Below are 57,671 nucleotides of genomic sequence, written 5' to 3'. Positions count from 1 at the left end.
GGCAGGATTTCAGCGGCGACATCCAGGTGATCAAGATCGACGGCAAGACGCCGGAGGCGATGGCCGACCCGCGCGGGCGTGGCGTGACGCGGATCATTCGCTGACGTGAAGCGGTGCGTGCGCGGTTGCGAAGGCGGCCGCGCACGCCGTGTTCCGCAGCGGGGCGCCGGATGCCCGCTGCGGAACGCACTCAGCCGGTCGTCCGGATGAATCCGGCGATCCGCGCCGCGATGGCGTCGGGCGCATCCTCGAAACAGTAATGCCCGACACCCGCCAGCCGCTCGACGGGCGCGGACGGAAACAGCGCGGTGAAAAGCGGCAGGAAGTGTTCCGCGCCGAGCGTCCGGTCGGCGTCTCCCCAGATCGCGAGCGCGGGTTTGTCGCGTATCGCGCGCAATGCCGCCGCATCGGGCACCTCGAACCGGTGCGCGCCCTCGGCAAACCCGCGGGCCCATCCGATCGCGCCGAGACAGTCCGCCGGTTGCGCGAACGGCGCACCGTATGCGGCGATCCACGTGTCGGTGATGACTGCGTGGTTCTCGAAACCGTTCAGTTTCAGCGTGCTCAGGATGTTGAAGCCGAGCTGTCCGAGCACGGTTTCGAGCGTGTCGTCGGCCGCCGCGCGCATGATCCACTGGAACCACGGCGCATCGCGACCGTTCGCGTTCAGGCGCTCGACGAGATCGGGCTGGCCGAACGGCGTCGGCCCGTTCGCCGACACGATGCGCCGGATCCGGCCCGGATGCCGCGCGGCAAGCCCCATGCCGACCGGGCCGCCGAAATCGTGCATCACGAGCGTGATGCGATCGAGGTCGAGCGCGAGCACGAAGCGCTCGAGGTTGTCGATATGGTCCTGCAGCCAGTAGCTGCGATCCTGCGGCGTCGCGCTTTTGCCGAAGCCCATGTGATCGGGCACGACGACGCGATGCGTCGGACGCAGCGCCGTCACCAGATGGCGGAACAGGTAACCCCACGTAGGTTCGCCATGCAGGCACAGAACGGTTTCGCCGTCGCGCGGGCCTTCATCCACGTAGTGCATCCGGAAGCCGGACGCGTCGTCGAAATGCGGGGCGAAAGGAAAGGTGCCGTCGAACGTGGCATCGGGCCGGATCATCGAACGCTCCTTCGGTAGTCGGATAGTTTGGTTTCAAGTTGAAACTGAATCGAAGCGTAGGACATCGGGTTTCAAGTTGCAACAAAAAAGGAGGGCGGCCGCAATCGACGGATGCTTGGCCCGTTGGTGAGGGATGATGTGCCCGAACGGGGAAATGCCGGAATTTATATGCCGGATGTACGAACTGAAGTGCCAATGAGGCCAGAATCGGCCATGGCGTTCGTTGATCGCGAACAGTCGAGCCTCGCGCGATTGATCTTTCGTGTGACGAGTTTTATATTGCAACCATTCATTTCAACGAGCGTAACCGCCGTTCCGGCCGCATGCCCGGAACGGCATTGCCTCATGCATCGATGAACAGACGAACCACGCACGAAGATTCCCTTTGCGGGGTTGCCCGCCCGCTGGACGCGATCGGCGACTGGTGGTCGCTGCTGATCGTCCGCGACGCGTTCGACGGGTTGCGCCGCTTCGGCGAATTCCAGAAGAACCTCGGGCTGGCCAAGAACATCCTGGCCGCGCGTCTGCGCAACCTGGTCGCGCACGGAATCATGGACATCGTGCCGGCCGCGGACGGCGGCGCGCATCACGAATACGTGCTGACCGAGAAAGGGCGCGGGCTGTTTCCGCTGCTCGTCGCATTGCGGCAGTGGGGCGAGGATTTTTTCTTCGAACCCGACGAGGCGCACGTGCTGCTCGTCGACCGGAAGACCGGGCTGCCCGTCAGGAAGCTCGAGCTGCGTGCGCAGGACGGGCGCGTGCTCGGGCCGGAGGACACGGTCGTGCTGCCGCCGCCGGACTGACGCGCCTGACGCACCTGACGCGCGGCGATCGGCGATCGCGTCCGCGTTACCGCTTCAACAGCGCATGCGCGTGCACGATCTGCTCGGCGAGCTGGTTGATCGAGATGCGCCGCTCCATCGCCTGCGAGCGGATCTGCTGATAGGCCTCTTCCTCGCTGATCGCGTTGTGCTGCATCAGCAGCGTCTTCGCTTCCTGCAGCGTGCGCGCGGACATCACGCGCTGTTCCAGCTGCGCGATGCGGCGCCGGTATTCGTCGTGCCGCCGGCTCTGGTGACACGCGAGCGCCATCGCGCTCAACAGGCCGAACGAACGCACCGGCGTCGTTACCGCGCTCTGTGCATCGATGCGCAGCATCAGTTCGAGGATCGTCGGGCTTTCGTAGGTCGTGACGGCGATGAGCGGCGGTCGCGCATCGTCCTCGAGCCACGGGATCGACAGGTGCAGCAAGTCGGGCCGGACCGCGAGGATCACGAGGTCGACGCTCTCCGGCAGCGCGGCGGGCGGCGGCCAGCGCTGCTCGCTCGGGCAACCGATGCGCGAGAGCTGCTCGACGAGCAGCAGGCCGTTGTCGTCATCCGGGTAGTACACCATCACGTGCAGCGAGCGCAGTTCGGCGAGCAGGCGCGGCGTCGAGCGGATCGGGGTGCGGGCGCGCATCGTCGGTTACGCCTTCTGTTCGTCGGGCGCGTGCACGCGGTCGCCGAGCGAATGCGTGACGAGGTACGGATCGGGATGCACGCGCCGCGTCGCTTCGCGCACGATCGTGAAATTGCCGTCGGCCGTCGCGCAGCCGATGCGCGGATAGAGGCACGTGTGCTGCGTGAGGCGGTCGATCTTCACGCGGCCCTGTGGCGCGTCGAATTCCGCGTCCGCGAGGTGTTCGACGAGCCGGTCGCGCTGGTCGGTGCCGGCGCGCGCGAGCGCATTGGCGAACAGGTGTACCTGGAAATACGCGGCTTCCCACGGCGCGGAGGCGGTCGCGTCGTCGCCGAAGCGTGCCTTGAGCTGCGCGATGCAGCGCCGGTTCACGTCCGAATCGATGGTCTGGAAGTAGGGCGATGACGTGTAGTGGCCGGCCGCCGCCGCGCCCATCTGACCGAGCTCGATCTCGGACGTCGTCAGGCTCGCGATCGGCATCCTGCGTGCATCGAGGCCGGCTTGCGCATACGCACGATAGAACGCGGCCGTGCTGTCGCCGACGAGCGTGCTGAACACGAAGTCGGGCGCTTTCGCGCGGATGTCCTCGACGACCGCCGCGAAATCCTGCTCGGACGCGACGAGCGGCATGTAGACCTCGCCGAGAATCTGGCCTTCCGGATGCTGCGTGACGAGGTCGATCATGATGCGGTTCGACTCGTACGGGTAGATGTAGTCGGACCCGACGAGATACACGCGCGCACCGAACTGCGCGGTCATGAACGCGGCGAGCTGCACGCTGTTCTGGTTCGGGGCCGCACCCGTGTAGATCACGTTCGGCGAGAACTCGAAGCCTTCGTAGAGCGTCGGGTAGAACAGCAGCTTGTCCCACTTCTCGACGATCGGAATCAGCGCCTTGCGGCTGCTCGACATGTATCCGCCGAACAGCACGTTCACGCGCTCGGTGGCGATCAGTTCCTCGGCGAGCCGCGCATAAACGGCCGGGTCCGAACAGGCATCGCGCACGACGGGCACGATCTCGCAGCCGTTCGCGCCTCCCGCTTCGTTGATCTCGGCGATCGCCTGCAGCGTGCCGCGCAACTGGCTCCGGCCAAGGTGCGACGTGCATCCGCTCTGCGAGAACAATACGCCAACCTTCACACTGTTCATTCGGTCGTTCCTGTCTCTTTCGGGTAGAGCCGTCACGCGGTCAGTCGCCCGGCCGCGTGCGCGACGACGGCCGGCAATGCGTCGCCGTTCGCCGCGTGCACGCAGCGCGGGCCGACGCCAAGTATTGTAGACAACCCGGGCGGCTCGCCGAACGACAGACCGGCAATCGCGACACCTCGCCGCCGGCCCAGGCGTGCCGCGTGACGCGCATCCTCGACGAGGTAGCGCGGGTCGAACACGTCGATGTCGGCGGCTTCGCCGTCGCCGATCATCAGCACGGCGGCCCGTGCGCTCGCGGTTTCGCGGCGCAGCAAGGCCAGCGCATGCCGCAGTGCCGCGCCCGTGCGCGTGCTCATCCCGCTGTCGGCCGCGAGCAGCGCCGCGCGGCGGCCGGCGTCGAACGCTTCGCCGAAATCCTTGAAGCGCGCGTAGTACACGCGATGCCGTCCGTCCGACGTGTAGCCGTGCACGGCCCAGCGGCGCCGCTGCCGGTCGAACAGGTCGCCGAGCACGAACGCCGCGCGTTTCTCCAGCGTCGCGACCTGCGCGGCCGTTGACGCCGACAGGTCGAGCAGGATCAGCACGGGCCCGCGCGCTGCGTGCGGCACACGGCGACGGAACACGCGCGGATCGGGCGCGTGCCCGGCGCGCCGGGCGATGCGTGCGGCGATCGCCGCATCGACGTCGAGCGCATCGCCGTCGAGCTGGCGGCCCACGCGCCGCAGCAGCTCCGATGCGCGCGCGGCCGGCATTCGCTTTGCCGCGCGACGGTCGGCGTCGATCAGGGCGGAAAGCGACGGCGGCGGCGCCGACGTGGCGGGCGCGCATTCGACGATCGTCGTCCAGTCGCGTCGTTCGCGCTGCGTGTGGCAATTCCACTCGGGATAGCGGGGCGCATCGGGTGGGGGCGGCGGTGCGTCGTCGCGCTCGTCGCTGTGGCCGCCGGTCGAGGCCGACATCTCGACGCCGTCGTTGCCCGCCTGTTCGGCCGCCGCGGTGGCCGGCTGCGCCCACAGCCACGCATTGTCGTCGCGATAGGGCAGCCATGTGCCGTCGTCGGGTTCGAAGCGCACGCGCATCTGGCCGAGATCGTTCGCGAGCCTCGACGCAATCGCGCGAAACGCACGGTAATCGTCGAGCGTGTCGCGCCGCTCGGCGAACAGCTGCGCGCCCTTGTCGACCCACGGGTTGCCGTCGCGATACGACGGATCGAACAGCGCTTTCGCGAGCCGCGCGCACAGGCAGCCGAACGTGAGCCCTTCACGGCCGATCGGCGCGAACGCCGGCGCCCAGAACGTTGCGAGCCCCGGCCATTCGCGGGCCAGCAGCGCCTCGACGCGCGCATCCTCGATCACGCCGGCAACGGCCGAACCGATCTGCGTCAGCGTGTCGGCCGGCTCGCCGGACGGCGAGTGGCGCCAGTGGGCCAGCGCGTGCGCGGCCGCCGCGATGCGCGCATCGGGCGGCAACGCACGGGGCACCCGCAGCGCGGCATGGCCGAGCGTCGCGCGCATCGCCGCATCGTCGAGGCGCACGTCGGTCTCGTGCGCGGTCATCCCGTGCAGGAAGCGGGCGAGTGGCAGTGCGCTCATGTCGCGAAGTGCGCGGCGGCCATCGTCTGCAACGCGACACGCGTGTCGGCATCGTCGGTCGCCGCGTCGCTGATCGCGATCCGGCAGGCATCGAGCGGCGCGAGCCCGGCGACGATCAACCGGGCCGCGTGCACGAGCAGACGCGTCGACGCGCCTTCGTCGAGCCCGTTGCCCGCCTGTGCCAGTGCACGCGTGCGCTGCGCGAGGTCGACGAGCCGGCGCGCGGTTTCGCGGTCGGCGCCGCTTTCGCGCACGACGACGTCGGCCTCGTGCGCGGCATCCGGATAGCCGAAGTCGATTGCGACGAAACGTTGCCGCGTCGACGGCTTCAGCCGCCGGTGCTCGCCGTGATAACCGGGGTTGTACGAGATCACCAGATGGAAATCCGGATGCGCATGTACGACTTCGCCGAGCCGGTCGAGCGGCAGCACGCGCCGCGAATCGGTCAGCGGGTGGATCACGACCGTCGCGTCGGGGCGTGCCTCGACGATCTCGTCGAGATAGCAGATCGCGCCGTGCCGCGCCGCGAGCGTGAGCGGCCCGTCGGCCCAGTAGGTGCCGTCGGCGTCGAGCAGGTGGCGGCCCGTCAGGTCGGCTGCCGACGTGTCGTCGTTGCACGCGACCTGGATCAGCGGCAGGCCCATGCGCCACGCCATGTATTCGACGAAACGCGTCTTGCCGCACCCGGTCGGCCCTTTCAGCAGGACCGGCAGGTGATGGCGGCAGGCCGTCTCGAACCAGTCGGCCTCGGCACCGGCCGGCTGGTAGAACGGCACTTCGGCGATGCGGTGCCCGGCGAGCGGATCGGTGGCCAGCGGCGTATCGCGTGCGCTCATTACCACCTCCCCGTCATCATCAGCATGCCGGGCAGCCAGCAGGTGCCGACGCCGATCGCGATCGTGTAGCCGGGCAGGAAGCGCACGGTCCGCTTCAGCCCGAGCGCGACGAAGAACAGGAACCACAGGCTCGACCACAGCAGCCACATCGCCCCGAAACGCGCGTCGCTCGACGTGCCCGCATAGACGAGTGCGCTGATCGCGACGAACAGGCAATACCAGCCGAGGCCGGCGCCTTGCAGCCCGCGCCACTGGACGGCGGCGAGATACAGGTACGTGAACGCGAACAGCAGCCCGCCCGCGCTCGAGAAAAACTGCGGCGGCGCCGACGCCTGCACGAGGCCGGCGAGGTTGATCAGCAGCGCGAGCAGCCCGACGAGCAGGTTCAGGCCGGCCGCGTCGCGCGGTTCGATGCGGCCGGTGAGCGCGACGCCGTTGACGACCAGCACCGCGCCGATGAAAAAGAGAGCGACACCGAGCATGATGAGGGCTCCAGAGTGAGACGGCGCCGTTCGCGCAGGCAGCGCGAACGGCCGGGCGGGGCGCGGGTTCAGCGATGCGCGGGCGCTTCGGACGGAATGCCTTCGATCGGGCATTCGGGCGTGCCGGGTGTCGCGCGTGTCAGGCGTTCGACGGCCTGGCGCGTGCCGTCCGGGTCGTTCACCCAGTTTGCATAGAACTCGAACGGGCATTGCGCCACGCCGTTCGGCGATTCGCCGGAACCGATCTTGCCCGTGTAGCCGCGGTGCAGCAGCTTGTACAAGTGGTTCTGCGACTGCATGTTGCGGCGCGCGTCGCGGATCAGGCTCACCGACAGTTCCGCGTACTGCACGCCGTTCTCTTCCTCGCCGCATTCGCCGAGCGTGCGGCCGTCGAAGCCGACGATCGCCGAGTGGCCGAAATACGAGTACACGCCGTCGAATCCGGACGCATTCGCGACTGCCACGTAGCAGTTGTTCATGAACGCCATCGCTTTCGACACGAGCACCTGCTGGTCCTTCGCCGGGTACATGTAGCCCTGGCAGCGCACGACGAGTTCTGCGCCGCGCATCACGCAGTCGCGCCAGATCTCCGGGTAGTTGCCGTCGTCGCAGATGATCAGGCTGATCTTCAGGCCCTTCGGCCCTTCGGCGACGTACGTGCAGTCGCCCGGATACCAGCCTTCGACCGGCACCCACGGCATGATCTTGCGGTACTTCTGCACGATCTCGCCCTGGTTGTTGATCAGCACGAGCGTGTTGTACGGCGCCTTGTCCGGGTGTTCCTCGTGGCGCTCGCCGGTCAGCGAGAACACGCCCCACACGTTCGCCTTGCGGCACGCGGCCGCGAAGATGTCGGTTTCCTCGCCTGGGATCGTCGATGCGGTGTCGTACATCTCCTTCGCGTCGTACATGATCCCGTGCGTCGAATACTCGGGAAACACGATGAGATCCATGCCGGGCAGGCCGCGCTTGATGCCGACCACGCGCTCCGCGATTTCGCGGGCGTTCGCGATCACGTCGGCGCGCGTGTGCAGGCGCGGCATCTTGTACTGGACGACGGCGACGCCGACGGCGTCGTTGCTGCTGGAAATATCGCCATGACGCATGGTGTGCTCCTGGTTCGGGTGAAGACGTGCGTTTTCGAAGGACAAAAAAAAGCCCTTGCCTCGACGAGCGAGGCAAGGGCTTCTTTGCCGGTCCGTTCATCCGACAACGCTGTCGGATAACGGGAATGCGGATGGGCGGCCCGAAACGGGGCCGGCGAAGCGCGGGCTAGCGGGCGCGCGCTGCGCACGATCGTGGGACGTCTTTGTCCGCCGGATCGATGGGATGCACTCTAGGCAAAGTTTTTTTTGGACGCAACATCGCGTATACCCCTGCACGCGGTGAGGGCGTGGCGTGCGTCCGGGATCGTGTATTGCGCCGCGCGATCGATCGGGGTCGGACGCGCGCTTGCGTGAACGACGGCGCGTTGTCGTGCCGCGCCGGCTTCGATGGATCGACCGGCCGGCGCGTCGGCATCGGTCATCAAGGTTGCGTGTGCAACCTTTTTTGCTCGATGCGCGATGCGCGCCGACCCACGCTTAACCACGGTCGCTCACCGCGTTGCTTTCGAGAAAGCTGTCCACCGCGATCAACGACTGTTCGTCGAGCGTGCCGAGCACGCTTTTCAGCTTCAGCTGCAGCTTCAGCGCATCGAGATAACTGTCGAACAGCTTCTGCCGGATGCCCGAGATGTCGCGCCGCAGGTTCAGCGTTTCGTACGTCGTGCTGTAGCCGACCTGGTGCGCCTTCATCGACGAATCGTATGCGAGCCGTGCGGCCTGCAGCGACTGCTGCAGCGCGCGGATGCGCTTGCCGACCGATTCGAGTGCGGACAGCGCCTCGCGATGATCGGTGCCCAGTTGCTCCTCGACTTCGCGCAGCCGGTTGCGGTACTGCTCGGTCACGTGCTCGGCTTCCACCTGCCGGTAGTACACGCTGCCGCCGGAGAAGATCGGGATCGTCACCTGCACGCCGACCGCGCTCTGATGGAAGTCGGAGCGATCGGTCAGGCCGCGCAGGTTCGGGTTGAGCCCGCGCGAATACGACGCGAACAGGTCGACGGTCGGCAAGTGCTCGGCGCTGACGCGCTTCGCGGCGAGCCGCGCGACCTGGACGTCGCGGTACGCCTGCCGGTACGCGGGGTTGTCCTGCGGCGCGTAGTCGCCCGACGGAATGCGCGGCGACGAGCCGCGCATCGCGAGCCGCGGCCAGCGCGAGAAATCGATCGTCGACCCGAGCAGCGTCTCGTAGCGCGCACGGCGCGCATCCACGTCGGTTTGCGCGAGGGCTTCGTCGGATTGCGCAAGACTGCGGCGTGCCTCGATTTCGGCCGTGTCGCCGATCGTCTTCATGCCGAGCTGTGCCATGCGTCGCGTATCGCTTTCGAGCCGGGTGAGCGCGTTCACCTCGTCGTCGGCCGACTGCAGTTTCTCGCGCGCGCTCAGCAGGTCGAAACACGCGTTCGCGACGCGCAGGATCAGGTCCTGCTTCGCGACCTCGAGCTTCTGTTTTGCCGATTCCTCGTACTCGGTCGCGCGCCGCATGTCGTACAGGTAGGGCACGTTGAACAGCGCCTGCGTGACCTGCGCGGAACCGTATGCGGCATTGCTCGATCCGCTGACGTCGATGCCGAACAGGTTCGCGTGCGTACCGTAGCGTCCCCATTCGAGCTGCGCGGCGGCCTGCGGCAACATCTGCGCGCGTGCTTCGGGGAATTTCTGGCGGGCCGCATCGTATTCGCTGCGCGCCTGCAGGTAGCGCGGATCGTGCACGACCGCGTACTGGTAGGCGGTGTCGAGGCAGAACGCATGCGCGTTCGCCGATACGCCGGCTATCGTTACAGCGAACAATGTCACGGTTGCAAGTCGGGGATTCCACCTAGTCGTAAAACTTGATAGGGAATTACCCGAATTCCGCGTCGCCGATCCGCAATTCGCGCGCCTCGTTTCAAACATGGCCGTCTCCGTCTCCTGCCCGTGCCGCAATGCATTGCGCCGGGATTTAAACGTATTGAAATTGAAATTCAAACAGCGTGAATGCCTGCCATCCGTGGCGCATCGGAAAACGCGCCTGTAAGAGTGTGTCCTCCATTGAATTCCGATGCGCCCGCATGATAGCCTGATTTCGGCTCATAATCGCAGTGATTATTAGATTAACAAGTCGCTAGGGATTAAAAGCCGTTTGTCTTTCTATGAAGGTTCTTTGCATCATCTTTATTTTTTACGAGGAGAGAATGATGAAGGTCATGACGACGGAACAGGTCAGGAATGTGCATGGCGGCGGTGCGATCAGCTCGCTGGGTAGCCTCGCCGTTGACGCCGCGCCGGTGGTGACCGCGCTCGGCCAGTTCCTGCCGAGCCTCGGCAATTACCTGCAGAACCCGAAGACGTTCAATAACACCGGCAAGTAACCGCCGTGCGCGGGGAGGCGCCCCCCGCGCGAAATGCCGCGAAACAGAAGGAAAAGAATCGATCGCCGAAGTGGCAATAAAGCGAATCCGGAATGCATTATTTCCGGTTCGGGCGATTATCAGGAGGCGGGAGTGCCGGATTATCTCCGTAATAATGTAAACGGCCATTGAGATTGCAATTGGCTGACGGTGGCGGGCATTCCGACAATATAAAGGCCACAACAAATGCGAGACATCACGGAAGAACAGGCCCGCCAGATTCGCGGCGGCGCGTCGCTTTACTCCAATTCGGCCGCCTATACGGTCGATCTCGTCAACCAGTCGATCGGGACCACGCTGCAGGGCCTGATGACCCAGTACCAGGCCCGCGCCGTCGAACAGTTCCGGATGTCGCTCGGCTCGTCGCGCTGAGCGGCCCGCCAGGCGGCCGGTAACACCGGTCTTCCGTCGCAGCCGGCAGCGTGCCGGCTGTGCCCTTGCGTATCGCGCACGACCCGCCACGGGCCCGCACCGGCAGGCCCGGGCGGCGTGTCGTCGCGCCCCGGGTGCCCGACCATGCTCTTCAATACGCGTAAAGTCCGTCCGGTCCTGCAGGACGAGGTGACGGAGTGCGGCCTGGCCTGCCTCGCGATGATCGCGTCGTGGCACGGCCGCGAAACGACGTTGCGCGCGCTGCGCAACCGCTATCCGGTCCGGATCGATTCCGGGCTGTCGTTCTTCGACCTGATGGAGATCTCGAACGATCTCGGCCTGCGCGCACGCGGGCTGCAGTTCGATGCGGGCGAACTCGACGCGCTCAAGACGCCGTGCATCCTGCACTGGGGGATGAACCACTATGTCGTGCTGACGAAGGTCGGCTACGGCAGCGTGCACATCGTCGATCCCGCGCTCGGCGAAACGAAGCTGCCGCTCGCGCAGGCGCTCACGCACATCACGGGCTACGCGCTCGAACTGAATCCCGATATCGGCTTCACGCGGGCGGGGCGGGCCGACCGGATCAGGCTGCGCGACTACCTCGAAGGGCTGACCGGCATTCGCAAGAGCCTCGCGATCGGCATCGCGGGCGGCGTCGCCGCGCAGCTCCTGCTGCTGCTTGGCCCGTCGTACGTGCAACTGACGATCGACGAGGCGCTGAAGAAGACCGACGTCGACATCCTGTACCTGCTGACGATCCTGTTCGCGATCGTGTTCCTGTTCGACACGCTTTACGCGAACCTCGTCGGCAACATCAAGAGCTACCTGCGCAACATCGTGTCGCAGCAGTTGTCGGCGAACATGGTCTGGCATCTCGCGCGGCTGCCGATCGGTTATTTCCTGTTCCACAACACCGGCGATTCGATCTCGCGCGTGTCGTCGGTGTCGGAGGTCGGGCGGTTTCTCGTCGACGGGCTGGTCGGCGGGCTGCTCAATGTCGTCACCTGCACGCTGACGCTCGTGCTGATGCTGTACTACAGCCCGGTGCTGGCCGGCATCAGCCTGGCCGGGATGGTGCTGTTCGCGCTCAGCCGGCTCGCGATCCAGCCGCAACTGCAGGACGCGATGTCGCAGATCCTCACACGCGGCGCGGAAGCCGACGCACTGCTGATCGAGAACATCCGCTCCGCGCACTCGATCAAGCTGCTGTCGGCCGAAACCGCGCGCAGCAGCCTGTGGGTCAACGCGTTCACGCAGAAGCTGCAGGCGATGCGCCAGCAGGAGCGGCTGCAACTGCTGTTCGATGCGGTGTCGAAGGGGATCGTGCACGTCGAGCAGCTCGTGATCGTCACATACGGCGCGTGGCTCGTCATGCACGGGCAGAGCACGATCGGCGTGATCTACGCGTTCATCCAGTACAAGAACCTGTTCGCGGACAAGTTCATCGATTCGATCCAGCTCTACGTGCGCCGCAAGGTGTTGCAGGTGCACATGGACCGCGTCGCCGACGTGTTGCAGACCGAGACCGAGGAACCCGCGCCGGACGCGGTCGTGCGGCCCGTCGACGGTTTCGACGGCACGCTTTCCATCCGCGCGCTGTCGTACACGCCGAAGGGCGGCAACCGCCCGATCCTGCGCGACATCGCGCTCGACGTGCCGGCCGGCAGCAAGATCGCGATCGTCGGCCGCACCGGCAGCGGCAAGACGACGCTGCTGAACCTGATCTGCGGGCTCGTGCGGCCCGAGCCCGGCACGCTGTTCGTCGGCGGCGTCGATCTCGCGGAAGTGAACCTGCGGCAGTACCGCAAGCATCTCGCGGCCGTCACGCAGTCCGACCAGCTGTTTCGCGGCACGATCCGCGACAACATCACGAACTTCGCGCCAGCACCGCGCATCGGCGCGATGTTCGACGCGGCGAAGCTCGCGTGCATCCACGACGAGATCGAGCGGCTCGACCATCGCTACGACACGCCGCTCGGCGATACGCAGAAATTCCTGTCGGCCGGGCAGATGCAGCGGCTCCTGATCGCGCGGGCGCTGTATTGCGAGCCGCGCCTGCTGATCCTCGACGAATTCTCGTCGAACCTCGACCAGGCGACGACCCACGAGATCTGCCGCAACGTGCTGACGCTGCCGTGCACGATCGTGCTCGTCACGCACGACGCGTCGATCCTGTCGATGGTCGACCGGATCTACCAGATGCACGACGGCGTATTGACCGACGCGACCGATGCGTGGCGTGCGGCCGAGGAGGCACGGTGATGCTCGGGCGACTCTTCCTGCTCAATCCTTTCTCGTATGCGTTCCTGGTGCGGCGCACGGTGCGGGCCGTCGCGCTGCGCACGTCGCCCGCGCGCGGGTTGCGACTGATGCGCTGGTGCTCGGGCGCGTGCCTGCGCTGCTTTCCGTGCATTCGCGAGTCGATCGAGCGCGCGGTCGCGTACATGCTGAGCGCGCACCTGAACGACGATCCGCGACGCGTGCGGGACGTGTCGGCGGCGATCGTGCGCGAACTGTTCGAAGCGGAATTCGCGGGGCTCAAGCTGCGCACGCACAGCCTCGAATCGATGAAGTCGATGATCGACGGGATGGCGTGCGAAGGCGACGCGCAGCTGCGGGCGGCACTCGCGCGCGGCGGCCCGCTGATGCTCGCGGGGCTGCACTTCGGCAACCTGATGCTGTTCGTCACGAAGCTGCGCTTCATGATCCCCGACGACCGCAAGCTGATGGTGATCCTGCACCGGGATGCGCCCGGTGCGTTCTTCGACGATGCGCTGCGGCTCGTCGCCGAATATGGCGCCGGCGAAGTCGAGTTCATCGACATCGAGGAGCGCGTGCACCTGCGGCGGCTGATCACGAGCCTGCGGCGCGAGGCGCCCGTGTTCCTGCTGTTCTCCGACCTGCACGGCAAGTTCGGCAAGACCAACCGCTGCCGGCTCGGCGGCCGCTGGGTGCGGATGGCCGGCGGCGGCGTGAAGCTCGCGGTCGAGCAGGGGATTCCGCTGCTCGTCGCGTATGCGACGGGCGTGCCGTTCCGCGATCGCTGCGCGGTGCATTTCACCGAGCTCGCGGACAGCCCGCTCGTGCCGATGCTCGGCGCGGACGACGACGCGTCGCCGGTGCGCGCCACGCACCAGCGCATCGTCGACCGTCTCGAACAGGCGCTCGTGCGGCAGCCCGAGCAGTGGCATTTCTGGGAACACTTCACGCCTTACCTGATGCCGACGCCGCTGCTCGATGCGGCCGCGCGGCGTCGCTCCTGACGAGCCTGCCCCATGCCGACCTGGAACTCCGCCCTCCGAGAACAGAAGCCGTCGCGCAAGCTCGCGCGCGGCACGACCTTCGGCACCGTGATCCACGGCGTCGTCGACGTGCCGGTGTCGATGCGCTTCTTCTGCTACCTGTCGCTCGCGATGTTCGCGATGTTCGTGACCGCACTCGTCGAACTGAGCTACGCGAATACCGAGAGCGTGTCGGGGATGCTGACGCCGCGTTCGGGGCTGATCGGTGTCAGCGCGCCGCCGGGCTGGGCCGTGCGCGACGTCTACGTCGGCAAGGACCAGCACGTGAAGGCCGGACAGCGGCTGCTGGCGGTGACGCGCGACACGAGCTTCGTGAGCCAGGCGAACAACGTGCAGGGGATGCGTGCGGCGCTCGACCGGCAGCGCGTCGAGGTCACGCAGCAGATCGACGCGGCACGCCTCGAATACCGGTCGTCGGTACAGCAGATCAACCAGCAGATCGCCGCGCAGGGCGAGAGCCGCGGGCTGATCGACCGGCAGATCCAGGGCCAGAAGCGCATCGTCGACGAGTACGGCGAACGGCGCGCACGCGTGAAGCAGCTGCTGGACGAACAGGTCGTGACGCTCGAGCAGTACAACCAGGTGAACACGCAGTACCTGCAGGCCGGGCAGGCGTACCAGGACCTGCTGCTGCGCCGCGCCGAACTCGCGAAGAACGCGATGAAGCTGCGCGGCGACCTCGACACGATGCAGAGCAAGTACGACGGGGCGAACGCGGAGCTGAAGATCAAGCAGGAGGAACTGAACGCGAAGGAATACAACATCGACGAGAACGTGAACCAGGTGCTGTACGCGCCAGCCGACGGGCAGATCGTGCGGCTCGACGTCGTGCAGGGCGGCGTGATCGACCCGCCGGGTACGCGCGTCGTCGAAATCCTGCCCGCGAAGGCGGACGGGTTGATCGCCGAGGTCTACATTCCGTCGTCGAAGGCCGGCTTCGTGAAGAAGGGGCAGGAGGTGAAGGTTGCGTACGCAAGCTATCCGGTCGAGAAGTTCGGCACGTATCGCGGCAAGGTGCTGTCGATCTCGCCCGTCGCGTTTTCCGCGAAGGAGCTGAACCTGCCGGGCGATGCCGCCACGCCGCAGACCTACTTCAAGACCTGGGTCGAGCTGGCCGACCGCACGCCGGCGTTCGAAGGGCGGCCGCTGTCGCTGCGGGCCGGGATGATGCTGAAGGCCGACATCGTGCTGGAGCGGCGCAGCCTGCTCGAATGGCTGTTCGAGCCGTTGTACCGGATCCGTCAACGCCTGTTCGGCGTGCCGGCCTGAGCCGATGGCGAGCCGGGACACGTACCGCCGCCGTGCGCGGCCGGGCGCCGTGCGTCCGCTGTCGCGCTGGCTCGGCGCGACGCTGTTCGCGTGCGCGGCCGCCGCGCATGGCGCGCCGCAGCCGGACGCGGACGCCGAACCACGCTGGCAGGCCGGTGCCGACGGGATCGGCTTCTGGCCGGGCGGCGACGCGGACGGGTTCGACGCGAGCGCATGGGTGACCGACGCGGGGCCGGCACGCGGCGGCCGCGGCAGGCACGGCAGACACGGAGAAGAGGCCGACGGGCCGCAACCCGACGCCGTCCCGTTGACGGCGCGCAAGATCACGCTCGGCCAGCGAACCGGCGGGGCGGGGCGCGCATGCGCGGCAGCGCCCGACGACGGCGCGGACGGCATCGGCTTCGACGACGGCGGTGCCAGTGGCTCCGGTGGCGCCGTTGGCGGCTGCGATCCGGCCGCGCCGCGCGACGCGGCGGCGGGCGGCATGCCGGCGCCCGGCGTCGTCCACGCCGACCGGATGCCGTACGAACTGCATCCGGTCGATCCGTCGCGGCTGCCCGATCTGCCTGCCGCCCAGGCGCCGCCGTTGCTGACGCAACTGATGGGCGACGACCGCAACATGGTCGGCCTCGGCTGGCACTTCGTCGGCACGACCGGCCGATCGACGCCGGTCACGACGCACACGGACGCACTCGGGCTGAACAGCTTCCAGAACCAGGGGTCGCAGCTGTCGCTCGGCAACACGAACACGCTGGCGTTCACGCTGACGCATTTTTTCTCGGAGAACTGGGCGGCCGAACTCGGCGCGGGCATTCCGCCGGTGCTGACGCTGCGCGGGCACGGCAGCATCGCGCTGCCGCTCGACCGGATCTTTTCAGGCGTCCAGGGGCGCTTTCCGCTGATCGATCTCGCGAACACGCAAAGCAACCCGCTCGCGACCACGCGCGCGTGGCTCGGGTCCGTCGTGTTCAAGTATTACCTCGGCGAGCGCGACGACCGTTTCCGCCCGTTCGCGGGCATCGGCGTCAGCTATACGCGCTTCACGAACACGAACCTGAATCCCGTGTTCCAGCGCAAGCTCGCGTCGCTCGGCGGGCTGCTCGCGGCGGGCGCGGACATCGGCAGCCTGCAGTCGCTGCTGCTCGACCCGGCGCTGTTCCAGCGGATCTGGGATGCCGGCGGCGACCTGCTGCTGTCGGGCAAGACCAACGTGTCGGCGAAGGTGAAGAGCGTGTGGGAGCCGGTGTTCACCGTCGGCGCGAGCTACCAGATCACGCGCCAGTTCTGGATCACCGGCATGGTGACCTATATCCCGTTACGTACGAAGATTACGCTGGATATCGACCAGCCGAACCGTCAGCTCGCGTCGAACACGTTCGACATTGCCGCGAACCCCGTGCTGGCGAGCGTGTTGCTCGCGTTCCGCTTCTGACCGGTGCGCCGGCCCTTTTTCATGAATTTGACGCGCGACGCTGGGATAATGTCGGCGTTTGGCTGCGTCAACGATGGAAGGAGGCCCCATGGGCGACAACGATAACCGCACCGAGACCGACAACCGCGCCGATCTCGAATCGATGGAAGCGCGCCAGCGCCGCTTCGAGGAAGACCTGGTCGACGCTTACGACGAAGAACTCGAGATGGAGCTCGACGATCGCCGCTTCGACGACAGCGACGACCTGCTGTTTTCGCAGGAGCGGCGCGAAGCGCGCAAGCAGTATTTCCGCGAGCTGTTCCGCCTGCAGGGCGAACTCGTGAAGCTGCAGGACTGGGTCGTGAGCACGGGGCACCGGCTCGTCGTCATTTTCGAGGGGCGCGACGCGGCCGGCAAGGGCGGCGCGATCAAGCGCATCACGCAGCGGCTGAACCCGCGCGTATGCCGCGTGGCGGCGCTGCCGGCGCCGAACAACCGCGAACGCACGCAGTGGTATTTCCAGCGCTATGTCGCGCATCTGCCTGCCGGCGGCGAAATCGTGCTGTTCGACCGCAGCTGGTACAACCGCGCGGGTGTCGAGCGTGTGATGAACTTCTGTACCGACGACGAATACGAGGAGTTTTTCCGTTCGGTGCCCGAGTTCGAGAAGATGCTCGTGCGCAGCGGGATCCAGATCGTCAAGTACTGGTTCTCGATCACCGACCACGAGCAGGAAGTGCGGTTCCAGAGCCGGATCGAGGATCCGCTCAAGCAATGGAAGCTGAGCCCGATGGATCTCGAGAGCCGCCGCCGCTGGGAAGCCTACACGGCCGCGAAGGAAGAGATGCTGCTTCGCACGCACATTCCGGAAGCGCCGTGGTGGGTCGTGCAGGCGGTCGACAAGAAGCGCGCGCGGCTGAACTGCATTCACCATCTGCTGCAGCAGGTGCCGTATCACGAGGTGCCGCACGCGCCGATCGACCTCCCGCCGCGCGAGCATCACGAGGACTACATCCGCCGGCCGGTGCCGGACGACATGATCGTCCCGGACACTTACTGACCGACCGACTGACCGGCGCCGGGATTCGTCCGGCCACGCGGGGAGCGCGGACGCGTTGCCCGCGCGTCACGTCGCCGGAAATCCCGAGCGCCCTTGCGTCAGGTCGAACAGTTCGGTTCTTGCCGCGGCTTCGGCGTTTTCCGGCAGCTTGATCGAGAGCTTCACCGTCATCCCGTACGCGCTGTCCACGAGCGTGTATCCGGCCTGTTCGATCCAGCGGCGCACGCGTGCCTCGTCCGGGTAGCCGATCTCGATCGCGAGCCGCGTGTAGCGGACACGTTCGACGCGCTCGGCGTCGAGCAGCGCCGATGCGATCGCATCCGTATAGGCCCGCACCAGTCCGCCCGCGCCGAGCTTCACGCCGCCGTAGTAGCGTACGACCGCGCCGAGCACGCCGTCGAGATCGTGATGGCGCAGCACTTCGAGGATCGGCCGGCCCGCGGTGCCCGACGGCTCGCCGTCATCCGACATGCCCGACTGCCCACCCGCCAGCAACGCCCAGCACACGTGGGTGGCCGCAGGATGCTCGTCGCGCAGGCGCTGCAGCGCGTGCATCGCGGCGTCGCGATCGTCGACGGGGATCGCGAACCCGATGAAGCGGCTCTTGCGGATCTCGAGTTCGCGGATGCAGGTGGTGGCGAGCGAGTAACTCATGCGTCGCGAGATGAAAGGTGTAGGGAAATCAAGATGATGACGGCCGGGCGATGCGTTGGATATCGACCCGCGCAGGCCTCGGGCGGCGGCGCGAGCGGGCGGGATGAAACAGGAATTTTACCGTGGCGCGCATCGACGCCTTTCGAAACCGTCAAAACGCGATGCCGATGTGAATGCTCAGGTGCGGCCAAGCGCACCGGCTTGGCCACAGGACCCGACGTCCCGGATTCGAAGGAAGGTCCACCGGATCACGGTTGTCTCGACGTCTTGGCGCCGGCGCCGATCTGGAGCGCATACAGCTCGGCAACGTCGACCGCCCGACGGCTGCTGCGTTCGACCGATCCTTCTTTCGTCCACAGGAATGGATAGAAGCTGAAGCATTGATCCGTCGTCAGGCGCTGGACATCGGCCTGCCAGCCGGGCCAGCGCATGCTCGCGTAGAAGTCGCTCAACGTGTCGCCGAGCGACCATCGCACGAAGTCGCCGTACCCGATCCCGAGGGGCTCCCATTCCAGCGTGTCGGGTGCAAAGTAGTACACGGAGCCCGTGTCCTCCCCGAGTGCGCCGCCGTTCAAGGCGAAGAATCCGCCGACGGCATCATCCGCGACCAACAGAAAGCCGGAGGAGCGTCCCTGATTCCAGCCGACGATGTCCCGGGGCAACGCGGGATGGCCCGAGCCGAGCAGACGAAGGTAGCCGCCGTCCACGAGCAGGCCGCCGGTCGAATAGGCGATGGCCCCCAGGAGCGATCGCGTGGTGACCTGAAGGGTGGACAGGATTTCGCCATTCCGGCCCGATGGCGGCAATATCTCGCAACGATCAGGCGCTGCCGCCGACCACTCGATCAATGACGGCAGGGCGGATTCACGCTCGTTGACCAGTTCGTCCAGCGGACGCATGTGTCTTCTCTCCAGGTGGTTCGGTTCGGCATGGGTCGAGCCGGGGCGATACGGCCTGCGCCGGCTCGTGCGGCATCAACGCGCCCCGACCGACGAGCGCAGTGCCGCGCCGAGCGTGCGCAGTGCCTGCCGGGCGCGCGCATCGGTCAGGCTCGAGTGGAGCACCACGTCGCGCGTCGGCAATGGCGGCAGCCCGTATCGCGCACCGACGTCGACCGTGCCGGCGGGCGCCACGCGATGCCCGAGCGCCGCGACGGCCAGCCCCGCGGACACCGCCGCGCCGATCGTCGCGATGCCGCCGCCGACGAACACCTCCGTCCAGGCGACCCCGGCCTGGTCGAGCGCGCCGATCGCCATGCGGCGCACGCTGCAGGGCTCGGCTTGCGTGGCAAGCCGCAGCGGTTGCGGCGGATGGTACTCGAAATCCGTCGCGGCCATCCAGCCGAACGACTCCGACAGGATGGTTTCGCCGTCGAGCCGCCGGCTGTCGTGCTGCAGCGCGACGGCCGCGTCGAGCTGGCCGCGGTCGAATGCATCGAGCACGTCGCGCGACGCGGCGACGCGGATCTCCAGCACGAGCGTCGGCTCCGCTTCGCTCATGCGCCGCAGCAGCATCGGGAGATCGGCGCCGACGACGTGGTGGCTGACGCCGATCACCAGCCGCCGCCGGCCGGTGCCGAACGCGCCGACCGCACCGTGGTGGGCGGCCACCAGTTCGCGCGCCGGCTCCAGGAATGCGGTGCCGTCGGCCGACAGGCGAACCTGCCGCGGCGTGCGTTCCAGCAGGCGGCGGCCGAGGCCGCTTTCGAGCCGCTTGATCTTCAGGCTCACCGCGGACTGCGTCGTGTCCATCGCCTCGGCGGCCCGCGTGAAGCTCTTGAGGTCGGCGGTCAGCACGAACGCTTGCACGGCTTCGATGTCGAGCGTTTTCATCGGACACTCATTCATTGAGAAATCGAATCATTGAAATATTCTGCCATCGTATTTTCAAATGATTCAAGGTCTTCTACGCTGTTCTCGAGCCATTCGGAATCTCCGTTTCCCTTCAGGAGTCGATCATGCTGACCGCGTACTACGTGCACCGCCTGCCGGCGGACTACGACCTCGACATCATCCGCCATCGCGTGCGCGAGCGCGGCAAGCTCTGGGACGACACGCCGGACCTGGTGTTCAAGGGGTTCCTGCTGCGCGAGGCGGGCCGCTACGGTGCGACGGAAAACGGCTATGCGTCGTTCTATCTGTGGCGTAACGAGCAGGCGTTCGCCGGGTTCGTCACGGGCGGCCGGTACCGGGTCGTGACGGACAGCTTCGGCCGCGCGCCGATCGACGTGCAGGTCGCGCTCGATGCGCGCAAGGGCAGTGCGTCGACGGGGCGCTTCGTTCGTCTGGAAGCCGTCGACATTCCGGCGGATGCCGACCTCGAGGCGACAATGGCGCGGGAGGTGACGCGCAATCGCGAAGTGGCGGCGCGGCAGGGTGTGGTGGCGGCTGTGGTCAGCCTGGACTCGCTACGCTGGCGGCTCACGCGTGCCGTCGTCACCGAACACGAGCCGGACGACGGCGGCGCAGGCACGGTGTATCAGGTGCTGCATCTGGCGAGGCCGTTGCTCGATACGCTGGAAGGGAGCGGAGCATGACGACGGGTGCCGCGTCGCGATCGCGGGCCGGGCCGTCGGGTGCCGTGGGCGACCCGGCATCCGTGCGATTGCCGGCCGGCCTCGTGGTCGCCGCGCATCTGGCCGGGATCGCGGCGGGGATCGCCGCGATTGCCACGCTCGCGACGCTGCTGGCGCTACTGTTCCGGTGAGGATCGCCGGTGCGGACGGCGGAAGACGGAGGAGCCGGGCGCGACACGCGCGGCTCCTCCGCTGGGTTGGCGCCGCTCAGTGCCCCTGCAACCGGATATCCCGCGACGACGCACCGACGTACACGGTGCCGCCCGGCACGAACCGCCAGCCGTTACGCGACGTATCCCACACGCTCTGCATGCGCGGCGACACGGTCACGCGGACACGCCGCGCCTCGCCCGGATTCAGCCGGATCTTCTCCCAGCCGACCAGCCGCTTCGGCGGTTCGTCCTTGTACGGCACGCCGAGATAGACCTGCGGGATCTCCGCACCGGCGACGCGCCCGTCGTTGCGTACCGTGAACGCGACGCTCAGCGACCCGTCCCACTGCTTCGACACCGACAGCCCCGAATACGCGAAGTGCGTGTACGACAGCCCGTAGCCGAACTCGAACATCGGCTTGATGTTGCGCGCGTCATACCAGCGATAGCCCATGTTCAGCTTTTCCGCGTAGACCGGGTCGTTGTCGAACGTGCCGTTTTGCCCCCAGGCCGGCGAATCCTGATCGCGCGCGGGGAAGGTGACGGGCAGTTTGCCGGACGGATTGACCGCGCCGAACAGCACGTTCGCGATCGCCTTGCCGCCGGCTTCGCCCGGATACCACGCCTCGACGATCGCCGACACGTTGTCCTTCCACGGCATCAGCACCGGATTGCCGCTCTGGACGACGACGATCGTATGCGGATTCGCGCGTGCGACGGCTTCGACGAGCGCGTCCTGGTTCGACGGGTTCGCGAGGCTCAGGCTCTGCAGGTCGCCGAAATCCTCGCCGGCCGGCTGGGCCACCACGACGATCGCAACGTCCGAGCGGCCCGCGAGCGCCGCGGCCTGGTCGATTTCCTGCTGCGTATACGCACGGAACGGCGACTGCTGGTCGCTGTTGCCCGCATACGTGACCTGCGCGGCCGGCGCAAGCGCGCGGATGGCCGCGACGATCGGCACGTCGACCTTCAGCCACGGATTGCGCCACCAGCTGCACCCGGTCGACGCGCCGAACGTCAGGCCGCCGCAACCCGCGAACGAACCAGACACCGGGTCGCGCGTGTTGCCCGAGCCGCCGCCGGACAGCACGGCCGCGTCCGCATGGCCGCCGATCACGGCAATGCGCGACAGCGCCGATGCCGCCAGCGGCAATTGATTGCCGTCGTTCTTCAGGAGCACGATCGACTGCTCGGAAGCGGCCTGCGCAAACCGGTTCGCGGCCGCGAAATCGATCGTGCCGCCGCCGGTGGCCGGATCGTCCATCACGCCGACGCGGATCATCACGGCGAGCTTGCGCCGCACCATGTCGTCGAGCCGTGCGGTCGACACCGAGCCGTTCGCGATCGCCTGCTTGACGGCCGTCGGCGTCAGGTACACGCTCGGCCCGACGTCCTCTTCCTCGTCGAGTCCGGCGTTGATCGCGGTGGCCGTGCTGTGCGTGGCGCCCCAGTCGGACTGCACCTGACCCTGGAAGCCCCATTCGTTCTTCAGCACGTCGTTCAGCAGGTGAGTGTTTTCGCACGCGTATGCGCCGTTCAGCCGGTTGTAGCTGCACATCACGCTGCCGGGGCGACCGCGCTTCGCGGCGATCTCGAACGGCAGCAGGTAAAGCTCGCGCAGCGTGCGTTCGTCGATCTGCGTGTTGCCGCCCATCCGGCCGTGCTCCTGCTCGTTGCCCGCGTAGTGCTTGATCGTGGCGATGACCTTTTGCCGCTGCGTGGCGAGCGTGCGTTCGGCGAGCAGGTCGCCCGCGAGCAACGGATCTTCGCCGAGATACTCGAACAGCCGGCCACCGCGCGGCTCGCGCGCGAGATTGGTGCCCCCGCCGAGGCCCATGCCGAATCCTTGCGCGCGCAACTGGATCGCGACCTGCTTGCCGTAGTCGTACGACAGCCGGCGATCCCAGCTCGCGGCGACGGCGATCGTCGCGGGGAACGTCGTGCTGGCCTGCGACGTGCTGCCGGAGCCGGTCGCCGAGTCGACCAAGTTGAGATCGGGAATGCCGAGCCGCGGCACGCCCTGGATATAGCCGGCGCCGCCGCCCGGCACCTTGGACATTTCGTATTGCGAATGGATGAACTGGAGTTTCTCGTCGAGTGTCATCTTGCGGACTAGCAGGTCGGCGCGTCGTTGCGCGGCGGCCGACGCGAACGCATCGGTCGCGTCGCCTTGCGCGTTGAAGTCGGCATCGCCTGCGTAGGCGGTGGTGCAGAGGGTCGCTGCCAGCACGACGGCCGGCCAGAGTGTGTCCCGCATGTTGCTCTCCTGATCGTATTGCCGATTGTTCGGATGATGTCTGGAGCTGCGCTCGTCCGGTGGATTCGCACCGGACGCATTCGGCTGGCGATGCAGGGTGGTTGCGCGTCGGCATGCCAGGCCGGGCGGGGAATCGTTACGGCCGGTTGGGCTCGACCGGTCAACGCGGGCGGCGACGCGCGGGCCGCCCGGCACTGCCGAATCGTATGTAGCGATTCTCTGCAGCGACTAATGGTATGAATGTAGTTTGACTACAGCATCGGTGTTTCTACCGATACGTACGATCTTTATCGGGCAGGGCCGCGCGGCGGGGTGGAAAAGCGGTCATCGTTCCCGACGGCGTGTGTGCGATCGGGTAAGAAGTACCCGTGGCAAGCGCGTGTGCGAGTCATGCTGCGGCGCGTTTGCGCCGGTTCGTTGCGTATGCATCGAACCGGGATTCGGTCATGTCACGCACTGTTCGTCGGGTATGCCGCTTCTATTCTGGAGTAGGGGCGCACGAACGATCGTGCACGGGTGTTCCCTTCGGATTCCCCCGTTTTCTTGACGTTTTTTCATCGAGATTGAATTGCGACGATACGGAGCGCGTGAATGACAGCAGAATTTCCGGCTACATATGTTGTGGGTAATGCAACGGGCCTGACCGCCCGACCGCTTCTGCAGGAACTGGTCGATCTCCCGATGAGCGTGAGGCGGTTCGGGGTGATGGGAGACGGCGTGACCGACGATACGGCGGCACTCCAGGTTGCGCTCGACGCCGGGATCCCGCTGTACTTTCCGCCGGGAACTTACCTGTACAGCAATACGCTGACTGCAACGGCGTCGATCATGGGAGCCGGGTGGGACTCGATCCTGCAGTGCACGACACCGCAAGGCGAAAATTCGGTGATTTACTGGCGCAACGCCAGTCGTTTCAAAATCCGGGATCTGCAATTCTTTTCGAAGAATTCGACCGCGTACTATCCGGACGAGAACGCGGGTTCACTCAACCTGCTGGATTGCAGCCAGTTCGAGATTTCGGGATGCAAGTTCAACAACTCGGCCGGCGGTGGCGCGATCATGCGCAGTTGCGTCAACGGCAAGGTGTTCGGCAATACCCTGCTCGACGTCTGGCATGACGGCATCCATGTCACGAAGGCCAGTTCGGACATCACCATCACGAACAATGAAGTGATCAACGGCGGTGACGACGCGTTTGCGGTGGTGGGCTATTTCAACGAGGGTGTCCGGCCCTGCCGCGTCACGATCGCAAACAACCGGGTTGTTGGAACCAAATACGCGCGGGGCATAGCGATTGTCGGGGCGCAAGACATCACGGTGACCGATAACCAGATCTATAACCCGATGGCAGCCGGTATTTATGTCGCGTCGGAGTTGACGAGCGTCTACCAGTCTTACGGCAACGACAATGTGACGGTCGCCAACAACGTTCTGGATACGTGCGGCGTGCAATCCAATATCGGTGCAATCGTCAATTCGCCAAACGGGCCGCTCGGTTATGGGGCATTGGTCGTGACCGCGACGGCCGGATTCAATAACTCGAACATCACGATCGTCAACAACACGATCAAGAACGCTGCGGGAACGCCGATCGGACTGTGGCAGCCGGCCGGAAGCAACATCCACGTCAACATTTCGCAGAATACGATCACAAATGCGTGGGACCCGAACAACAAGAACGGTTTCCCGTTGACGACGATCGGCGCGACGTCCGCATCGACGACGCTGAACTTTGCCAATACCCCCGGCGCCGCTGTCGGCATGATGGCCTGGTATTTCGACGGGTCGACAAGCGTACCGATCGGCACGGTCGTATCGGCAGGCGTATCGACTGTGACGCTGAACCGCAGTGCGACCGTGCCGAGTGGCGGGACCGTGATCTTTTCCGGTGTCGGCCTGTTCGGTGCGACGATTCGGACCACCGCGGCGGCCCTGAACGGTGCGACATCGTTGACGTTCGCCACGACGACAGGTGTCGCCTGCAACGACAACTACGGTTTCGGGTCGCCCGGAAACGAAACGACAGGTGTGTCGATCGGGCAGGGTGTCAGCGGGGCCAACATCGCGGCCGGAACCTTCGTGACCGGCGTGACGGCGAATTCCGTCACGCTGAGCAAGGCGACGACCGGCACCGTGGCGAGCGGTGCTTCCATCGTCTTTACCCCGATGGTCTGCATGACGACTCAGACGATCAAGACCTCGGCCGCGGCGGCGGCTGGAACCAACACGCTGACGTTTACGCCGTACCCGTCGGCACGCGGCTGTGCCGTGGGGCAAGGTGTATCCGGAACGAATATCCCGGTCGGCACTTACGTGACGTCGGTTTCCGGTAACGGAAATGGCCCGACCGTGACACTGTCCAGCAATTTCACGGGTAGCGGAATCGCCAGTGGCGCGTCAATCACGTTCACCGGAACCGGCGGACTCAGCGCCGTTTCCGGAATCACGCTGTACAACACGCGAGGCTGCATCGTCTCTAAGAACCAATTGTCCGGCATCTCGAAGGACGGAATCTACGTGGATGGGTCCTGCGCGTCGTTCACGGAGATCAGCGGCAATACTGGCGAGAATATCGGCTGCTGCAACGGCTTTGCTCGCCTCATCACGGTCGGGGCGCTCACGGCCGGGGCGTCGCTCAAGTTGCGGGGAAACTATATGGCCCAGCCGGTCAATTATCCCCGTGCAATCGACGCGCTGATCTCGTCGAACTCGTGGGCCTACACGTCGTGGAGCGAAGACAACATCGCGCAAAACGGTTTTGTCGGTTTCGGCGTGCAGTTGATACCGGTTCCGCAGGTGGTGGGTGCGTCACCGTGGACGTTCGCGAACAGTTACCCGAGCGCGGTCAGCCTGTCGGTCACCGGCGGCACCGTGTCGTCGATCGGCGTGTCCCGAAACGGGCAAGCGTCCTATGCGTGCGGATTGACGAACGGGTTGATCGATCTCAAGCCTGGCGATGCGATGACGGTCACCTTTAGCGTGGCGCCGAGCGTCACGATGATTCCGAGACTGGGGCAGTAACGCGCGTCTTCGCGTCGAAATCCGGGCGGGGACGGCAAGCCGGGATCATGCCGATCCGACGGATCGGTGGGACGGCTTCAGGACGCGCCTGAGACAGCTTTGAGAGGTTCGAAACAAATGCGCCACTCGGTGGGCCGCATTCAGCGTTTTCGTCAACCTTCATCAAGCGTATTCATCAACCGCATGTCTAGGATCGATATGGCATTCCAGCTTCAGGATCGTGTTCAGGAAACGACGACGACCACCGGTACGGGGGCGCTCTCTCTGGCGGGTGCAATGACCGGATTCCGTTCGTTTTCGTCTGTTTGTGCAAATGCCGATACCTTCTATTACGGGTTGCAGGCCGTGACCGGTGCCGGTGCCCCGAGTGGCAACTGGGAGATCGGAATCGGCACATACAACGCGAGCGGAAACACGCTGTCGCGTACCACCGTGCTGGCCTCGAGCAACGGCGGGATCGCCGTGAATCTTGCAGCAGGTACCACGCAGGTATGGATTGCTCAGCCGGCGGCACTGCCTGCCAATTTGCCGGTCAGCGCCAAATACTTTGGCGCGAAGGGAAATACGAGGATCGTCAACGATGGTGTGACGACGTCAGGGTCGACGGCGATTTCGTCGGCATCGGCCGCGTTCACGGTGTCGGACGTCGGCAAGCGTATCGATATTGCGACGACCAATGCAAGTGGCGTCGCGACGCTTGTGGTCTCCACGACGATTGCGGCATTCGTCAGCGCAACACAAGTGACGCTCGCGAAAGCAGCCGGTGCTTCCGCCACGGCGGCGAATGTGGTCTACGGCAGCGACGACGGCCCGGCCCTGACGGCTTGGTTGAACTACCTGATGACCATCTGGCCGGTCAAAGGCGATCTTCCTGCCGGGGTCTACTATTCGGGTACCGCGCTGCCCGCGATCACGAAGCCGATCGCCTTGTTCGGGCATTCGGCGCGTACCTCGATCATCCAGTTTGGCGCCGGGGTCACCGGTCAATGCCTGACAGTACTGAACGCGGGTTTCAATAACGAAGCAACGGACCTCCCGCAAACAGGCAACGTATCCTGGACATCCAACACGGCCGTCCTGGCCGGTTGCGTGCTGCGTGACTTTACCCTTCAGGGCAATCGCGCGTGCACGTCGCTTCAACATGGATTGGTATTGCAAGGCAACGTGGACTGGCTCGACGTCGCGCACGTGAACTGCCTGTATTTCCGGGGCGGCGGTGTGCTGTGGATGGATACCGGAAGCGGATCGACGCAAGCGCGCGCCAACGTACGCGAAGTCAATCTGGATACGATGAAGATCAGGCATTGCGGCGACGTGTCGACGAACACGCCCAGCCTTGGCATCTATCTTGACGACAGTCCGGCCGCCGCCGGATCCGATTCGTCGAACCTGTTCAACCTGAACAATATCGACATCATCTTCAGTTACGGCACGGCGCTCGCCGTGCAGGACCGGCGCACGTCGAATACCGGCTTTCCGCTGTACGGCATCCAGGCGCGCAACATCGTGCTGCATGATCGCATGACGACGATGGGCCTGAGCGGAGGGCGCATGTTCAGCGTCATCGGACAGGTTACCAACTGCCTGTTCGACATCAACTTCCCGTTGAGTGCGCGCAACGACTATGCGGCCGAGATTCTGCCGAACCCGAATTTCAATGTTTATCCGACCGACAACGAATTCACCTTTGCATTCCCGAAGACGGTCAAGGGCGTGATCGTCGGGAACGTCGGCTATAACACGATCAGGTTCAGGAATTACTTCGGATGTGCTGAAGCGGTCTATATCGCCACCGAGAGCCCATACAATCTGAGAATCGATTGCGAGACCGACAGCGTGTTCCAGCAGATCACCACGGCCCTGGTGCTGACCGGTACGGGTGCCGTGCCGATTCCGGGCTGGTCGTTCGGCACGACGCCGAACCTGTCGATCTTCATGCCGGTGAATGCCGTCAACGGGACCGGCGACACGACACTGGCGACGATCTTCGGGATCACCGGCACCATTACGCGTTCCGGAAGCGTGACGGCAGGAACGGACAGTTATACGTTTACGCCGTCTTCATCCAATACCTCGTATATCCCGGCCGGCGAATACTTCTCGAAGATCTGCGTCGACGCTTCGCAAGGCAACGGTGTCGCCGGTCGCTACAAATATATTCCTGAAGACCGCTACGGGCGCGCAGTCAATAGCGCATGGGCAAGCGGGCGCCTTCTGCAAATGTGGCCCTGGCAGTTTCACATCGAGAATGCAACCGGGCTCGTTCGGTACAGCTATGGTGTGCCGACGGCCGACAGCGCCGGCAATGCGATGGCGGTCTGGGCCAATGGCTTCGTCGGCACTAGTTCGACGCCGAGTGTGACCGGAATCAGCAAGCTGACGGCGAACTATGCGCTGCCGACGACGCTGACGAACCTTGTCGGCGGGATTGACGGTCAGTCGATCAAGATCGTTGCGACCAACGGGAACTGCACGATTGCGAACAACGCGAACATCCAGACGGCAACCGGGGCCAACGTCGTCATGGCGACCGGTCAGGTTCTGACCTTGACTTTCGACGCAACCCTGAACAAATGGTGTAGCGGCTGACAAGACCGTCATGGAGACTTCGTGACTCGGCCTTCCACGCCAACGCGCACCGATCGGTGCGCTTTTTTTTGCAACGACGGATCCGGCGACCGCGCTTGCGGTAGCCGGGCGACGGTTTCCGGTGGTGGGGTCAGCGTAGCGGGGCGTGAGCGTCTGGGGCGATCGGATGCTTGTATGAAGATTGGCTTTTGGTGAGGTTGCTCACATACACGCGGTGCCGGACAGTGTTCAATCAGGTATCAGCGCGTGAGCACCCCGGCCGGAGCACGACCGGCCAGGCGGTGTCGGCGCGTGGTGCGCGGGGTCGTATCGGGCGACGATTGACGCTGCGATGCAGGTGGCATGGGGTGCGCCGGCTGACCGGCTGCAGACGAGCGCGACAGGGTATCGCTCATGACGACCTGTACGGATCGACGTGCAATGCAAGGGCCGCGCGGCTATGCAACGCGAGTCGTGCCGGCAAGCGTAATGCGGCAATCCGTCATGTCGGCGGGTTCCAGCACAGTTTGGAAAGACGCGATGTCAACTACTACACAAACCAGATCGAGGATCGGTTCACCGCGACTGCTCGCGGCGGCGGTGACCGTGTGTGCGCTGAGCGCATGTGCATTTGCGCCCGGCATGACGTACCGCGCGCCGGCCGAACGCGACGCGAATGCACGCGTGGGCGTCGCCGCGTCGGGTGCGGGCGGCCTCGACGGCGTACAGAACGTGTCGAGCGCGGACCTGATCGAAATCACGCCGGCATTCGTCGAGCAGCAGCACGCCACGCGTTCCGCCAGCGTCGACGCCGAAGTCCGGCACCTGTTCGGCACGCCGAAGGCGTACGTCATCGGTCCCGGCGACGTGCTGAACATCGTCGTATGGGATCACCCCGAACTGAACCTGCCGACGGCCCAGGCGACGAATGGCGACAACATCGGTACCAACTCGGTCGCGGCGGGCTACACGGTCGACGCGAGCGGTAACGTGCAATTCGCGTATGCCGGCCTCGTGCACGTCGCCGGGATGACCGAAGCGGAGGCGCGCACGGCACTGACCAGACGACTCGGCGAATATGTGCGCAAGCCGCAGATTGCACTGCGTATCCAGGCATATCGCAGCAAGCGCGTGTATCTCGACGGCGAAGTTCGCACGCCCGGGTTGCAGATCGTCAACGACATGCCGATGACGCTGCCCGAGGCGATCGATCGCGCGGGCGGATTCACGACCGCGGCCGATCGGTCGCAAGTCACGGTGACACGCAGCGGCAAGACGGTAAATGTGAGCCTGCCGGCGATGATTGCGGCCGGTGTGAATCCGTCGAACATCCTGCTGCGCGACGGCGACCTGGTGCGCGTGCGTGCGACGAGCGAAGCGAAGGTGTTCGTGCTTGGCGAGGTGTCGCGCCCGGCGACGCTGACATTGACCGACGGGCGAATGAGCCTGGGCGAAGCGCTCGGCGACACGGGCGGCGTGAGCCAATACACGTCCGACGCGCGGCAGATTTACGTGGTGCGCCGCGGGCCCGACAACCGGCCGCTGGTCTATCACCTGGACGGGAGTGCGCCGGCATCCTTCGCGCTCGCCGACCAGTTCGCGCTCGAGCGTCGCGATGTCGTATTCGTCGACGCGTCATCGCTGGTGCGCTGGAGCCGTGTCGTGAACCTGCTGATTCCGTCTGCGGCGCAGGGAGCGCTGACCGCCCGCGCCGTTACGCCGTGAAGCGCGTTTCGGATGCCGCTGTCGCGATGTTCCGGCCCGCTTCGAGCGCAGTGCGGCGAAATGTATTGAAAATGTAATGTGACGTACGCAATACGTCAGAAATGGATGGTCTACTACCCGTAGACATTCGAGCGGGGCCGTCTGCCCGACGCATCGAGGTCATCCGGCGTGAAAAATGGCGATATGACGGAATGCGAATGAAGGACATTCTCGGAAGCAGTCTCAACGACGAAGCGCAGGCGGATCGGGGTGGTCCGCGGCGAACGCTCGCACGTCAGGCGTGCGCGTCCCTTCGTTCAGGCGAGTAGCGATCGACCACTTGCCCCATGGCCTGCGGCAAGCACGCATTGAAATCCGGCCTGTCAGACACTTAAAACAAGGACCAAACCATGACACCCATCCAGTTCGATGGATGCGTCGGCTGGCTTCACGAGGGTAATCGATCCCATGGCATCGTGATTTGCGAACCGCTCGGCCACGAGGCGCTCTGGCTTCATAAACTGGTACGCTCACTCGCCGAGCATCTCGCGGATCGTGGCTTTCCGGTGCTGCGTTTTCACTATCCTGCGAGCGGTGATTCGCTCGGCGACGAACAGGACTCGGATCGCTTCGAGCGGATGCTCGAGGGCATCCGGCAGTCCGTTCTCACGCTGCACGAGCGCGTGGCGCCAGACAGCCTGACGCTCGTCGGCATACGCGCCGGCGCGGCGCTGGCGCTCCTCGCAGCCGAGGGTATGCCGCGGCTCACGCGTTTCGTCGCAATTGCGCCGGTCGTGCGCGGCCGCGGCTACGTACGCGAGCTTTCCCTCGTTGCACAACGTTGGCTCGATAACGTGCCGCCGACCGTACGGGATGCGGTGCGCGACGAACGGCCGTTCAATGTACTCGGTCACGCCTATCCCGACGATCTCGTCGATGCACTCCGGCGCATCGACCTGTGCCATGCTGCGGCGAACATGCGCACGTTGCCGGCACGCGCGTTGCTCGTCGATGCGCCGTATGGCGACAGTGCCGCATTGTCGGACGCACTGCAGGCGCGCGGTGTCGCGGCGAGCGTTCATACGTGTCAGGATTGGTCGGTCGCGATGCGCGAACCGCTCTGGTCGAGGTTGCCCGATGCGCTTCCCGATACGATCGCGAACTGGATCGAGGACGGTGCGGATACGGTCGCACGCGTCCCCCGTGCGCCACGCCCGGTATCCGACGTCGTACTGGCGGGTAAGGGCAGCATCGAACACTTGATACGTGTCGGCCCGCAACAACTGGTCGGCGTGTTGAGCGAACCGGCCGGCGACAGGCTATGCATCGGTGCGCCCACACTGCTGATCGCCAATACGGCCGCCAATCCGCGCATCGCCGACGGACGGCTTGCCGTTCGGCTGGCGCGGTCGCTCGCGGCGCTGGGCATCCGCAGCCTGCGGTTCGATTCGAGCGGCATCGGCGACAGCAGTGAGCGTGCGCGTGACGACCAGACGGACATTCCGTACTCGGACCAGGCGGTTGGCGACATGGTTGCCGCCGCGCGCTGGCTGAAAGAAGCGGGACACCACAAGATCGTTGCGTTCGGGATCTGCTCCGGGGCGTACGCATCGCTTCACGCGGCCGCGCGGGCGCCCCTGGCCGGCGTGATCGCGGTCAATCTCCCGGTTTTCATCTGGCCGCGTGGGCAGACGCTCACGAATGCCGTCAATAACCAGACCAATTCGATGCGTGGCTATGCCGCATCGTTGCGCAATCTCGACAAGTGGCGCCGCCTGCTGGCCGAGGGGCGCGACCTGCGTCCCGTATTGCGCGCGCTTGTCCGCTTCGTTTCGGATGTCATGACCGTACCGGTCAGGCGCTTCATGGAGCGTGTTGGCCGGGGGGGCGGCAAGGACACGCCCCGTGGCTTGCTGCGTGACATGTCTGCGCGCGGCATCCAGACGCATCTGATCTACGGTACGTTCGACGCGGGTGTCGACGTCGTAGTCCGGAATTTCGGCTCGGCGTCCAGCGGTGCGTTCGCGCACTTGCCGAATGTATCGGTCGACACTCAGGATGCGCTCGATCACTCGCTGCGCGGCACGGCTGCCGCGCAATACGTGATCGATCGATGCACTGCGTTGCTGACCGACTGGCATGCGCCTGCAGTGTCCGCCGTCAGCGCCGGAGCCGTCGCGAAACCGAAAGCGGAAACGAAGACGGAACGCGCGATCCAATAGCACGTCGGCGTGCGCCGAACCGACGCAAACACGGCGGAGTCGGCCATTTGCGGAGGGCTGAACGTCTGGCATAGGAGCGGCGCCCGGGACGTAACACGACCCGATGCGTCGGGACGCCCGTTTGAAACCGCCCGTAAGTAATCGTGCGAACAGATCCCGGACTTCCGAAACACTATCGTGGCGGTATCCATTTCTCCTGTCGTCGCGCCTGTGAGGGGGGCGGCGCCACGAGGCCGTTCAGGAATACCGATGCAACGAAATCGCCGCGAATGCCGAAACACGAGCACATGCTGCGGGCTGCAGGCCGAGCATGCAGGAGGAGGGCCTGGTACGGGCTCGCGGAAAGGGCGAACCGCGCCGCCTCCTGCGTACGCGGGCCGTGACGACGCGTCGCGTTCACGGTACGACGTCCGTTGAGGCCCGTCGTGACGCGCGTGTTGATCATCAACGACTTCGTTCGCAGGGGCGGGGCCGAAGAGGTATATCGGGTATCGGTCGACGTGCTGCGCGCCCGCGACGGCGTCGTGGTCGAAACCTTCGACGAGCACACGCTCCCCGATGTCGAAGACAGCCGGCGTTCGCGCGCGTGGTCGCCAGCCGCTGCACGTGCGCTGGTCACGCTGCTCGAGCGATTTCGTCCGCAACGGATCCTCGTGCACAACTATCACAACCTGTTGTCGAGCGCGATCCTGCCCGTGCTGGCGCGCTACAAGCGGCGGTCGGGATGTGGCTTGTACCTGACCGCGCACGACTACCATCTGTTGTTCTACAACCCGAGCCTGATGGTCTATTCCCGGGGAACGGCGCGGCCGTTGTCTCCGGACGAGCTGCGTCGCGTCCGGCGTCTTGCGCTCACGGCCAGTCCGCACGGTTTTCTTCACGACCTCGGGAAGAAGTTGCACTGGCATGCGGTCAAGGCGCTGTTCGACCCGATCAGCCTGTTCGACGAGATCCTCTGTCCGAGCCCCTTCATGCGCGACCTGATTGCGCGGTCCAGTCGAACGCCTGCCACGCTGGTGCCGAACCCGATCGACGCCACGCTGGTGCCGCGCGCGCCGAAGCCGGCGAAGGGCGATCGTCTCGATCTCGCGTTTGTCGGTCGCGTGGAACCGGACAAGGGCCTTGCGCAGTTCCTTGCACGGATGACCGAATCGGCAGGCGATGCGATTGCGTCGCTCACTGTCTACGGTGACGGATCGGAGCGCGGCAACCTGGAACAACGGTACGCGGCACTCGTCGAATCGGGGCGGTTGCGTTTCGCAGGACGTCTCGATCACGACACATTGTTCGCCGCACTGCCCATGCACGATGCGCTCGTGTTGCCGTCGATCTGGGTGGAGAACGCGCCCCTCGTCATTGTCGAAGCCGCAGTGCTCGGCCTGCCGGCGCTCGTCCACGACATCGGGAGCCTGTCGACCTTCGGCGACGAGATCGGCAACAAGATTCGCTACCGGGATACGCCTGACGGCTTCGCGCGCGCACTGGCCGAACTGCGTGCGCACCTCGACAGCGAGAAACGACGCTACGACTGGACGCGTTACTCGGTCGACTGCTATGCGTCGTCGCTGTACGCCGTACTCGGTATCGGTAGGGACAGCCCGCGCACGTGGGCACATTGACGGTCGGTGCACTGTTCATATTCAGCCCGGAAAGCACGATGACCGCCGTCCGAAAAAACTTTGCGTTGTTGTTTTCGCTGCAAATCTCGACCTATGTCATCCCGCTCGTCACGTTGCCGCTGCTGACGCGCGTGCTCGGCCCGCAACAATACGGAACGCTGTCGTTCGTGCTTGCGGTTGCAACGTACTTCATCAACCTCGCGAATTACAGTTTCGACCTGACTGCAACGCCGCGTGTTGCGCTCGCGAAGGACAGGGGGGAGCGATCACGCATCTTCTGGACGACGGTTTGCGCCCAGTGGCTGATTACCGTTGCCGGCTTCGCCGTGCTCATCGCGCTGACGATGCTGATTCCGCATTTCGCGGCGGAGCGCACGGCACTGCTCATCGGATTCGGGATGGCGATCGGTGCCGCGCTGACACCAGGCTGGTATTTCCAGGGAATCCAGCGGTTGAGCGTGTACAGCGTCACGGTAGTCGCATACCGTGCGCTCAGTGTCGCCGCCTTCTTCCTGTGGGTTCGCACGCCTGACGATCTCCTGCCTGCCGTCGCGATCAACGCGGCGGTACCGTTGCTGTGCGGGATCACGTTGCTGGCCTATCTCTTCCTTCAGCGCGAGATCGAAGGGGTGCGCGTGCGGTTTGCCGATATCGTGACTGCGCTGCAAGGCGGTTTTCAGGTGTTCCTCGCGTCGACGTCGATCTCGTTCTACGCATCGACCAATACCGTGCTGCTGAGTATCGTCTCGGGTAACGTCGCCGCCGGCTATTTCGCTGCAGGTGACAAATTGATCCGGGCAGCGGTCGGCCTGTTGCAGCCGCTGCGGGCCTCGACCTATCCACACATTACCTATCTGATGCATCACGCGCGCGACGAGGCATTCGCGTTCCTGCGCAAGCTGATCGTCGTGCAGGGTGCGCTCGTCCTGGCCATGTCGGCCGTCATCTACGCGTGCGCGCCGATCGCTGTCCGGATTCTGTACGGCAGCTCATTCGCGCCGACGATCGGCGTGCTGCATTGCCTGGCGCTCGTGCCGTTCATGGCATGCATGACGGATCTGTTCGGCGTTCAAACGATGCTGCCGCTCGGCATGAGGCGCGCCTTCAGCATCATCCTGATTTCCTCCGGCATGTTGAATGTGACGTTGCTGCCGCCGCTTGCCATGCTGTTTGCCGAGCGGGGTGCGGCTATCGCGGTGTTGATCACGGAAACGGCCGTCGCTGTCGCGCTTGCGTATGTCCTCCGTCGCGAACGGGTCGGCGTCGTCGATATATCGGTGCGTTCGGGTTGACGCGATTCGCGCCATGAATACACGACGCAGGGGGCAGGATCGTGGCGAGATCCGGTCGCGCCGCAGGCACGGAAAGTGTGAGGTGTCGAACGTTTCGCCGGATTGCACCCGCCTATACTGGCCTGACATGAGCGCAGGCCGGCGACGCTTCGCCGCGCCTGATCGGCGCGATTCGCACGGGGCGGCTTGCGCGAACCATGTCGCGTGCCACGCCTTCGCGTCGCTCCGCTCGAAAAAAGGTGTATCCAGCATCATGAACGGAAACCGATCGATTAACCGGCTCTGGGCCGCCACTTTCATGATCGCGATCGCGAGCGAGGTCTTTTCCGGCGCGATTCGCTATTACACGTCGCTCGCCGGCATTTCGATGCTTGGTTATCTGCCCAAGGCGATGATGGTCGGCTGCATCGTGCTTGGCCTCGCGATTCGACCGCGTATCGATATGCTGCTCGTCGGAAGTTACCTGGCCGTACAACTGTGCGTTTCGCTCGCGAACGGCGTCAGTCTCGTCGCCGCGTGTTTCTGGGTCTGGACGGTCGCGCCGTTGCTGTTCGTGCTTCTCATGCCGCCCGGCACGCTTGACATGCTCGAGTCGAATTCGATCCGGTTCGCGTTCGTCGTGTTGACGATGGCATGCTGCGCCGGCGTCATGCTCAACGGGTTGGTGCACCTGCCGTGGGTGGGCGGGAGCATCGACGTCGACGGCGTCAATGTGCAGCTTGCTTCGTCCAATTACGTCGGTACCGTTCCGCGCCTGCCCGGTTTCGGTAGAAGCAGCGCGACAACCGGCCTCGTGATCGGCCTGCTGACCACGTGGCTCGTCCCGCGCCTGCGCCATGCGATGGCGGTCGTGGTGCTGCTCGCCATGTCGGCGGCCGCCATCTGGGCCACGACCAACAAGACGACACTCATTGCACTCTCGCTCGTATTGCTCTGTTTCGCCACGCTGAAAACGACAGGCCTGAGGCGCGCCTGTATCGTCCTGACCGCACTGGTGATCGTATTGCCTGTCGCGGGATGGGTGATCGCCGCGACGACCAACGTCGGTGTTCCCGATACGGGATCGCTCGCTTCGATGCAGGACCGGTTGTTGAACACCTGGCCGAAGCTGCTCGACGGCATGGCGAGCGCAAACCTGCTCTGGTTCGGTGTCGGGCCCGGCGGCTTCGGTTCGGCGACGGCGTACTATACGGCCGATTTCGGCTTCAATACCGGCTACTCCGATAATGCGGCGCTCTATGTCGTCGCGAATCTCGGTGTGGTGGGAGCCGTGCTCGTCATGCTCGTATTCGCACAGCGCGTGCTTGCAAGTCGTGCCGACGACCCGCGCGCATGGCTGATGCTGCTCTTCGTGCTGTTGAGCGGCGTGACGACCGACATCTTCGAAGCGCTTGGCTGTCTGCTTTTTACGGGCCTCGCGATTCGCACGCTGACCATGCATGCCGGCCGCGAGTGTCTGACCGGTCGCGACGCGCCGGAGCGTGCGGTGAGCTGGGCGGGCAGTCAATGAGCACGGCCGTTCATTCTGCACGCGCAAGGCGCTGGGCGAGGTGGTTCGCAAGCGCGCTGCTCTGGGTCGTCGTCATATCGACCGCGTCGAATTCCGCTGGCTCGGACGAACCGGCTGTCGTCCTGCCGAACGCGACACAGATGACGGCGCTGCCGTTCGTCGCCCTCCCGCGCTTTTTCGACACGCGAGCGAATTCGGGGGTAGCGATCCACGAGATCGACGATCCGGCGCTGCTCGACGCGGTACGAGATGCCGGATTCTCGTTCGTCCGTACCGACCTGTTCTGGGATTCGGTGGAAACACCGAGAGGCTGGGATTTCTCGCGCTACGATGCACTCGTCGCCAACCTGCGCGCGCGCCGGTTGGGGGCGCTGTTCATCCTCGGCTACGGACATCCGCGATACGCGCCCAAGCAGCCGCCGACGTCGCCCGCACAGATCGACGCATTCGCCGAGTATGCGACCCAGGCAGCGAGGCACTATCGCGATCAGCCCGTACGCTTCGAAGTCTGGAATGAGCAGGATCACAAGGACTACTGGCTCGCGTCGCCTTCGCCGGCCGCGTACCGGAACCTGCTGGAAGCGACCGTCCGGGCGGTCAAGGCCGCGAATCCGGATGCAGTCGTTGCGACGGGGGGCGTTCAGCAGGTGGACATGACCTTCATCCGTGCGGTCGGCGATATCGGCAGCGCATCGCAGCCCGCACCCGACGCGGTCAGCGTGCATCCGTATCGGCAGAATGCGCCGGAGACCGCGCTGGGCGACTATGCCGCGCTCGCGCGCGATCTCGCCACCTATCGCACGGTTCCCGCGATCTGGGCCACCGAGTGGTCGTATCCGACCTATGCATACAAGTACGTGTCGCACACGCGTGACGGTCACGATCCGGTTGCGCGTGAACGCCAGGCGCGCTACGCGGTGCGGCGCCTGCTGGTCGACTGGATCGCGCAGATCGGGCTCACCGCTTACTACGACATGCGCAACGATGGCCGCGATCCGAAGAACATGGAGCACAACTTCGGCTTGCTGGACGCCGACAACACGCCGCTGCCGGCGTACGTCGCGGTTCGCCATCTGTTCTCGTTTACCGCAAACGCCCGCGCCGCACGACTGTTTCTCGATCCGGTCCGCCGCTTCGTCGTGCTGCAATTGCGTGCCGAAGGCGTCGTGAAATACGTGGTCTGGTGTTATGGAAACGACAACGCGGTCGACGTCGACCTGTCGCAATTGCCCGTTGCCGGTACGTTCGCATCCGACCTTTATGGAGCGTCGCTCGACATCACGGGGCGTCGGCTGACACTACGCGAAGAGCAGGGCCCGGTGTTCATCGTCTCGGCGACTGGCCGATAGCCGGCAAGCAGGATCGAAAACGGTCGCCTCATTCAGAAAACAAACATGATATCCAACGCACGAAACATCCAGACCCCGCAGCGGGCACCGGACGAATCCGGGATGACGCAGCTTTGGCAAGCCGTCAAGCAGCATCGCCGCCTGTTCTTCGCAATGATCGGCGTCACGTTCGTCGCGGGCGTGCTGTACGCGCTACTGGCCACGCCACAGTATCGCGCCGAAGCACTGCTGCGCGTCCAGACCAAACCCGGTTCGTCGATCAGTTCGCTCTCTGACGTTTCCGGAACGATCGCAGCATCGCCGTCTGCCTCCGACGAAAGCGAGATGCTGATTTCGCGCGCGGTCATCGACAGCGCGATCGATGCGACCGGTGCCGATCTGGATATCCGCAATGCAAGCCGGTTTCCGGTGATCGGCTCATTCGTTGCGTCGCGCTTCGATGCGGACGACACGCTCGCGCCGGCGCCGCTCGGGCTGACCGGTTACGCGTGGGGCGGCGAGCGGCTCGACATCGGTGAATTCTCGATTCCTGCGAACGCGCTTGGCGATCGATTCAGGATCGTCGCGGACGACGCGAACACCTGGACGCTCCAGGACGACGACAACCGTACGCTTGCGCACGGCAAGGTCGGTGAAACGGTGCCGTTCCGGCTGCCCGGCGAAAGTACGGCCGGCCGGTTGCGCGTCGACGTGCTGCGCGCGCGTCCGGGTATCGCATTCACGGTGCGCAAGCAGCCGGAGCCGCTCGTATACGAAAACGTATCGAAGCATCTGAAGACGGTCGTGCCGAACCGCGACTCGACCCTTGAGTCGCCTTCGATGATTCGGCTCAGCTACCAGGCGGATAGCGCGCGGGAAGCGAAGAACATGGTCAACGCGATCGTGCAGCAGTATCTGCAGCGTGATCTCGCGTTTCGAACCGATCGTGCGCGACGCAATCTCGACTCGCTGCGCCAGCGGCTGCCGGTCCTGAAGCAGGACTTGCAGAAGGCCGAGGACGATCTGAACCGGTACCGGACGCAGAACGGTGCGATCGACGTCGATCAGCAAGGCGCCGCGCTGATCACCCGCCTCAACACGCTGGCAGAACACCAGACCGCGTTACAGATCTCGCTGGACGACGTCAGACAGCGCTTTCTGCCAAAGAGCTTCCAGTACCAGACCGTGCAATCGCAGCTTGACCAGGTGAAGCGCGAGATCCGTGACACGAGCGCAACGGCGGCCAGGTTGCCCACGACGCAGCGCGAATTCGTGCGGTTGTCACGCCAGGTGACGATCGCGACGCAGCTCTACACGAGTGTGCTGACCAACGCGCAGCAGCTCGAGCTCACCATTTCCAGCGCGTCGCCGGGCGTGACGGCCGTCGACTGGGCGGTTGCGCCGTTCCGTCCGGTCTGGCCCAAGCGGGGCATCGTCGTGCTTGGCGCACTGCTGGCTGGCGTGTTCCTTGCACTGACGGGCGTGCATCTGCTGTCGCTGTACCGGCGTGAACTGCATTCACCGGCCGCGCTGGCGAGGTTGACCGATAGCCCCTGTCTCGCGATCGTGGCGTCGTCGCCGGCATTGGCAGCGCTGCCCGGCGGGCCGCGCCCGACCGCGTTGCCGTTGGCCGCGGCACATCCCGACGATGCGGGTATCGAATCCGTGCGTGCATTGCGAGCGAGCCTGAAGGCCGCGCTCGCGACGCATGGCGATGACAGCGAGCGTGGCAAGGTCCTGCTGCTCACGGGGGTGACGGCGGGCGTCGGCTGCAGTTTCGTGTCGTCGAATCTGGCGTATCTGTTGGCGGGAACGAACGCCAGCGTGCTGCTGATCAACGCCGACTTGCGTGTTTCGTCGATGGCCGGGGGGCCGGGCCTCGCGCAGGTGCTCGACGGCTCGGTGTCGCCCGATACCGTGACGCTGCCCGTCGCGGGCAGCCACCTGTCGATCATGCCGGCAGGTGCTCCGGTCAAGACGTCACCCGGCGAGTTGCTGGAAGGATCCGGTTTCATGACACTCATCCTGGCGATGCGCGAGCAATACGACTTCGTCGTCATCGACGGGCCGCCGCTGCTGCCGAACAACGATGCGCTCGGCATCGTCGGCGTGAAGTGCGACGCGCACGTCCTTGTGTCGCGCAGCGGCATGACACGCGCGGCCGACGTCGAGACCGCGTTGTCGCGGTTGCGGAGCATCGGTGGCGATATCACGGGGTACGTGTTCAATACATACACGGGATCGACCCGGCCGGTCGTCGAACGCGTGCGCACGCGTGGTTTTCCGGTTCGCTCGACCGAGCGCCAGCGCGTGTAATGTCGGACCCCCGGTGTCGCGGATTCTTGTTGCGGCACCGGTGTAGCGGGGGGAGGCTGGCGTTGCAACGCCGTATGGCTGACGCCGTTTGCCACGGTCGATAACGGCATCGTAGGGGCGTTGGCCCACGTGGACGAGTGCTTGCGGGCTTGCGGCGGGCGCTTGTTCGCCATGAACGTCGAAGCGATGCGGATTTGATCCGGCTCGACTCGCGCCGGCGCCAGTCCGTTCGCGTGCGCTCGACGATGCGCGTCGGCTGCCTTAAAGTCTGTCGAATATCCGGGTCATGATTTCGGCGCTCTTGCTCCAGCTGTATTGCCTGGCGTGAATGGATCCCCGGTGTTTCAGATCCTCCCGGAGTTCGGCGGAGTCGAGCAGATTGCGCAGTTTTTCCGCAATGTCGTTCGACGAGTAGGGGTCGCAATAGAGTGCGGCATCGGCGCAGACTTCAGGCAATGCCGCCGATCGTCCCACCAGGGTCGGGCAACCGTATCGCATCGCCTCGAGGGGCGGTATGCCGAACCCCTCGTAGATCGACGGATAAAGGAAGCAGGCCGCATGCTGATACAGCGCCTTCAGCTTTTCGTCGCTGATGTACCCGGCGTACTTGATGTTCGGTTCGGGCGCGGAGATATCGTCCTGCGTGCCGAACACGGCGGCATTGCGCATGCCGACGATGACGAGATCCACCGATGGGTCGTCGATTTGACGAAACGCCTCGATCAGCCGTCGGAAGTTCTTGGTGGGGTTCATGCTGCTGACCGCCAACACGAACCGGCCCGGCGTGAGCGCGTGCTCGTTCAATACGCTCGGGTCGGGTTTCAGTGCGTCGAGATGGTCTGCACCCAGTGGCACGACGCTGATCTTGTCGGTTGAAACACCACAGTGGTGCGCCAGGCGATCGCGCGAGAAGCTGGAGTTGGTCAATACGCAAACGGAAGTGCGCGCCAAAATCCAGAACATGATCCGATACCATGCCCGGAATGGGCGGGAGAAGTGCGCGGGGGTGTCGAACACCGCGGCATCGTGCATATAGATGATCTGGTTGCCAAGGAAAATGGAACCGGAATTGCTCAGGTTGACGATGCGGTCGCGGCGTGCAAAAAGCGGAAGGACCAGTTGTTCCCAGATCACGCCCTTGGCGAAACCGACCTTGACCGTCTTCGTGCCGCTCACCACGGTGTCGGTATGCGGGGGAACCAGGAGCGTGACGGAATCTTGCGGCTGCGTCCGGACAAGTGCAGCGATCAACTCGCGCGCGACGCGTTGTACCCCTGTCGTTTTCTGAGTGGCGAAACGACCGTTGTAGACGAGTTTCCGGGGTTTCCTGGGTTCTTTGGGGTTGCTCATGTCAAATCCGGTGAAATCGAGGCGCAGCCGGGCGCGTGCGCATCATGCTGAACAGCGGCGTCGGTATCGCGTTCATGGCGCGCATCGGTTCGATTGCTGAAGGCCGAGCGAGCAATATGACGAGTGCATTGCTGTCGGGGCCGACGCGCACGGTTCCCGACGTCTGCAAACCGTCAAGCCTTGACGTGCTCCGGCGCGGCATGCTCGAAATACCGGGTATCAGCGCGACGCGGGTGCACATTCAACCCGTAAAGGGAATGCCACTGCCTGAAGATGGAATTCATCGAGAACCGATGGAGCGCGAACTTTCGGGCCGATTCCCCCATTTGTTCCCGGAGCTGCCGGTCGTCGCGGAGCAGGGCGACATACCGCACCATCTCGTCGACACTTGACGCGACGTATCCGGTTACACCGTGAATGACCACGTCGCGGTTGCCGACGACGTCCGTCACCACGGCGGGCAGGCCGGCCACCTGGGCCTCGATCAGCGCCACCGGCATGCCTTCCCATCGGGAGGTCTGGACGTAGATGTCCAGCCCGGACGTCAGCTCGAGTGCGCGCGAACGCGTCACCCAGCCGCTGCAGACGATTGCCCGACTGTCACGGGGATCCGGAATTTCGCCTGCGTCACCGCCAATCCAGAGAAACTCGACGTCGGAGTCGTGCAGTTCGGATGCCAGTTGCACGAAGGCTTGATGATTTTTCTGGAACGACGCGCGACCGCTCATTCCGATCGCAATCTTGCGATCGTCACGCGCACGGCGCGAAGGAATCTCGGCGACGTTGACGCCGTTCTCCACCAGCACTGCCGATTTCGCCCGAATTCTTCCCTTGACCTCCCTGAGCTCGCTGTCCGAGCAGGCGACAATGGTTCCGCCGAGGAGGGCTGCCGCTCGCTCGAAACTCAGGTAGGCGAACTGTTTCGCGCGGGAAACATCGCAGCGCAAAAACGAGAGACCATGCGGGGAATAAAGCACCTTTGCGGCAGGCGCGGCAATTCTTGCCGCGGCCCGCCCCAGTACACCGGCCTTCGACGAATGAAGATGGATCACCGTCGGACGGCATTCGCGCAGGCATTGGACCAGCGCGCGCAAACCGATCAGGTCGTTCCTGACACTGACTTCGCGAGCCATGCCGACGTGGACGAGTTTGACGTCGGGCCGGAAGAGCGTCTGGAAATCGGCCGGCGTTTCGGGACGAATGGAATGCAAAACGGTCACATCGACACCCGTTGCCGCTGCGTGATTGGCGAGATGGACGAGCATCGAAAGCACGCCCCCGCCAAACGCTTCGACAATATGAACGATTCTTTGGGTGGTCATCTTCTGGCCTGCCTGTTCGACCGGATACTGCGCAGTCGACCGCAAAATCGAATATCTGACGGGCCGCCACGTCGACGGCATTCAATTCGGTTGATGGAATACATCAAAAAGATATGTATAACTAAGTGACGGGATGTAATGGAACCGGTCTTTCCTTATCCGTTCCGCGTCGCTCAGGCACGCGATATGTCGACTTTGCCGCGGGCTCGATCCGGTCGATCGAGTGCCGACATGGCGAGAGCGCGAAACGCCACGTGTCTGAAGCATTGTGCTACGCACGCACGACGTGCTGGGTGCGATGCCTTACATTGGGCGAGCGAAGCGTGAGTGGCCGCGCATCGGTTTTCTACGCACGCGGTGGCGTGGTCGACACATGCTTGTCAAGCGACGTCCGGTGCAGCCGTCGGAACGTGCGTTTTCTGTGACGCAACCGGGGCCGATTGCGCCGCCCGTGCCTCGACCGCCCGCCCATACTGATCGTCGAACCGAACGATATCGTCCTCGCCGAGATAATCGCCCGATTGCACTTCGATGATTTCGAGTGGAATCCGGCCCGGATTCTCGAGGCGATGCACTTCGCCGACCGCGATGTACGTCGACTCGTTCTCGCACAGCAGGAACGTCTCGCTGCCACGCGTCACCTTCGCGGTGCCGCGCACGACGATCCAGTGCTCGGCACGGTGATAGTGCATCTGCAGCGACAGCCGCTTGCCAGGCTCGACGACGATCCGCTTCACCTGGAAGCGCTGGCCGAGATCGATCGAATCGTAATGCCCCCACGGCCGCTGCACCTTGCGGTGCTCGCGCGCCTGCGGGCGCCGGTCGGTCTTCAGGCGCTCGACGATGTTCTTCACGCGCTGCACGTCATGCTTGTTCGCGACCAGCACGGCATCGGGCGTCTCGATCACGACGACGTCCTTCATCCCGACGCACGCGATCAGGCGGCCCTCCGAACGCACGAGGCTGTCCTGCGTGTCCTCGAACACGATCGGGCCGCGCGCGACGTTGCCGTGATCGTCCTTCGGCATGATTTCCCAGATCGCATCCCAGGTACCGACATCCGACCAACCGGCCGCGAGCGGCACCACGATGCCTTCGATGCCGAGTTCGCCGTGCTCCGCGAGCCGTTCCATCACCGCGTAGTCGATCGAGTCCGACGGGCACGTGTCGAAGGCCGCCGCATCGATCCGGAAGAACGGGTCCTCGGGGATGCCCGCGCGCCACGCGGTTTCGCAGGCCGCATGGATGTCCGGTGCGAGTGCGCCGATCGCCTTCAGCCAGACCGATGCACGCGTCACGTAAATCCCGCTGTTCCACCAGTAATCGCCGGATTGCAGGTAGCGTTCGGCCAGCGTCGCGTCGGGTTTTTCGACGAAGCGCCCGATCGCGTAGCCGCCCTGGCCACCGTGGCGGCCCGTGCGCGGCTCGCCGACCTGGATGTAGCCGTAGCCCGTCTCCGCGCGTCGGGGCAGCACGCCGAGCGTGACGATCGCCCCTTCCTGCGCGTAGCGCGCCGCGCGCGCGATCGCGTCCTGGAACGCGCCGACGTCGGTGATCACGTGATCGGCCGGCATCACCGCGAGCACGGGATCGTCCGCGAGCTGGCTCGCGTCGAGCGCCGCAAGCGTCAGCGCGGGCGCGGTGTTGCGCGCGGCCGGTTCGAGCAGGATGCGGGCCGGCGCCGCGCGACCGACCACCTGCGCGGCACTCATGATGCGATGCTGTTCGCCGCAGACCAGCAGCAACGTGTCGCCGAGCGACGCGTTCGCGATGCCGTTCAGGCGGCGCGCCGTCGCCGACAGCGGCGATTCGTTCGAAATCAGCTCGATCAACTGCTTCGGATACTGCTCGCGGGACAGCGGCCACAGCCGGGTGCCGGAGCCGCCGGCGAGAATCACCGGCAGGATGCGCGGCAGGTCGGGATCGGGAACCGGGCGAAGGGTGCGGGTCATCGATTGGCTCCGGTGTCGGCGGGCAGCCGGTTGTGTGTACGGCTGTCGGCACGTGCGTCGTCGTCGCGCGACCGGTGTGCCGAAACGACCCGCTGCAGCAGGCCGCGCAGCGCGCCTGCCGCGCGGTCGCTGGGCCGCACCAGGCCGACGAACGGCGCACCCTGTTCGAGATACGGGCCGTAGGCCTTGCGGAATCCGAAACGCTTGTAGAACGCCTGGCGCGGTGCCGGGACGTGCGTGCGCACCGCGGCGTCGGGCCACGCCGCCTGCGCGGCGGTGAGGGCGCGCCCGATCAGCTGCTCGAGCGTCGCGTCGTCGCGTCGCCGCTCGCTCGTCAGCACCTTGTCGATCACGGCGTCCGGGTCGATGTCGTCGCCGGGCAGGATGCGTGCGTAGGCCGCGACTTCCATCGTGTCGCCGTCGCGTACGGTCGCATAGACATGCAGCGCACCGGCGTCCTTGCCGTCGATGTCGAGATGAGTGTGCGCGTCCTCGACCACCAGCACGGCGTTGCGCGCGCGCAGGATTGCGTAGAGATCGACGGCGCCCAGATGTTCGAATTCACAACAATGCCATTCCATGATGCTGTCCTCGCGTGATGCCTTCGGCACGCCGTGCCGCGCGGACGCGATCGTTCCGTGCGGTGCGGCGATTCTCATCATCCGGGTGCGCCGTGCGCCGGTCTGTTCGAAAGCGCACTCTCGCTCCGGATTCGCGCGGCCGGCGCGGCACGCATAGCTCGGCCTGCCGCGCGAGCGCCGAAAAGTGCGGTAGCACACACCGCGGCGGCCCGTGCTTTTCCATAATTGACCCATCGTCGTGGCCCGCCTCGATGCGCGGCCAGCCAACATCGAACGTCAATAAAGAACCGGGGCAGGACTTGAAGATTTCGAGCATTCGCGACGGGGCGATCGTGCATGGCGGTGCCGGGCACACGCTCGCGCACGCGGTCGCCTGCATCGCATGGGCGGACCGTGTCGAGCCTCGTCGAATTCCTTCCGGGTCGTGCGCGCCCGCGCGGCACACGCGTCCCTCATCCCCACGCCATTGTCTGCACGCACGCGCCACCGCGGCGATGCGTCGGTGCCTCGGCCGGCGATCAGGCGGTCTGGCGTGGCCGATTACGACAACGGGCGGCCCGCATCCTTACAGACGGATCGCAGGACACGGGCGTGACGCGACCGGGCGTCGCCATGCTGCACTGCGGGGGGGGGGGCGGCGGTCGGCACGATCGGCATCGCGTCTGGCCGCGACGATTCGCCGGAGGACGACCGGCGTGCGCGGCGGGCGTTTCGCCGTGTGCCGGCACCGCGGAACGGGATGCACGACGCGGCCTGGTTGATTACGGCATGTAACGGACAAGTGCGTGACAAGTGCGGGACAAGAGCAGGACAAGTGCGGGACGAGCAGGCCGGATGCGGTCGCGATACGATGCGGCCTGCCGGCGGTGGGCCCGATTATGTGGAAAATGAAATGCGGTGGCGACCTTTCAGGGGGATTTCGATGGATATCACATGCAATCGACCGCCCCCATCTTGCGGAAAAGTAGTATTTGCCACTGATTGACTGGAATGCTCGTAGATAATCAAATCTCAGTGAACAAACACGCGCGGTGCGGTGCGACAGGTCGCGTAACCGGTTGATTCAGGATTATCTTTTGGTAACACGACCATCTCGAAACGGGGTGTAAATTCAGATGCGGATGAAATGCGGCGGTCATTCCGGAAGCGGGTTGGCGGCCATCCGGTTCGGCATCGGGCGCCACTGTCGTGTACGACGTGACGCACATGCCGGCGGCATTCCCGTCTGCCGACGCGCTCCGCCTTGACGGCGGGTCGCTTCAAAGCGGGAACGTCGTGGCTCCCGCAGCCGCGCGTTCCCTTCGAGTTGGATGACAACGAGGCCGGATGACATCCGGCTCGACCTCCGGGGGTTCTCGCCGTGTGCAGTTTCGATCTTCGCCAAAGCTGCGGAAACGCAGCGCGGAAAGGCGGCCATGCGCCGCCGGCCGCAGCGCACGCGAACGGTTCGCGGAGTGGAGAAAGTGATGGTTCGTTATGAATATGCCAATAACGCGCGATAAGAGCGCCGGCGCGGGGAGTGGTAACGGGCAGCGTCCGCTGATTTACTGGACGCAGTCGCCGTCCGTCATGCTGCGAAAGGAACTGTCGCGACGCGACTGGAAAGTGTCGATCGTCGCGCAGGCGAGCGAGCTGCGCGACACATCCGGCGAGATCACCTGCGGCATCCTCGACCTGAGCGGCGGCCACGCCGACGCGATCGGCAGCATTGCGTCGACCTGCGCGTCGATGCGCGACGTCGTCTGGGTCGCGCTCGTCGACGTCGGCCAGACGGCGTCGCCGAACGTGCGCGCGCTGTTGCGCGACTATTGCTTCGATTACGTCACGTTGCCGGCGTCGCACCAGCGGATCGCCGATACGGTCGGCCATGCGTACGGCATGGAATGCCTGTTCGCGCGCGACCGCGAACGGCTCGAATCCGAAGAGAAAGGCATCGTCGGCACCTGCAGCGCGATGCTGCGGCTGTTCGATACGGTGCGGCGCTTCGCGCGCACGGACGCACCGGTGTTCGTGTTCGGCGAAACGGGAACCGGCAAGGAGTTGACGGCCGTCGCGATCCATCGCCATTCGGAGCGCCGCAACGGCCCGTTCGTCGCGGTCAACTGCGGCGCCATTCCGCCCCATCTGCTGCAATCCGAGCTGTTCGGCTACGAACGCGGCGCGTTTACCGGCGCGAACGCGCGCAAGATCGGTTATGTCGAAGCGGCGAACGGCGGCACGCTGCTGCTCGACGAGATCGGCGACCTGCCGCACGAGAGCCAGGCAAGCTTGCTGCGTTTTCTGCAGGAGCGTGCAATCCATCGCCTTGGCGGCAGCGATCCGGTGCCGGTCGATGTCCGGATCGTGTCGGCGACGCACGTCGACCTGCGCGACGCGATGGCGGAGGGGCGCTTCCGGGCCGACCTGTTCCACCGGCTGTGCGTGATGCGCATCGACCAGCCGCCGCTGCGCGCGCGCGGCAAGGACATCGAGCTGCTCGCGCATCACATGCTCGAACGCTTCCGCGGCGACGCGCGCCATCGTGTACGCGGCTTCTCGACGGATGCGATCACGGCGCTGTACAAGCACGACTGGCCCGGCAACGTTCGCGAACTGATCAACCGCGTGCGCCGCGCGGTCGTGATGACGGAAGGCCGCCTGATCACCGCGCAGGATCTCGAGCTCGAATACTGTCTCGATGCGGCGTCGCCGTCGGTGGCCGACATCCGCAAGTCGATCGAGCGCGAGGCGATCGAAACGGCGCTGCTGCGCACGCGCGGGCGCGTCGCGGCTTCGGCGCGCGAGCTCGGGGTGTCGCGCGCGACGCTGTACCGCTGGATGGAGGCATACGGGATCGAGCGTCCGCGCGGGACGGGCTCGTCCGACTGAGATTCGACCGGGGCGCTCGCGGCGTGCGCAGCCGCGAGCGCCGCGTCAACCGGCCTGCATGGCGCGCATCGCGCGCGCGGCGTTCACGGCGCGGATTTCCACGGCCGGCGGTTCGTCCGCGGCCCCATTCTTCCCGGCTGTTCCAAGCGGAACGAGCACCACGCGCGCCGGCGTGCCGGGCGCGAGATGGAACCAGTCGTCGCGCGGCACGAATCCCGGCGCATCGATCTGCACATGGCGTGCGACGTGCCGTGTATCGATGTCGACGTGCCAAGTGTCGCCGGTGCGCGACACACACGCCTCCAGCCCGAGTTCGCGGCGCGCCAGCACCGCCGGATGCGTACGGGACGGGAAATGGAATGCCTGCGACAGCAGGGTGCCGTCGTCGCCGCGCAGGGTCGCGACGACGGTGTCGTGTTCGCAGGGCCCGAAGCGGTACGCGTAGGTCCAGTCGAAGAAGCGGCCGAGCAGCTCGGCCGAACCGATCCGCACGGTGTCGTGCGCGGCGATCCGAACCGGGCAGCCGGCCCGTGCAACCGCCGTGCGGCCGTCGCGCAGCGCGACCAGTTCGAGCGCCGCCGACAGCGGCGCGGGGCGCTCGTTGACGACATGCACGTCGAGCCCGTTCAGGCCTTCGTCGACGAGCAGCACCTGTACGGGTTGCAGCACCTGGCGCAGCGCGTGCCACGCCGATTTCGGCCGGTGCGCGGCGTCGATTACCCCCCAGCCGGCGCCCGGCATCACGTCCTGGAACTGCCAGATGAGCGCGCCGGCGCAGCGCGAGCCGGTGCGCCGCCATTCGGAAAACGTCTCGCGCATCAGGTCGGCGACCACCGCGCGCGACAGTTCGAAGTAGCGCGCCGGATCCTCGCGCCGCAGCCGGTCGGGCACGACGTCGTACAGCGTCTGCAGATAGTGGTCGCGAATGTCCTCGAAATCCCACGACGTGCCGGGGTCGCGCGGCACGGCGGCTTTCCAGCGCGGTTCGTGCACGCCGGGCCAGCCGAGCTCGGCGAGCGTCGCGTCGCATGGCACGTTCGAGAACGCGAGGCATTCGCTCGCGAAGCGCACGTCCGCGCGGCGCGCGTCATCGAGCGGACGCAGATAGGCACCGACACCGTAATAGTGCGACACGCGTTCGCGCGGCATGAACGGCAGCACGCCGCCGTCGGGCGAATCGGGCACGTACGGGATGTCGGGCCGGCATGCGGCCGCATGGCCGGCCAGCCGGTCGGCGGTCAGCTCGAGGAAGCGCTGCTTCGGCCCGAGCCCGGACATCGCGGCCTGCTGCGCGATCTCGCTGCCGCCGCACAGGACGGCAAGCGACGGCGATGCGCCGTGACGCGAGAGGAACTGTCGGGCTTCGCGATCGACGTTGGCCGCGAACGCGGGATCGTCGAGCGCGTAGTCGAAGTTCGCGAACATGAAATCCTGCCAGACCAGCAGCCCGAGGCGGTCGCACCACGCATGAAAGGCGTCGGCTTCGTAGGTCATCGTGCCGCCGACGCGGATCATGTTGAAGCCGGCGTCGCGCGCGAGCCCGAGCAGGCGGGCGTAGGTGGCGTCGTCCGCGTGCAGCGCGAGCGGCGCGGCACTGCTCCAGCACGCGCCGCGCGCGAACACGGGCACGCCGTTGACGCGCAGCCCGAAGCCCTTGCCGTCGGCACCGGGGTCGACCTCGATCGTGCGGAAGCCCGTTGCGCCGAGCGGTCGACGCTCGTCGCCGATATGCAGCGCAATGTCGTACAGCACCGGTTCGCCGTGCGTATGCGGCCACCAGCGGCACACGTTGGGCACCGCGACGCTTGCGCGCAGGCGATCGGGGCCCGCACGTTCGAGCGTGGCGTGGTGCTGGCCGCACGACAGCCGTGCCGCGAGCGCGTCGGGCAGCGGCGCGGCGAACGTCAGGTCCGCGTCGAGCCAGCCGGTGTCGCCTTCGATGCGCGCGTGCAGGTTGCAATCGGCGAGCACGGGCCCGTCGGCCGGATCGAGCACGTCCACGGGCCGCCACGGGCCGGTCGGCACATGCGGCGGAAACCAGCCCGGCATGTGCCCGAACAACGACGTGCGGATCGTGCGCAGGGCCGCCGGCTCCGCGAGGCGCGTGCGCCAGCGCGCGCGGCGCGGCGCGCGCGCGTCGCGCAGGTGCGGGGCGAGCGCGCGGAAACAGAGGGTCAGCCGGTGCGACCCGTCGAGCGACACGGGCACGTCGTGCGCGACGAACATGCTGTCGGAGCGGAGGATCGGCGTGTCGTCGAGCCACGCCTGCGCGAGCGTCGCGAGGCCGTGAAAGCGCAGTACGCGCGGCCCGTGTCCGCGCAGTTCGATCCGGTACCAGTGGTCTCGCTCGTCGAGCGATACGGCTTCGTCGAGCCGGCCGGCGAGCGCGAGCGACTGGGCCACGGTACCGGGCACGGCCGCCGGAATCCAGCCGTTGCCGGCGGCCGGGAGATCGCGCGGTTCCCGTGCGGCCCCCGCGGCCGTCGCCAGCATCGACCACGCGGGTTGGGCGCGCGTGCGCGTCACCGCATGACCGGCACGGGTGCCGCCGCGTCGCTGTGCACGGGCGTCATGTGCCGCAGCGGCAAGGCGATCTGCCGTGCGCATGCGACCACGTCCGCATAGGCGGCCTCGATCGCTTCGAGCGTCGAATCGCCGCGTTCCTCCTTGCCGCGCGCACAGGCGCGCGCGAGCCGGAATTCCAGCACCATCGCCTCGGACGCGATGCGGTCGCACGCGGCGCGGATCTCGGCGAACGGCCCGACGCAGCCGCTGGCCTGCAGCCAGCGCGCGTAATGGCCGAACAGCTCGAAGTTCGCGCCGAGCTGCCGCACCGAGTTGAACGAGTACGCATGAAAGCGCTCGAGCGACGAATCGGCGAGCGTCCGCGCGTCGGTCTGCAATTGCCGCCGGAACGCGGCGATCGGGTCGACCACCGGCAGGCGCCGCAGGTGGCGCTGCAGCGCGGCGAGCGACGTCTCGCACAGCGTGCGCTCGTCGAGCGGTGCAAACCGCCGTTTCGCGCATTCGACATAGGGTGGCAGCGTCATCGGCGAGCTGCCGCCGACGAGCCCGTCGTAGTCGAAATCCTCGGCCACGTAATAACCGCTGTTATGGAAGTAGCCGATCTGGCGATTCGCGCGGTCGATCGCATCGACGCCGATCGTCGTCTTCGTGTGCTGCGTGCGGTAGCTGCTGCCGCGCGTATCGGGCAGGAACCACGCGTCGACTTCGACGATCATCAGGTGACCGCGTGCGACCTGTGTCTCGATGTGCCGGTCAAGCGGTTCGTAGATCGAGTGCTCCTGCACGACGATGCCGTACAGCCGCTCCAGTTCGTCGTGCGGAAACTTGAAGAACGTGAACTGGTCGCCCTCGAAATCGAGCGCGATCGTAAACGGCAGCGCCGCGTATGGATTGAAGCCCCACCACCGGAGCACTTCGAGCCACATGTCGACGTAGCAGTTGGTCTGCTTCCAGACCATCTCCTGGCTGTGCAGCGGATGCGGCCGGTAGTGGCGCGCACGGTGGCGCACATCCTCGAACGACGCGTCTTCGCCGTCGCGGGACACGAATCTCATCGCGTGCCCCACAGCACGTCGCGGACTTCACGCGGCCATGCATCGATGTCGAAGCCGTGGTGGCGGAACAGCGCGAGCGTGAGCCGTTCGAGGCCGAAGCCGACGCAGCCCGTGTGCGCGACCTCGTCCGTCGCGGTGCGGATGTTCCACAGCAGCCCGAAATGGTCCATGTGGTAATTGAAGCTCAGGCAGGCGGTCTGGCGATCGTCGTGCTCGATCGGGATCAGCAGCTCGAACTTCAGGTTCTGCTCGCGCTGGCTGTTCGCGACGATCTTGCCGCCGCGCCCGAAGAACGGGTCGTTCGCGAGGTCGATCGCGTTGGGCAGGCGCAGCGCCTCGATCATTCGCGTGCCGCGCTCGATCCAGGTCTCGCGGAACGAGACGATCTGCTCGGGCGTGCCGATCCGCACGTATTCGCGCATCCGGAACAGCTGCATGCGGGTCGGATCGAGCGACGGCTCGTGGCGGAAGCAGTACGAGAATACGTCGACGATCCGGCCGTCGGCCGGCAGCGCGCCCGCGCGTGCGACGACAGGGTAGACGGGGTAGCACGCGGCCGGCGTCATCACGACGTAGGTCGGCTTCTGGTTTTCGGTCCAGTCGTCGCCGCGATCGAGACACTGCAACAGGCGCTGGTGCTGATGCTCGTCGCCGCAGAACGCGTGCACGCTGCCCGCGAGCTGCGGGAAGCTCTTCATGTATTCGCTGCGCTCGAACTCGATGCGGCTCATGGCCGGCGGGAAGCGCAGCACTTCGGCCTGCTGGTCGGCGCCGATGCGCGTGACGAACGCGTCGAGCGCTTCCACGACGCGCTCGAACCGTTCGCTGCGGCCGAACAGGCCCTGGATGCCGGTCGAGACCAGCAGGCCCGCGTCGATCAGTTCGTCGCGCAGCGGGTTGACGCCCGCGCGGTCGAGCGGTGCGTCGGCGGGAGCAGAGGCGGCGGAGGGCACGGCAAGGCGATCGTTCACGTATGTTTCTCCAGCGTCGCAGGACGCAGCGCGAGCAGCAGGTTCGAGGTGTTGGTGGCAATGCGGTCGTTGCTGATCATCAGCGGCGCCGCATGCAGGTCGCGAATGTGGCGGCCGATGCTGAACGGCGTGCCTTGCTTGTAGCCGGCCATCCCGCAGATCATCATGGCCTGGTGCGCGACTTCCAGCGCGGTCGTCGACACGTAGGTCTTCAGCGTGTTGATCTCGGCGGCCCAGGCCATCCCGGCCGACCACGAGCGCGCGGTCGCATTCGCATGGAGGCGCAGCACGTTGTCGACGCGGGCCTGCATCGCCTGCATCAGCGCGAGCGATTCGGCGATGCGTCGCGACGCGGGCGACGGTGCGCCGTCGGTCTGGCGTGCCTGTGCGCGGAAAAACTGGTGCGCGCGATGGAACGCGTCGCCGGCCACGCCGATCCAGACCGCGGCCCACAGGATGTGCGACACCGGCACCATCGTTTCCTCGGCGATCTTCGCGAACGGCACCGGCAGGCACTGGACGGCGGCGCCTTGCGCGTCGAGCTCGAAACCGTTGCTGCAGGTGCCGCGCATCCCGAGCGTGTCCCATTCGCCGCGGCGCGTGAGCGTGTAGCCGTCGCGCAGCAGCGTGACGAGCACCTGCTCGGAAGCCGGGGCGTCCGCATCGCGTCGGGCGGTCGCGAGGATGCCGTCCGCATAGTCGCCGTACGAGATCGTCGGCGCGGATTTGCGCAGCCGGAACTCGCCGCCGTCGGTTTCGAGCGCGCACTGGCTCGCGCGCAGGTTGCCGCCGACGCCGTTTTCCGACGTAGCCGATGCGAGCAGCCACTGGTGGCGCACGAGTTGCTGCAGGAACAGCTTGTGCCAGCCCTGGTCGACCGCGTGGTCGACGATGCAGGCGACCTGGATCTGGTGCATCGCGAACACCATGGCCGACGACGCGCAGGCCTGGCCGAGAATCGAGCAGGCCGACGCGATGTCCGCCAGCGACGCGCCAGCGCCGCCGAGATGGGTCGGCACCATTGCGCCGAGCAGGCGGCGCGCGCGCATCGCCTCGATCGCCTCGACGGGGCAGCGCGCGTCCCGGTCGACCGCGTCCGCGTGCTGCGCGGCGATCTGTGCGACGGCATGCGCGGCCTCGTCGAGCCGATGCGCATCGCTGTCGGTCGCGAGTTCGGGAAGCAGCGCGCTCATGCGGAGTGCTCGGTGCGTTGCAGCGTGGCGATCGTGTCCGCGAGCGCGTCGATGCTGCGGAACAGGTTGCGGTTCAGCATCTCGTCGGGAATCTCGATGTTGAATTGCTTCTCGATCGCGAGCATCAGCTGGATCGTGTCGAGCGACGAGAGGCCCGCTTCGTAGAGGTCGTCCCCGTCGCCGATCGAATCGATCGCGGCTTCGAGGTGGGCGACGTGCTTCAGGATGGTTCTGATTTCGTTTTTCACGTGCTGCTCCGGCGTGCGTGGTGTCGTCCGCTCGGGGCAGACGCGGCATACGCGCTGACGTCCCCCCGGCAGTCCGGCATCAGTAGACCATTGGCAGGCACGGCGTTCTGTTCGCCACCCTACAAACCGCTAACCCTGCTTATCGAGGAAGCGCAGCGCCGAAGCGCCGCGCGGGCGGGTGGGGCCGGCGGGTCAGGCGCGCGAAGCGGCCGGCACACCCGAGTCGGCCGACAGGATGCGCTTCATCTCGTCACGCACGATCGCGCGGCAGCCGCACGACATTTTCTCGAGACCGTCGAGGTCGGCGAGCTCGATCGAACTCCGGTATTGCCGGATCAGGCCCAGCTTCTGGATCTCGCCGGCGGCATCGGTGACCGTTTCGCGCCGCACGCCGAGCATCTGCGCCAGCATGCTGTGCGTCACCTGGATCTCGATGCTGCGGGTCCGGTCGTACGCGAGCAGGAACCATCTGCATAACTGATGTTTGAGCACGTGATGACGGCTGCAGAACGTGATCTGCGAGACCTGCGCCATCAGCAGCCGCACGCAGACGAACACGAGATGGCGAATGACCGGCGACGCGTCGAACGTGGCGGCGAACACGCGCCGGTCGAGCCGGTATACGAACCCGTCGCGGCAGGCCACGGCCCGGCAGGGCATCCGGCCGCTGCCGCCGATCACGTCGTCGCACGCGACGCTCTCGCTGCCGATCTCCGCGACTTCCAGCGTCATGCCGCCGGACGACACGTACTGCAGCGAAATCGCGGTCGTGACGGGCAGGTAGACCGCGGCGAGCATTTCGCCGGGCTCGCAGAGCACTTGCCCCGATTTCAGGTGGACGAGTTGAAGGTGGGGGACGAATGTCGCGAGATCGTCGCGGTCGACGGCCGCGAGAAACCGGTTCGCATCGAAGCTGTGGGACAGCTCGATCATCCCGTTCGCGTACGCGACGGTGTCAGGGGCCTGGTGAGTCACGGCGCATCCTCGTAGGGTGGCGGTCGCGCGTCGTCTCGGCGATACCCCGAAAATGGGGAATTCGCACGATCGTGCGGACTTGTGTTCGTCAGAAATGGAGTGACGATACTCGCGAAAAGGCTAACACGCCATTGAATTCGATCAATTGCACATTGCGTCATTTCACAAAGTTTGACGATTTTTGGCGGGCGGGAATGTTATCCGGATTTAATGATTCGTTTTAGCGGAATTAATCATCCGGAAATCGAATGGGACGTTCGGCATTCATTCGATGTCGAACGGGAATCAATCGAACGCTGCCGTGCTGCGTGCGAAGAAAGTCCCGGTCGGACATTGAACATTCTTTGACAATTAAAGGGGTGGCGCAAAAATATCCATAAAAATCAATGCGATGCGGGAGAAGTGTGCGTCAGATGACAGAGCCGGAATTTAGTGTGTCGATTCAAATTTGAGACAGTTTCAAACAGCCGTGCGAGGCATGGTGCCGCGGCGAAGTGCTGCCGGGCACATCACGGAAACAATTGAAAATCGACTGTAAGTATATGAGCGACAAGCCTGGGAGCCGCGCCGTGTCTGTCTCGGTTCGATGCAGGGGAAATGATCAGTCAAATCGCTCGCGGTGTCCGGCGTCCGGAGGAGTGTCCGGAAATGAGACGCTTTTTTTGGTTTTGGGCCGGTAATTCGGGCGATCTAAATCGGGCGTGATTCATATATTAAGGATGGGCATGGTTTGGCACGTAAATCGCTTATTCGGGCTGGCGTGTCGAAACGGGACGGCCGATTCGATCCGGCGGCAACAAAGCCGACGGTCGGTCGGAATCAGGGTTGTGGGCCGCAACCACTGCCGGCGTCCGGGCGCGCATCGCGATAACGAGTTCCGTGCCCGCGGCTGCAGGCGGCGCGGACGATAAAAGGGATACAGACATGCTTCATCTTCACTCGAGCTACTCGGCGAATGCCATCCTCGATGCCCTCCCGGAGGACAGCATCCGCAACATCGCACCGCATCTCGAACTGGTCAGGATCAAGGCCGGGATGCTCGAGCGGGTCGGCGAACCGATGCGCCACGTGCATTTCCCGACGACGTCGATGATGTCGGTGCAGCACCTGATGGAAGACGGTGCGATGGTCGAGGTGGCGCAGGTCGGCCGCGAGGGAGTGGTCGGTCTGGCGACGCTGGTCGGTGGTGCCGCGGCGTCGCACCGGGTCGAGGTCCGCATCGGCGGGATGGCCTATCGTGTGCCGAGCTGCGTGATGCGCGCCGAATTCGAGCGGTCGCCGGCGACCTACCGGCTGCTGCTCAGCTACTGCCAGGCAGCGATGGCGCAGATCTCGCGCGGCGCGCTGTGCAACCGGCATCACTCGGTCAGCGAGCAGCTCAGCCGCTGGCTGCTGCTCGCGCACGACCGCATCGACGGCGACGAACTGGCGGTCACGCAGCAGACGATCGCGAACATGCTCGGCGTGCGGCGCGAAGGCGTGACGGAAGCGGCCGGCAACCTGCAGGAATCCGGGCTGATCCGGCAGCGCCGCGGCCGCATCACGGTGCTCGACCGCGACGGCCTCGAACATCACGCGTGTGAATGCTACGACCTGATTCGCGCCGACTATCGCAGGTTGCTCGGCACGCGCGGGACGGCAAGGCCGACACCCGTTCGGCCCCGCATGCCGGACGAGCGTCGCGGGTTCCCCGCACATGGTGCGTGACGATGCACCCGAGGTTCGGTGGAACGAATGCGATGCGGCGTGCCGCGATCGCAGCGACCGACGCCGTGCTCGTGCTGGCCGGCGCGCTCGCGGCGCAGGCGGCCTCGGGCCTCGCGTGGCGCGCGCTGTCCGACGCGCAGCGCGGCGCGATCGCGCTGCTG

Annotated in this window: 44 protein-coding genes (1 of these 44 running past the window's edge); 22 read left to right on the top strand and 22 right to left on the bottom strand. The window is 65.6% G+C overall.

The window, feature by feature from the left end; genetic code table 11:
• A protein-coding gene (gene ggt, locus L810_RS16950) for a gamma-glutamyltransferase (protein ID WP_042975050.1) crosses the window boundary here: on the top strand, positions 1-104 show its 3' end. 1,618 nt of this gene lie to the left of the window's left edge; the window shows 104 of its 1,722 coding nt (coding positions 1,619-1,722); its start codon lies off the left edge, out of view; the stop codon is at positions 102-104.
• 86 nt (positions 105-190) lie between these two features.
• Here ggt and L810_RS16945 read toward each other — a convergent pair whose 3' ends face one another.
• Positions 191-1,114: an alpha/beta fold hydrolase gene (locus L810_RS16945; RefSeq protein ID WP_021159500.1), complete on the bottom strand. Its 924-nt coding sequence runs from the start codon at positions 1,112-1,114 to the stop codon at positions 191-193.
• A 353-nt stretch (positions 1,115-1,467) separates the two neighbouring features.
• Here L810_RS16945 and L810_RS16940 point away from each other — a divergent pair, with 353 nt between their 5' ends.
• Positions 1,468-1,917 (top strand): winged helix-turn-helix transcriptional regulator, encoded by a 450-nt coding sequence (locus tag L810_RS16940; RefSeq protein WP_042975048.1) that lies wholly within the window; start codon positions 1,468-1,470, stop codon positions 1,915-1,917.
• A gap of 46 nt (positions 1,918-1,963) precedes the next feature.
• Here L810_RS16940 and L810_RS16935 read toward each other — a convergent pair whose 3' ends face one another.
• The 7 genes from L810_RS16935 to L810_RS16905 all read right to left on the bottom strand — a co-directional run bounded on the left by L810_RS16935 (position 1,964) and on the right by L810_RS16905 (position 9,633).
• Complete coding sequence (locus L810_RS16935; RefSeq protein WP_021159498.1) at positions 1,964-2,575, bottom strand: ANTAR domain-containing response regulator; 612 nt, start codon at positions 2,573-2,575, stop codon at positions 1,964-1,966.
• A 6-nt stretch (positions 2,576-2,581) separates the two neighbouring features.
• A complete protein-coding gene (locus L810_RS16930; RefSeq protein WP_021159497.1) occupies positions 2,582-3,724 on the bottom strand; it encodes a transporter substrate-binding domain-containing protein in 1,143 nt (380 codons plus the stop codon).
• Positions 3,725-3,756: 32 nt separating this feature from the next.
• Entirely contained in the window at positions 3,757-5,316 is a 1,560-nt protein-coding gene (locus tag L810_RS16925; protein ID WP_021159496.1) for a nitric oxide reductase activation protein, read from the bottom strand.
• Positions 5,313-6,152 carry a CbbQ/NirQ/NorQ/GpvN family protein gene (locus tag L810_RS16920; protein ID WP_021159495.1) on the bottom strand — a complete coding sequence of 280 codons (840 nt, stop codon included), beginning with the start codon at positions 6,150-6,152 and terminating at the stop codon, positions 5,313-5,315. Before L810_RS16920 ends, L810_RS16925 begins: the two co-directional genes overlap by 4 nt.
• On the bottom strand, positions 6,152-6,634 hold the full coding sequence (locus L810_RS16915) for an AmiS/UreI family transporter (protein WP_021159494.1): 483 nt from the start codon (positions 6,632-6,634) through the stop codon (positions 6,152-6,154). Before L810_RS16915 ends, L810_RS16920 begins: the two co-directional genes overlap by 1 nt.
• A gap of 68 nt (positions 6,635-6,702) precedes the next feature.
• On the bottom strand, positions 6,703-7,740 hold the full coding sequence (locus L810_RS16910; protein WP_021159493.1) for an aliphatic amidase: 1,038 nt from the start codon (positions 7,738-7,740) through the stop codon (positions 6,703-6,705).
• Positions 7,741-8,217: 477 nt separating this feature from the next.
• The gene (locus L810_RS16905) at positions 8,218-9,633 is read right to left on the bottom strand and encodes a TolC family protein (protein WP_042975046.1); all 1,416 of its coding nucleotides are present in this window, start codon (positions 9,631-9,633) and stop codon (positions 8,218-8,220) included.
• A gap of 281 nt (positions 9,634-9,914) precedes the next feature.
• On the opposite strand from L810_RS16905, the gene L810_RS48430 reads away from it, so the two are divergent.
• The 7 genes from L810_RS48430 to ppk2 all read left to right on the top strand — a co-directional run bounded on the left by L810_RS48430 (position 9,915) and on the right by ppk2 (position 17,544).
• On the top strand, positions 9,915-10,088 hold the full coding sequence (locus tag L810_RS48430; RefSeq protein WP_006495012.1) for a hypothetical protein: 174 nt from the start codon (positions 9,915-9,917) through the stop codon (positions 10,086-10,088).
• A gap of 225 nt (positions 10,089-10,313) precedes the next feature.
• Entirely contained in the window at positions 10,314-10,499 is a 186-nt protein-coding gene (locus L810_RS16900) for a hypothetical protein (RefSeq protein ID WP_021159490.1), read from the top strand.
• Between the two features lie 144 nt (positions 10,500-10,643).
• On the top strand, positions 10,644-12,764 hold the full coding sequence (locus L810_RS16895; RefSeq protein ID WP_021159489.1) for a peptidase domain-containing ABC transporter: 2,121 nt from the start codon (positions 10,644-10,646) through the stop codon (positions 12,762-12,764).
• On the top strand, positions 12,761-13,765 hold the full coding sequence (locus tag L810_RS16890) for a hypothetical protein (protein WP_042975060.1): 1,005 nt from the start codon (positions 12,761-12,763) through the stop codon (positions 13,763-13,765). Before L810_RS16895 ends, L810_RS16890 begins: the two co-directional genes overlap by 4 nt.
• Before the next feature lie 12 nt (positions 13,766-13,777).
• Positions 13,778-15,073 carry an HlyD family secretion protein gene (locus tag L810_RS16885; protein WP_021159487.1) on the top strand — a complete coding sequence of 432 codons (1,296 nt, stop codon included), beginning with the start codon at positions 13,778-13,780 and terminating at the stop codon, positions 15,071-15,073.
• Positions 15,074-15,077: 4 nt separating this feature from the next.
• Complete coding sequence (locus tag L810_RS16880; protein WP_021159486.1) at positions 15,078-16,505, top strand: OmpW/AlkL family protein; 1,428 nt, start codon at positions 15,078-15,080, stop codon at positions 16,503-16,505.
• An 88-nt stretch (positions 16,506-16,593) separates the two neighbouring features.
• On the top strand, positions 16,594-17,544 hold the full coding sequence (gene ppk2 / locus L810_RS16875) for a polyphosphate kinase 2 (protein WP_021159485.1): 951 nt from the start codon (positions 16,594-16,596) through the stop codon (positions 17,542-17,544).
• Positions 17,545-17,610: 66 nt separating this feature from the next.
• Here the strand turns inward: ppk2 and L810_RS16870 are convergent, their stop codons facing one another.
• From L810_RS16870 to L810_RS16860, 3 genes are all read right to left on the bottom strand, one after another.
• Complete coding sequence (locus L810_RS16870; RefSeq protein ID WP_021159484.1) at positions 17,611-18,198, bottom strand: IMPACT family protein; 588 nt, start codon at positions 18,196-18,198, stop codon at positions 17,611-17,613.
• Between the two features lie 248 nt (positions 18,199-18,446).
• Complete coding sequence (locus L810_RS16865; protein WP_021159483.1) at positions 18,447-19,097, bottom strand: DUF2625 domain-containing protein; 651 nt, start codon at positions 19,095-19,097, stop codon at positions 18,447-18,449.
• A gap of 75 nt (positions 19,098-19,172) precedes the next feature.
• Positions 19,173-20,030: a LysR family transcriptional regulator gene (locus tag L810_RS16860; protein WP_021159482.1), complete on the bottom strand. Its 858-nt coding sequence runs from the start codon at positions 20,028-20,030 to the stop codon at positions 19,173-19,175.
• A 125-nt stretch (positions 20,031-20,155) separates the two neighbouring features.
• Between L810_RS16860 and L810_RS16855 the strand changes: the two genes are divergently transcribed.
• Both L810_RS16855 and L810_RS47290 read left to right on the top strand, forming a co-directional pair.
• Entirely contained in the window at positions 20,156-20,734 is a 579-nt protein-coding gene (locus L810_RS16855) for a DUF4865 family protein (RefSeq protein WP_021159481.1), read from the top strand.
• Positions 20,731-20,904 carry a hypothetical protein gene (locus tag L810_RS47290; protein ID WP_021159480.1) on the top strand — a complete coding sequence of 58 codons (174 nt, stop codon included), beginning with the start codon at positions 20,731-20,733 and terminating at the stop codon, positions 20,902-20,904. The genes L810_RS16855 and L810_RS47290 overlap by 4 nt, the downstream gene beginning before the upstream one ends.
• 76 nt (positions 20,905-20,980) lie before the next feature.
• On the opposite strand, the gene L810_RS16850 is transcribed toward L810_RS47290, so the two are convergent.
• Complete coding sequence (locus L810_RS16850; protein ID WP_042975044.1) at positions 20,981-23,182, bottom strand: glycoside hydrolase family 3 C-terminal domain-containing protein; 2,202 nt, start codon at positions 23,180-23,182, stop codon at positions 20,981-20,983.
• A gap of 591 nt (positions 23,183-23,773) precedes the next feature.
• Here L810_RS16850 and L810_RS16845 point away from each other — a divergent pair.
• The 9 genes from L810_RS16845 to L810_RS16805 all read left to right on the top strand — a co-directional run bounded on the left by L810_RS16845 (position 23,774) and on the right by L810_RS16805 (position 40,762).
• On the top strand, positions 23,774-26,203 hold the full coding sequence (locus tag L810_RS16845; protein WP_021159478.1) for a right-handed parallel beta-helix repeat-containing protein: 2,430 nt from the start codon (positions 23,774-23,776) through the stop codon (positions 26,201-26,203).
• 198 nt (positions 26,204-26,401) lie between these two features.
• Entirely contained in the window at positions 26,402-28,792 is a 2,391-nt protein-coding gene (locus tag L810_RS16840; RefSeq protein ID WP_042975042.1) for a hypothetical protein, read from the top strand.
• A 519-nt stretch (positions 28,793-29,311) separates the two neighbouring features.
• Positions 29,312-30,496, top strand: coding sequence for a polysaccharide biosynthesis/export family protein (locus tag L810_RS16835; protein ID WP_021159476.1), 1,185 nt, complete (start codon positions 29,312-29,314; stop codon positions 30,494-30,496).
• 389 nt (positions 30,497-30,885) lie between these two features.
• Positions 30,886-32,697: a serine aminopeptidase domain-containing protein gene (locus L810_RS16830; RefSeq protein ID WP_042975040.1), complete on the top strand. Its 1,812-nt coding sequence runs from the start codon at positions 30,886-30,888 to the stop codon at positions 32,695-32,697.
• 425 nt (positions 32,698-33,122) lie between these two features.
• Positions 33,123-34,316: a glycosyltransferase family 4 protein gene (locus tag L810_RS16825; RefSeq protein ID WP_042975038.1), complete on the top strand. Its 1,194-nt coding sequence runs from the start codon at positions 33,123-33,125 to the stop codon at positions 34,314-34,316.
• A gap of 38 nt (positions 34,317-34,354) precedes the next feature.
• On the top strand, positions 34,355-35,608 hold the full coding sequence (locus L810_RS16820) for an oligosaccharide flippase family protein (protein WP_042975057.1): 1,254 nt from the start codon (positions 34,355-34,357) through the stop codon (positions 35,606-35,608).
• Between the two features lie 298 nt (positions 35,609-35,906).
• Positions 35,907-37,118, top strand: coding sequence for a hypothetical protein (locus L810_RS16815; protein ID WP_373453098.1), 1,212 nt, complete (start codon positions 35,907-35,909; stop codon positions 37,116-37,118).
• Positions 37,115-38,467: a cellulase family glycosylhydrolase gene (locus L810_RS16810; protein WP_021159472.1), complete on the top strand. Its 1,353-nt coding sequence runs from the start codon at positions 37,115-37,117 to the stop codon at positions 38,465-38,467. The genes L810_RS16815 and L810_RS16810 overlap by 4 nt, the downstream gene beginning before the upstream one ends.
• Positions 38,468-38,569: 102 nt before the next feature.
• Entirely contained in the window at positions 38,570-40,762 is a 2,193-nt protein-coding gene (locus tag L810_RS16805) for a GNVR domain-containing protein (RefSeq protein ID WP_021159471.1), read from the top strand.
• Between the two features lie 261 nt (positions 40,763-41,023).
• Here the strand turns inward: L810_RS16805 and L810_RS16800 are convergent, their stop codons facing one another.
• The 4 genes from L810_RS16800 to L810_RS16785 all read right to left on the bottom strand — a co-directional run bounded on the left by L810_RS16800 (position 41,024) and on the right by L810_RS16785 (position 45,967).
• Positions 41,024-42,112, bottom strand: a complete 1,089-nt coding sequence (locus L810_RS16800; RefSeq protein ID WP_021159470.1) for a glycosyltransferase family 4 protein — start codon at positions 42,110-42,112, stop codon at positions 41,024-41,026.
• 173 nt (positions 42,113-42,285) lie between these two features.
• Positions 42,286-43,434: a glycosyltransferase gene (locus L810_RS16795; protein WP_042975056.1), complete on the bottom strand. Its 1,149-nt coding sequence runs from the start codon at positions 43,432-43,434 to the stop codon at positions 42,286-42,288.
• Positions 43,435-43,814: 380 nt separating this feature from the next.
• Complete coding sequence (locus L810_RS16790; RefSeq protein WP_021159467.1) at positions 43,815-45,386, bottom strand: mannose-1-phosphate guanylyltransferase/mannose-6-phosphate isomerase; 1,572 nt, start codon at positions 45,384-45,386, stop codon at positions 43,815-43,817.
• Positions 45,383-45,967 carry a GNAT family N-acetyltransferase gene (locus L810_RS16785; protein ID WP_021159466.1) on the bottom strand — a complete coding sequence of 195 codons (585 nt, stop codon included), beginning with the start codon at positions 45,965-45,967 and terminating at the stop codon, positions 45,383-45,385. The genes L810_RS16790 and L810_RS16785 overlap by 4 nt, the downstream gene beginning before the upstream one ends.
• Positions 45,968-47,443: 1,476 nt before the next feature.
• Between L810_RS16785 and L810_RS16780 the strand changes: the two genes are divergently transcribed.
• Entirely contained in the window at positions 47,444-48,835 is a 1,392-nt protein-coding gene (locus L810_RS16780) for a sigma-54 dependent transcriptional regulator (RefSeq protein ID WP_042975033.1), read from the top strand.
• A gap of 45 nt (positions 48,836-48,880) precedes the next feature.
• On the opposite strand, the gene L810_RS16775 is transcribed toward L810_RS16780, so the two are convergent.
• The 6 genes from L810_RS16775 to L810_RS16750 all read right to left on the bottom strand — a co-directional run bounded on the left by L810_RS16775 (position 48,881) and on the right by L810_RS16750 (position 55,803).
• Positions 48,881-51,361: a glycoside hydrolase family 2 protein gene (locus L810_RS16775; RefSeq protein WP_042975031.1), complete on the bottom strand. Its 2,481-nt coding sequence runs from the start codon at positions 51,359-51,361 to the stop codon at positions 48,881-48,883.
• The gene (locus tag L810_RS16770; RefSeq protein WP_042975054.1) at positions 51,358-52,416 is read right to left on the bottom strand and encodes a DUF1839 family protein; all 1,059 of its coding nucleotides are present in this window, start codon (positions 52,414-52,416) and stop codon (positions 51,358-51,360) included. Before L810_RS16770 ends, L810_RS16775 begins: the two co-directional genes overlap by 4 nt.
• Positions 52,413-53,387 carry an amino acid--[acyl-carrier-protein] ligase gene (locus L810_RS16765; protein WP_021159461.1) on the bottom strand — a complete coding sequence of 325 codons (975 nt, stop codon included), beginning with the start codon at positions 53,385-53,387 and terminating at the stop codon, positions 52,413-52,415. Before L810_RS16765 ends, L810_RS16770 begins: the two co-directional genes overlap by 4 nt.
• Entirely contained in the window at positions 53,384-54,580 is a 1,197-nt protein-coding gene (locus L810_RS16760; RefSeq protein WP_021159460.1) for an acyl-CoA dehydrogenase family protein, read from the bottom strand. The genes L810_RS16765 and L810_RS16760 overlap by 4 nt, the downstream gene beginning before the upstream one ends.
• Complete coding sequence (locus L810_RS16755; protein WP_006490451.1) at positions 54,577-54,828, bottom strand: acyl carrier protein; 252 nt, start codon at positions 54,826-54,828, stop codon at positions 54,577-54,579. The genes L810_RS16760 and L810_RS16755 overlap by 4 nt, the downstream gene beginning before the upstream one ends.
• 192 nt (positions 54,829-55,020) lie before the next feature.
• The gene (locus L810_RS16750; protein WP_021159459.1) at positions 55,021-55,803 is read right to left on the bottom strand and encodes a Crp/Fnr family transcriptional regulator; all 783 of its coding nucleotides are present in this window, start codon (positions 55,801-55,803) and stop codon (positions 55,021-55,023) included.
• Between the two features lie 924 nt (positions 55,804-56,727).
• Here L810_RS16750 and L810_RS16745 point away from each other — a divergent pair.
• On the top strand, positions 56,728-57,510 hold the full coding sequence (locus L810_RS16745; RefSeq protein WP_021159458.1) for a Crp/Fnr family transcriptional regulator: 783 nt from the start codon (positions 56,728-56,730) through the stop codon (positions 57,508-57,510).
• Positions 57,511-57,671 lie beyond the last annotated feature (161 nt).

Source organism: Burkholderia sp. AU4i, assembly GCF_000466765.1.
GTDB classification, from domain to species: domain Bacteria; phylum Pseudomonadota; class Gammaproteobacteria; order Burkholderiales; family Burkholderiaceae; genus Burkholderia; species Burkholderia cepacia.
The sequence above is the reverse complement of the archived record's forward strand: the minus strand, read 5'-3'. Positions and strand labels throughout refer to the sequence as shown.

What these genes read in the sequence shown, in the direction of transcription:
- L810_RS16785 (WP_021159466.1), bottom strand. Translation starts at nt 45,967, where the DNA reads ATGGAATGGCATTGTTGTGAATTCGAACATCTGGGCGCCGTCGATCTC.
- L810_RS16870 (WP_021159484.1), bottom strand. Translation starts at nt 18,198, where the DNA reads ATGAGTTACTCGCTCGCCACCACCTGCATCCGCGAACTCGAGATCCGC.
- L810_RS16885 (WP_021159487.1), top strand. Translation starts at nt 13,778, where the DNA reads ATGCCGACCTGGAACTCCGCCCTCCGAGAACAGAAGCCGTCGCGCAAG.
- L810_RS16820 (WP_042975057.1), top strand. Translation starts at nt 34,355, where the DNA reads ATGACCGCCGTCCGAAAAAACTTTGCGTTGTTGTTTTCGCTGCAAATC.
- L810_RS16840 (WP_042975042.1), top strand. Translation starts at nt 26,402, where the DNA reads ATGGCATTCCAGCTTCAGGATCGTGTTCAGGAAACGACGACGACCACC.
- L810_RS48430 (WP_006495012.1), top strand. Translation starts at nt 9,915, where the DNA reads ATGAAGGTCATGACGACGGAACAGGTCAGGAATGTGCATGGCGGCGGT.
- L810_RS16920 (WP_021159495.1), bottom strand. Translation starts at nt 6,152, where the DNA reads ATGAGCGCACGCGATACGCCGCTGGCCACCGATCCGCTCGCCGGGCAC.
- L810_RS16895 (WP_021159489.1), top strand. Translation starts at nt 10,644, where the DNA reads ATGCTCTTCAATACGCGTAAAGTCCGTCCGGTCCTGCAGGACGAGGTG.
- L810_RS16880 (WP_021159486.1), top strand. Translation starts at nt 15,078, where the DNA reads ATGGCGAGCCGGGACACGTACCGCCGCCGTGCGCGGCCGGGCGCCGTG.
- L810_RS16800 (WP_021159470.1), bottom strand. Translation starts at nt 42,112, where the DNA reads ATGAGCAACCCCAAAGAACCCAGGAAACCCCGGAAACTCGTCTACAAC.
- L810_RS16925 (WP_021159496.1), bottom strand. Translation starts at nt 5,316, where the DNA reads ATGAGCGCACTGCCACTCGCCCGCTTCCTGCACGGGATGACCGCGCAC.
- L810_RS16835 (WP_021159476.1), top strand. Translation starts at nt 29,312, where the DNA reads ATGTCAACTACTACACAAACCAGATCGAGGATCGGTTCACCGCGACTG.
- L810_RS16930 (WP_021159497.1), bottom strand. Translation starts at nt 3,724, where the DNA reads ATGAACAGTGTGAAGGTTGGCGTATTGTTCTCGCAGAGCGGATGCACG.
- L810_RS16815 (WP_373453098.1), top strand. Translation starts at nt 35,907, where the DNA reads ATGATCGCGATCGCGAGCGAGGTCTTTTCCGGCGCGATTCGCTATTAC.
- L810_RS16745 (WP_021159458.1), top strand. Translation starts at nt 56,728, where the DNA reads ATGCTTCATCTTCACTCGAGCTACTCGGCGAATGCCATCCTCGATGCC.
- L810_RS16810 (WP_021159472.1), top strand. Translation starts at nt 37,115, where the DNA reads ATGAGCACGGCCGTTCATTCTGCACGCGCAAGGCGCTGGGCGAGGTGG.
- L810_RS47290 (WP_021159480.1), top strand. Translation starts at nt 20,731, where the DNA reads ATGACGACGGGTGCCGCGTCGCGATCGCGGGCCGGGCCGTCGGGTGCC.
- L810_RS16915 (WP_021159494.1), bottom strand. Translation starts at nt 6,634, where the DNA reads ATGCTCGGTGTCGCTCTCTTTTTCATCGGCGCGGTGCTGGTCGTCAAC.
- L810_RS16905 (WP_042975046.1), bottom strand. Translation starts at nt 9,633, where the DNA reads ATGTTTGAAACGAGGCGCGCGAATTGCGGATCGGCGACGCGGAATTCG.
- L810_RS16770 (WP_042975054.1), bottom strand. Translation starts at nt 52,416, where the DNA reads ATGAGATTCGTGTCCCGCGACGGCGAAGACGCGTCGTTCGAGGATGTG.
- L810_RS16900 (WP_021159490.1), top strand. Translation starts at nt 10,314, where the DNA reads ATGCGAGACATCACGGAAGAACAGGCCCGCCAGATTCGCGGCGGCGCG.
- L810_RS16790 (WP_021159467.1), bottom strand. Translation starts at nt 45,386, where the DNA reads ATGACCCGCACCCTTCGCCCGGTTCCCGATCCCGACCTGCCGCGCATC.
- L810_RS16935 (WP_021159498.1), bottom strand. Translation starts at nt 2,575, where the DNA reads ATGCGCGCCCGCACCCCGATCCGCTCGACGCCGCGCCTGCTCGCCGAA.
- L810_RS16830 (WP_042975040.1), top strand. Translation starts at nt 30,886, where the DNA reads ATGACACCCATCCAGTTCGATGGATGCGTCGGCTGGCTTCACGAGGGT.
- ppk2 (WP_021159485.1), top strand. Translation starts at nt 16,594, where the DNA reads ATGGGCGACAACGATAACCGCACCGAGACCGACAACCGCGCCGATCTC.
- L810_RS16845 (WP_021159478.1), top strand. Translation starts at nt 23,774, where the DNA reads ATGACAGCAGAATTTCCGGCTACATATGTTGTGGGTAATGCAACGGGC.
- L810_RS16865 (WP_021159483.1), bottom strand. Translation starts at nt 19,097, where the DNA reads ATGCGTCCGCTGGACGAACTGGTCAACGAGCGTGAATCCGCCCTGCCG.
- L810_RS16805 (WP_021159471.1), top strand. Translation starts at nt 38,570, where the DNA reads ATGACGCAGCTTTGGCAAGCCGTCAAGCAGCATCGCCGCCTGTTCTTC.
- L810_RS16910 (WP_021159493.1), bottom strand. Translation starts at nt 7,740, where the DNA reads ATGCGTCATGGCGATATTTCCAGCAGCAACGACGCCGTCGGCGTCGCC.
- L810_RS16850 (WP_042975044.1), bottom strand. Translation starts at nt 23,182, where the DNA reads ATGCGGGACACACTCTGGCCGGCCGTCGTGCTGGCAGCGACCCTCTGC.
- L810_RS16860 (WP_021159482.1), bottom strand. Translation starts at nt 20,030, where the DNA reads ATGAAAACGCTCGACATCGAAGCCGTGCAAGCGTTCGTGCTGACCGCC.
- L810_RS16940 (WP_042975048.1), top strand. Translation starts at nt 1,468, where the DNA reads ATGAACAGACGAACCACGCACGAAGATTCCCTTTGCGGGGTTGCCCGC.
- L810_RS16795 (WP_042975056.1), bottom strand. Translation starts at nt 43,434, where the DNA reads ATGACCACCCAAAGAATCGTTCATATTGTCGAAGCGTTTGGCGGGGGC.
- L810_RS16855 (WP_021159481.1), top strand. Translation starts at nt 20,156, where the DNA reads ATGCTGACCGCGTACTACGTGCACCGCCTGCCGGCGGACTACGACCTC.
- L810_RS16945 (WP_021159500.1), bottom strand. Translation starts at nt 1,114, where the DNA reads ATGATCCGGCCCGATGCCACGTTCGACGGCACCTTTCCTTTCGCCCCG.
- L810_RS16760 (WP_021159460.1), bottom strand. Translation starts at nt 54,580, where the DNA reads ATGAGCGCGCTGCTTCCCGAACTCGCGACCGACAGCGATGCGCATCGG.
- L810_RS16780 (WP_042975033.1), top strand. Translation starts at nt 47,444, where the DNA reads ATGAATATGCCAATAACGCGCGATAAGAGCGCCGGCGCGGGGAGTGGT.